General features: G+C 72.3%; 49 protein-coding genes and 1 riboswitch. Of the genes, 22 read left to right on the top strand and 27 right to left on the bottom strand.

Translation table 11 applies throughout. The features are described from left to right. Positions 1-180: 180 nt before the first annotated feature. From ABT053_RS38570 to ABT053_RS38590, 5 genes are all read right to left on the bottom strand, one after another. Entirely contained in the window at positions 181-1,749 is a 1,569-nt protein-coding gene (locus ABT053_RS38570; RefSeq protein WP_350976150.1) for a glycoside hydrolase family 13 protein, read from the bottom strand. A gap of 40 nt (positions 1,750-1,789) precedes the next feature. Then, the gene (locus ABT053_RS38575) at positions 1,790-2,770 is read right to left on the bottom strand and encodes a carbohydrate ABC transporter permease (protein WP_350976151.1); all 981 of its coding nucleotides are present in this window, start codon (positions 2,768-2,770) and stop codon (positions 1,790-1,792) included. A gap of 16 nt (positions 2,771-2,786) precedes the next feature. Further along, positions 2,787-3,704 (bottom strand): carbohydrate ABC transporter permease, encoded by a 918-nt coding sequence (locus tag ABT053_RS38580; RefSeq protein ID WP_350976152.1) that lies wholly within the window; start codon positions 3,702-3,704, stop codon positions 2,787-2,789. Positions 3,705-3,775: 71 nt separating this feature from the next. Further along, the gene (locus tag ABT053_RS38585) at positions 3,776-5,149 is read right to left on the bottom strand and encodes an ABC transporter substrate-binding protein (RefSeq protein ID WP_350976154.1); all 1,374 of its coding nucleotides are present in this window, start codon (positions 5,147-5,149) and stop codon (positions 3,776-3,778) included. Positions 5,150-5,673: 524 nt separating this feature from the next. Then, positions 5,674-6,756, bottom strand: a complete 1,083-nt coding sequence (locus ABT053_RS38590) for a LacI family DNA-binding transcriptional regulator (protein WP_502991966.1) — start codon at positions 6,754-6,756, stop codon at positions 5,674-5,676. 581 nt (positions 6,757-7,337) lie between these two features. Between ABT053_RS38590 and ABT053_RS38595 the strand changes: the two genes are divergently transcribed. The 4 genes from ABT053_RS38595 to ABT053_RS38610 all read left to right on the top strand — a co-directional run bounded on the left by ABT053_RS38595 (position 7,338) and on the right by ABT053_RS38610 (position 11,498). After that, the gene (locus ABT053_RS38595; protein WP_350976157.1) at positions 7,338-7,742 is read left to right on the top strand and encodes a hypothetical protein; all 405 of its coding nucleotides are present in this window, start codon (positions 7,338-7,340) and stop codon (positions 7,740-7,742) included. Continuing rightward, entirely contained in the window at positions 7,739-9,280 is a 1,542-nt protein-coding gene (locus ABT053_RS38600; RefSeq protein WP_350976159.1) for a multicopper oxidase family protein, read from the top strand. Before ABT053_RS38595 ends, ABT053_RS38600 begins: the two co-directional genes overlap by 4 nt. A gap of 171 nt (positions 9,281-9,451) precedes the next feature. Next, positions 9,452-10,828 carry an FAD-dependent oxidoreductase gene (locus tag ABT053_RS38605; RefSeq protein ID WP_350976160.1) on the top strand — a complete coding sequence of 459 codons (1,377 nt, stop codon included), beginning with the start codon at positions 9,452-9,454 and terminating at the stop codon, positions 10,826-10,828. A gap of 382 nt (positions 10,829-11,210) precedes the next feature. Continuing rightward, a complete protein-coding gene (locus tag ABT053_RS38610; protein ID WP_350976162.1) occupies positions 11,211-11,498 on the top strand; it encodes a Fe-S cluster assembly protein HesB in 288 nt (95 codons plus the stop codon). Between the two features lie 194 nt (positions 11,499-11,692). Here the strand turns inward: ABT053_RS38610 and ABT053_RS38615 are convergent, their stop codons facing one another. The 4 genes from ABT053_RS38615 to ABT053_RS38630 all read right to left on the bottom strand — a co-directional run bounded on the left by ABT053_RS38615 (position 11,693) and on the right by ABT053_RS38630 (position 16,845). Beyond that, the gene (locus tag ABT053_RS38615; RefSeq protein WP_350976164.1) at positions 11,693-12,166 is read right to left on the bottom strand and encodes a hemerythrin domain-containing protein; all 474 of its coding nucleotides are present in this window, start codon (positions 12,164-12,166) and stop codon (positions 11,693-11,695) included. Between the two features lie 31 nt (positions 12,167-12,197). After that, on the bottom strand, positions 12,198-13,379 hold the full coding sequence (locus ABT053_RS38620) for a zinc-dependent alcohol dehydrogenase (protein WP_350976166.1): 1,182 nt from the start codon (positions 13,377-13,379) through the stop codon (positions 12,198-12,200). 21 nt (positions 13,380-13,400) lie between these two features. After that, a complete protein-coding gene (locus ABT053_RS38625; protein WP_350976168.1) occupies positions 13,401-14,348 on the bottom strand; it encodes a TIGR03557 family F420-dependent LLM class oxidoreductase in 948 nt (315 codons plus the stop codon). 196 nt (positions 14,349-14,544) lie between these two features. Further along, positions 14,545-16,845, bottom strand: a complete 2,301-nt coding sequence (locus ABT053_RS38630) for a phosphoketolase family protein (protein ID WP_350976170.1) — start codon at positions 16,843-16,845, stop codon at positions 14,545-14,547. A 212-nt stretch (positions 16,846-17,057) separates the two neighbouring features. Here ABT053_RS38630 and ABT053_RS38635 point away from each other — a divergent pair, with 212 nt between their 5' ends. The 3 genes from ABT053_RS38635 to ABT053_RS38645 are packed head-to-tail and all read left to right on the top strand — an operon-like array spanning position 17,058 to position 20,304. Then, positions 17,058-17,867, top strand: a complete 810-nt coding sequence (locus tag ABT053_RS38635; protein WP_350976172.1) for a fumarylacetoacetate hydrolase family protein — start codon at positions 17,058-17,060, stop codon at positions 17,865-17,867. Positions 17,868-17,870: 3 nt separating this feature from the next. Beyond that, the gene (locus tag ABT053_RS38640) at positions 17,871-19,088 is read left to right on the top strand and encodes a DUF3500 domain-containing protein (RefSeq protein ID WP_350976174.1); all 1,218 of its coding nucleotides are present in this window, start codon (positions 17,871-17,873) and stop codon (positions 19,086-19,088) included. A gap of 28 nt (positions 19,089-19,116) precedes the next feature. Continuing rightward, entirely contained in the window at positions 19,117-20,304 is a 1,188-nt protein-coding gene (locus ABT053_RS38645) for an FAD-dependent monooxygenase (protein WP_350976175.1), read from the top strand. On the opposite strand, the gene ABT053_RS38650 is transcribed toward ABT053_RS38645, so the two are convergent. From ABT053_RS38650 to ABT053_RS38685, 8 genes are all read right to left on the bottom strand, one after another. Then, complete coding sequence (locus tag ABT053_RS38650) at positions 20,268-20,510, bottom strand: DUF5999 family protein (RefSeq protein ID WP_350976177.1); 243 nt, start codon at positions 20,508-20,510, stop codon at positions 20,268-20,270. The two genes, ABT053_RS38645 and ABT053_RS38650, sit on opposite strands and share 37 nt — an antisense overlap. A 114-nt stretch (positions 20,511-20,624) precedes the next feature. After that, on the bottom strand, positions 20,625-21,611 hold the full coding sequence (locus ABT053_RS38655; RefSeq protein ID WP_350976179.1) for an ABC transporter permease: 987 nt from the start codon (positions 21,609-21,611) through the stop codon (positions 20,625-20,627). Further along, the gene (locus tag ABT053_RS38660) at positions 21,608-22,567 is read right to left on the bottom strand and encodes an ABC transporter permease (RefSeq protein WP_350976180.1); all 960 of its coding nucleotides are present in this window, start codon (positions 22,565-22,567) and stop codon (positions 21,608-21,610) included. The genes ABT053_RS38655 and ABT053_RS38660 overlap by 4 nt, the downstream gene beginning before the upstream one ends. A 137-nt stretch (positions 22,568-22,704) precedes the next feature. Next, on the bottom strand, positions 22,705-24,267 hold the full coding sequence (locus tag ABT053_RS38665) for a sugar ABC transporter ATP-binding protein (protein ID WP_350976181.1): 1,563 nt from the start codon (positions 24,265-24,267) through the stop codon (positions 22,705-22,707). 84 nt (positions 24,268-24,351) lie between these two features. After that, on the bottom strand, positions 24,352-25,431 hold the full coding sequence (locus ABT053_RS38670) for an ABC transporter substrate-binding protein (RefSeq protein ID WP_350976183.1): 1,080 nt from the start codon (positions 25,429-25,431) through the stop codon (positions 24,352-24,354). Between the two features lie 197 nt (positions 25,432-25,628). Further along, entirely contained in the window at positions 25,629-26,396 is a 768-nt protein-coding gene (locus ABT053_RS38675; protein ID WP_350976185.1) for a DeoR/GlpR family DNA-binding transcription regulator, read from the bottom strand. Positions 26,397-26,525: 129 nt separating this feature from the next. Further along, the gene (locus ABT053_RS38680; protein ID WP_344743364.1) at positions 26,526-26,861 is read right to left on the bottom strand and encodes an ArsR/SmtB family transcription factor; all 336 of its coding nucleotides are present in this window, start codon (positions 26,859-26,861) and stop codon (positions 26,526-26,528) included. Between the two features lie 2 nt (positions 26,862-26,863). Then, positions 26,864-27,058, bottom strand: a complete 195-nt coding sequence (locus tag ABT053_RS38685) for a hypothetical protein (RefSeq protein ID WP_350976186.1) — start codon at positions 27,056-27,058, stop codon at positions 26,864-26,866. Between the two features lie 295 nt (positions 27,059-27,353). Between ABT053_RS38685 and ABT053_RS38690 the strand changes: the two genes are divergently transcribed. Both ABT053_RS38690 and speB read left to right on the top strand, forming a co-directional pair. Then, positions 27,354-27,521: a DUF3073 domain-containing protein gene (locus ABT053_RS38690; protein WP_350976188.1), complete on the top strand. Its 168-nt coding sequence runs from the start codon at positions 27,354-27,356 to the stop codon at positions 27,519-27,521. An 885-nt stretch (positions 27,522-28,406) separates the two neighbouring features. Further along, positions 28,407-29,468: an agmatinase gene (speB, locus tag ABT053_RS38695; RefSeq protein WP_350976190.1), complete on the top strand. Its 1,062-nt coding sequence runs from the start codon at positions 28,407-28,409 to the stop codon at positions 29,466-29,468. Positions 29,469-29,635: 167 nt separating this feature from the next. Here speB and ABT053_RS38700 read toward each other — a convergent pair whose 3' ends face one another. Next, on the bottom strand, positions 29,636-30,085 hold the full coding sequence (locus tag ABT053_RS38700; protein WP_350976191.1) for a hypothetical protein: 450 nt from the start codon (positions 30,083-30,085) through the stop codon (positions 29,636-29,638). A 455-nt stretch (positions 30,086-30,540) separates the two neighbouring features. Here ABT053_RS38700 and ABT053_RS38705 point away from each other — a divergent pair, with 455 nt between their 5' ends. From ABT053_RS38705 to ABT053_RS38720, 4 genes are all read left to right on the top strand, one after another. Further along, on the top strand, positions 30,541-31,644 hold the full coding sequence (locus ABT053_RS38705; protein ID WP_350976193.1) for a CHAP domain-containing protein: 1,104 nt from the start codon (positions 30,541-30,543) through the stop codon (positions 31,642-31,644). A 263-nt stretch (positions 31,645-31,907) separates the two neighbouring features. After that, the gene (locus tag ABT053_RS38710; protein ID WP_350976194.1) at positions 31,908-32,840 is read left to right on the top strand and encodes a siderophore-interacting protein; all 933 of its coding nucleotides are present in this window, start codon (positions 31,908-31,910) and stop codon (positions 32,838-32,840) included. Positions 32,841-32,928: 88 nt separating this feature from the next. After that, the gene (locus ABT053_RS38715) at positions 32,929-33,249 is read left to right on the top strand and encodes a hypothetical protein (RefSeq protein WP_350976196.1); all 321 of its coding nucleotides are present in this window, start codon (positions 32,929-32,931) and stop codon (positions 33,247-33,249) included. 318 nt (positions 33,250-33,567) lie between these two features. Next, positions 33,568-35,433 (top strand): glycoside hydrolase family 15 protein, encoded by a 1,866-nt coding sequence (locus tag ABT053_RS38720; protein ID WP_350976197.1) that lies wholly within the window; start codon positions 33,568-33,570, stop codon positions 35,431-35,433. A 206-nt stretch (positions 35,434-35,639) separates the two neighbouring features. Here ABT053_RS38720 and ABT053_RS38725 read toward each other — a convergent pair whose 3' ends face one another. Then, entirely contained in the window at positions 35,640-36,164 is a 525-nt protein-coding gene (locus ABT053_RS38725) for a winged helix-turn-helix transcriptional regulator (protein WP_350976199.1), read from the bottom strand. 110 nt (positions 36,165-36,274) lie between these two features. On the opposite strand from ABT053_RS38725, the gene ABT053_RS38730 reads away from it, so the two are divergent. The 3 genes from ABT053_RS38730 to ABT053_RS38740 all read left to right on the top strand — a co-directional run bounded on the left by ABT053_RS38730 (position 36,275) and on the right by ABT053_RS38740 (position 38,427). Beyond that, positions 36,275-36,580 (top strand): putative quinol monooxygenase, encoded by a 306-nt coding sequence (locus ABT053_RS38730; RefSeq protein WP_350976201.1) that lies wholly within the window; start codon positions 36,275-36,277, stop codon positions 36,578-36,580. Between the two features lie 115 nt (positions 36,581-36,695). Next, entirely contained in the window at positions 36,696-37,433 is a 738-nt protein-coding gene (locus tag ABT053_RS38735) for a GNAT family N-acetyltransferase (RefSeq protein ID WP_350976203.1), read from the top strand. Further along, positions 37,423-38,427, top strand: a complete 1,005-nt coding sequence (locus ABT053_RS38740; protein ID WP_350976205.1) for an NmrA family NAD(P)-binding protein — start codon at positions 37,423-37,425, stop codon at positions 38,425-38,427. Before ABT053_RS38735 ends, ABT053_RS38740 begins: the two co-directional genes overlap by 11 nt. Before the next feature lie 9 nt (positions 38,428-38,436). Here ABT053_RS38740 and cobN read toward each other — a convergent pair whose 3' ends face one another. Further along, the gene (cobN, locus tag ABT053_RS38745) at positions 38,437-42,279 is read right to left on the bottom strand and encodes a cobaltochelatase subunit CobN (RefSeq protein ID WP_350976207.1); all 3,843 of its coding nucleotides are present in this window, start codon (positions 42,277-42,279) and stop codon (positions 38,437-38,439) included. A gap of 136 nt (positions 42,280-42,415) precedes the next feature. Next, a riboswitch (cobalamin riboswitch) is annotated at positions 42,416-42,588 on the bottom strand. 46 nt (positions 42,589-42,634) lie between these two features. Between cobN and ABT053_RS38750 the strand changes: the two genes are divergently transcribed. The 3 genes from ABT053_RS38750 to ABT053_RS38760 are packed head-to-tail and all read left to right on the top strand — an operon-like array spanning position 42,635 to position 46,688. Next, positions 42,635-44,533 carry a ferredoxin-like domain-containing protein gene (locus tag ABT053_RS38750; RefSeq protein WP_350976209.1) on the top strand — a complete coding sequence of 633 codons (1,899 nt, stop codon included), beginning with the start codon at positions 42,635-42,637 and terminating at the stop codon, positions 44,531-44,533. Then, a complete protein-coding gene (locus tag ABT053_RS38755) occupies positions 44,530-45,156 on the top strand; it encodes a precorrin-8X methylmutase (protein WP_350976211.1) in 627 nt (208 codons plus the stop codon). Before ABT053_RS38750 ends, ABT053_RS38755 begins: the two co-directional genes overlap by 4 nt. Before the next feature lie 8 nt (positions 45,157-45,164). Beyond that, positions 45,165-46,688, top strand: a complete 1,524-nt coding sequence (locus ABT053_RS38760) for a precorrin-2 C(20)-methyltransferase (RefSeq protein ID WP_350976275.1) — start codon at positions 45,165-45,167, stop codon at positions 46,686-46,688. A 342-nt stretch (positions 46,689-47,030) separates the two neighbouring features. Here the strand turns inward: ABT053_RS38760 and ABT053_RS38765 are convergent, their stop codons facing one another. Further along, on the bottom strand, positions 47,031-48,080 hold the full coding sequence (locus ABT053_RS38765; protein ID WP_350976212.1) for a PucR family transcriptional regulator: 1,050 nt from the start codon (positions 48,078-48,080) through the stop codon (positions 47,031-47,033). A gap of 95 nt (positions 48,081-48,175) precedes the next feature. Between ABT053_RS38765 and ABT053_RS38770 the strand changes: the two genes are divergently transcribed. From ABT053_RS38770 to ABT053_RS38780, 3 genes are read left to right on the top strand one after another with little or no spacing between them, the layout of a single operon-like run. Beyond that, a complete protein-coding gene (locus tag ABT053_RS38770) occupies positions 48,176-49,072 on the top strand; it encodes an alpha/beta hydrolase (protein ID WP_350976214.1) in 897 nt (298 codons plus the stop codon). A gap of 44 nt (positions 49,073-49,116) precedes the next feature. After that, complete coding sequence (locus ABT053_RS38775; RefSeq protein ID WP_350976215.1) at positions 49,117-50,940, top strand: ABC transporter ATP-binding protein; 1,824 nt, start codon at positions 49,117-49,119, stop codon at positions 50,938-50,940. Continuing rightward, positions 50,937-52,652, top strand: a complete 1,716-nt coding sequence (locus ABT053_RS38780; protein WP_350976216.1) for an ABC transporter ATP-binding protein — start codon at positions 50,937-50,939, stop codon at positions 52,650-52,652. The genes ABT053_RS38775 and ABT053_RS38780 overlap by 4 nt, the downstream gene beginning before the upstream one ends. 113 nt (positions 52,653-52,765) lie before the next feature. Here ABT053_RS38780 and ABT053_RS38785 read toward each other — a convergent pair whose 3' ends face one another. From ABT053_RS38785 to ABT053_RS38810, 6 genes are all read right to left on the bottom strand, one after another. Beyond that, a complete protein-coding gene (locus tag ABT053_RS38785; protein ID WP_350976218.1) occupies positions 52,766-53,521 on the bottom strand; it encodes a cobalt-precorrin-6A reductase in 756 nt (251 codons plus the stop codon). Between the two features lie 23 nt (positions 53,522-53,544). Next, the gene (gene cobM, locus ABT053_RS38790; protein WP_350976220.1) at positions 53,545-54,288 is read right to left on the bottom strand and encodes a precorrin-4 C(11)-methyltransferase; all 744 of its coding nucleotides are present in this window, start codon (positions 54,286-54,288) and stop codon (positions 53,545-53,547) included. Next, complete coding sequence (gene cbiE / locus ABT053_RS38795; protein ID WP_350976221.1) at positions 54,285-55,787, bottom strand: precorrin-6y C5,15-methyltransferase (decarboxylating) subunit CbiE; 1,503 nt, start codon at positions 55,785-55,787, stop codon at positions 54,285-54,287. The genes cobM and cbiE overlap by 4 nt, the downstream gene beginning before the upstream one ends. Further along, complete coding sequence (locus ABT053_RS38800) at positions 55,780-56,169, bottom strand: pyridoxamine 5'-phosphate oxidase family protein (protein WP_350976223.1); 390 nt, start codon at positions 56,167-56,169, stop codon at positions 55,780-55,782. The genes cbiE and ABT053_RS38800 overlap by 8 nt, the downstream gene beginning before the upstream one ends. A gap of 233 nt (positions 56,170-56,402) precedes the next feature. Then, a complete protein-coding gene (gene def, locus ABT053_RS38805) occupies positions 56,403-56,951 on the bottom strand; it encodes a peptide deformylase (RefSeq protein WP_350976225.1) in 549 nt (182 codons plus the stop codon). A gap of 3 nt (positions 56,952-56,954) precedes the next feature. Beyond that, the gene (locus tag ABT053_RS38810; protein ID WP_350976226.1) at positions 56,955-57,353 is read right to left on the bottom strand and encodes a TIGR03618 family F420-dependent PPOX class oxidoreductase; all 399 of its coding nucleotides are present in this window, start codon (positions 57,351-57,353) and stop codon (positions 56,955-56,957) included. Positions 57,354-57,391: the final 38 nt, after the last annotated feature.

Below are 57,391 nucleotides of genomic sequence, written 5' to 3' on the forward strand. Positions count from 1 at the left end.
GAGCTCCTCCTTCGGGGCCGCCATGGCCTCGCGGGCCGAGGGGTAGAAGGTGGGATCGGGCTGGATGAGCGCCACGGTGAACTCCTGAACTCGTATCCGGCCGGACGGGGTCCGGCCGGTCAGGGGCGCCCAGGACCGCCGGGACACCGGCGGCCCCGAGTCGGGGATTTCCCGGGAGGGTCAGGCCGTACGGAGCCAGACGGCGGTGTCGGAGGGGAGCAGGTTCCCCTCCAGCGGGCCGCTGGCCAGCAGGACAGACTCGTGCTCGGGCAGGGAGACCGGCTCCTGGCCGAGGTTGACCACGCAGACCAGGCCCGACTCCCTGCGGAAGGCCAGCACCTCGTCCTGCGCGCCGCTCAGCCAGGTCAGCGTGCCGTCGCCGAGCAGCTCGCGGCGCAGGTGCAGCCCGGTGCGGTAGAGGGTGAACATGGACGTCGGGTTGGCGGCCTGCGCCTCGGCGGTCAGCGCCTTCCACTCCAGCGGCTGCGGCAGCCACGTCGGCCCGGCCCCGAACCCGAACGGCGGCTCGTCACCCGACCACGGCAGCGGCACCCGGCAGCCGTCGCGGCCGTGGTCGGTGCGGCCCGAGCGGATCCAGATCGGGTCCTGGCGCAGCTCGTCGGCGATGTCCTCGACCTCCGGCAGCCCCAGCTCCTCGCCCTGGTAGACGTACAGGCCGCCGGGCAGCGCCATCGCCAGCAGCGCGGCCGCCCGCGCCCTGCGCTCGCCCAGCACCGGGTCGGAGGGCATGCCGTGCTTGCGGTCGGCGTGGCTGAAGGAGGTGTCGGCCCTGCCGTACTTGGTCACCGGGCGGGTCACGTCGTGGTTGGACAATACCCAGGTGGGGGGCGCGCCCAGCGGGATGTGCGTGGCCAGGGTGAGGTCGATCGAGCAGCGCAGCGCGACCGCCTCCCAGGTGCACGCCAGAAAGTCGAAGTTGAACGCGGTGTGCATCTCGTCGGGGCGCAGGTACTGGGCGAACCGCTCCTGGTCGGGCAGCCACACCTCGCCGATCAGGATGCGGTCGTCGTACTCCTCGGCCACCCTGCGCCAGCCGCGGTAGATCTCGTGGACGCCGTCGAGGTCGGTGTAGGCCTCCTCGCCTCCCAGGCTGTCCATGTCCTTGACCAGCAGGGCGGCCGAGTCGATCCGGATGCCGTCCACGCCCCGGTCGAACCAGAACCGCAGCACGTCGTGGAACTCCTCGACGACCTCCGGGTTGTCCCAGTTGAAGTCGGGCTGCTCGGGGGCGAACAGGTGCAGGTACCACTCGCCGTCGGCGATCCGGGTCCACGCGGGGCCACCGAAGATCGACTTCCAGTCGTTGGGCGGCAGCTCGCCGTTCTCCCCCCGCCCGGCGCGGAAGTGGAAGCGCTCCCGCTCGGCGGAGCCCGGTCCGGCCTCCAGCGCCTGCAGGAACCACTTCTGCCGGTCGGAGCCGTGGTTGGGGACGATGTCGGTGATCGTCTTGATACCCAGGGCATGCGCCTCGGCGATGAACTCCTCCGCCTCGGCGAGCGTGCCGAACGATGGCTCGATGTCACGGTAGTCGGCCACGTCGTACCCACCGTCGGCCATCGGCGACGGGTACCAGGGGTTGAGCCAGATCGCGCCGACGCCCAGGTCGGAGAGGTACGGCAGGCGCGCGCGGAGTCCCGCGAGGTCGCCGACGCCGTCGCCGTTGCCGTCGGCGAAGCTCCGGAGGTAGACCTGGTAGATCGCGGCTCCCCGCCACCACGTTTCGGACATGCTGGAACAACTCCTTAGTAGTTGTCGGTGGGTGACGAGGTCAGCCCTTGAGGCTGCCGGCGGTGAGGCCGGCCATGATGCTGCGCTGGAAGATGAAGAAGACGATCATCGTCGGGATGCTCGCGATCACCAGCGCGGCGATCAGCACGTTCTGCGGCATCTGCGCCGAGAGCGAGGCGATGCCCACGCTGATCGTCATCTTCTCGCCGTCCGGCAGCACCAGCAGCGGCCAGACGAAGTCCTTCCAGACGTTGACCACGGAGAGGATGGACACCACTCCGAGGATCGGCCGGGAGACGGGCAGCACGATCGACCACAGGATGCGTGCCGGGGAGGCGCCGTCGATCTGGGCGGCCTCCAGCAGTTCCCTGGGGATCGAGTCGAAGAAACGCTTGAGCAGGAAGATGAAGAACCCGTTGGCCGCGGCGGGCAGCCAGATCACCCAGGGGGTGTTCAGCAGGTCCCAGCCGAAGATCGGCATGTCCTTGACCGTCAGGTAGGCGGGCAGCAGGATCACCATCGGCGGGATCATCAGCGTGGCCAGCATCAGGCCCAGGACCACGTTGCCCAGCACCGGCCGCAGCTTCGACAGCGCGTAGGCGGCCGAGACGTCGATGGCGAGCGTGAACAGCCAGGCGCCGCCGGCGTAGATGACGGTGTTGGTGAGGAAGGTCCCCAGCTCCAGCTGGTCCCACGCCTCGGCGTACACCCCGAAGTCGAACGACGAGGGGAAGAAGCTCGGCGGGATCTGGGCGAGCTCCTCGGAGGTCTTGAGCGCGCCGGTGACCATCCAGTAGAGCGGGAACACGAACACGGCGGTGAACAGGAGCACCACCGCGGTCAGCACGATGCGGTAGATCCACCGCCCGTGCGGGGTGGTGAGGGTGTGCGGGGAGACCAGGCTCCGGAACTCCCTGGTCGGCTCCTTGGCCTTGCGCGGCCGTCCGGACTTCTTCGCGGAGCCCCGCTCCGGCGGCCGGGCGGGAGCCGGGCGACTTGGTTGAACGGTGAGGTTCGACATCGGCTCAGCTGCCTCCTTAGCTCTGGTTGTCCCGCGACAGGCGCAGGTAGAAGGCGGAGAACACCATCAGCACGACCATGAGCATCAGCCCGAGCGCGCCTCCGGCGCCGAAGTCGCCGAAGTTGAAGGCGTACTGGTACATGAGGTAGGCGACGGTGAGCGTCGCGTTCTCCGGGCCGCCGCCGGTGAGCAGGTACGGCTCGATGAAGACCTGCATGGTCGCCACGATCTGGAGCAGCAGCATGACCAGCAGGATGAGCCTGGTCTGCGGGATCGTCACGTGCCAGACCCGCTTGAAGAGCCCGGCGCCGTCCAGCTCGGCGGCCTCGTACAGCTCGCTGGGGATGCTCTGCAGCGCGGCGAGGTAGATCAGCGTGCCGGTTCCCAGGTTCATCCAGGTGGAGACGATGACGAGGGAGATCAGCGCGGTGTCGGTGGAGTCGAGCCAGCTCAGGGCCGGCAGGTGCGCCAGCTCCAGGATCTGGTTGAACAGGCCGGCGCCCGGGTCGTAGAACCACTTGAACAGCAGCACCCCGACGGCGGGCGGCAGCATCACCGGGAGGTAGACGATGAACCGCAGGTAGGCCCGCGCGTGCCGCAGCTCGTTCAGGACGATCGCCGCGACGAACGGGACGACGTAGCCGAACACGAGCGCCAGGCCGGTGAAGGCGAGGGTGTTGAGCCACGCGTCGACGAACGCCGAGTCCTCCGTGACGGTACGGAAGTTGTCCAGGCCGACCCAGGTGGGGTCGTCGACGAAGTTCGTCTGCTGGAAGCTGAGCAGGACCTCCCTCACCATGGGGTACCAGGAGAAGAAGGCGAAACAGATCAGCGCCGCGCACAGGAACCCGTAGGCGGTCAGGTTGCGCCGCAGCCCTCGCCGGAACGCTCCTGGCTTTCGCCGCCGGGGACCTTTCACGGTCATAGTGGTCATCGGTTGACTCCCGATATCAACATGAGTGTCGGGGTGCCGGCCGACGGGCCGGCACCCCGGGTGTCAGAAGGTCAGCTCGACTTCGCCAGCACCTTGTTCGCCTTGGCCTCGGCGTCGGCGAGGAGCTTGTCGATGTCGGCGTCCTGCCTGGTCAGCACCGCCGACATGGCCACGTCGAGGATCGCGTAGAGCTCCTGCGACTTCGGCGGCTCAAGCTTGTTCTGGATGGCCGCGGAACCCTCCACGAAGGGGGTGAAGTTCTCCACGGGAACGGTGGCGTTCGCCTTGCGCAGCTCGACGATCTCCTTGCCCGGCGCGGTGTCGCCGTACAGGTCGGGGATCGGCAGGCCGACGGGACGGCCCTGCTGCTTGCTGCGGGCGTAGTTGAACTGGCCCTGGCCGGGGGTCAGCTCGTGGAAGTTCAGCCACAGCATGGCGGCCTTGATCTTCTCGGGCGTGGCCTTGGGGTTGATCATGTAGCCGTCGCCGCCGCTGAGCGAGGCCTTGGCCTCGGGCAGGGCGGTGACCCCGTAGTCCTCGAACTTGCCCTTGAAGTCGTTGTTGACGGCCTGGACGACGTCGGGGGCGCCGATCATCATGCCGAGCTTGCCGCCGCCCATCATCCGCATCAGGTCCTCCCACTGGAGGAGCTGCTTGGTGCCCATGCTGTTGTTGGTCCAGCGCATGGTCTTGAGGTTCTCCAGGACGGCCTTGCCCTCGGGGCTGTTGAAGGCCGCGGCCTTGCCGTCGGGGGTGACCATCTCGCCGCCGCGCCCGTAGAGGGAGGCGGCGAAGTGCCAGCCGCCGGTGTTGCCGGCGCTGTACTCGCCGAAACCGACGTGCCCGGGACCGAGGGCGCTGATCTTCTTGGCGGCCTCCTGCACCTCGGCCCAGGTCTTGGGCGGTGCGGCGGGGTCGAGGCCGGCCTGGGTGAAGAGCTTGCGGTTGTAGACCAGGCCCATGGAGTAGTTGTTCCTGGGCAGGCCGTAGAGCTTCTCGCCCTCCTTGAAGGTGGCGAGGACGTCGGGCCGGATGTCGTTCAGCAGCTTGATGTCGCCGACGTAGGGGGTGATGTCGGCGGCCTGGCCCGCGGCGATGATCTTCTTGATGTCGGTGAAGTAAACGTAGAAGACGTCCTCCATCGAGCCACCGGCCAGCTTCGCCTGGAAGGTGTCCGGGTTGATGCAGGGGAAGGCGTCCTTGCTGTCGATCGTGATGTGCGGGTGCAGCTTCTTGAACGCTGCCACGTCCTCGTCCCAGGCGGTCCGCTCCAGCGGGTTGCTCTTCGGCGGCTGACAGCCGACGGAGATCGTGACCGGAGCGTCGGCCCCGGCGGCACTCGGCTTGGTTTCCGCGGCCTGTGATCCGCTGTCGTCGTTGCCGCACCCGGCGGCGGTGAGCGCGATGGCTGCGGCGAGCAGCATCGAGAGCTTGGGGGATTTCATCCGAGGCACTCCTTGGCGGGTCGGTTGCGAGAAACATATAGAGGCGTGCAGGAAGTAGCAAGAGCCCGTCAATTCAGATGCAAAAAAGTGACAGTGATCGATCGGCCATCTCCCGGAAACACCTCCGCCGCACGCGGGAACCCCTTCCCACCTGGGGCTACACGCACATGACACGGAGTGGAGTCATCCACTTGCAGGAAGATGCATGATGACGTCATCTTCCTGTCGAAATTTTTAGGGACGATCGCCGGGGAGACAGGAGATCGGGGGGCGGGACGGCTCCGGGGCGCGGGTTCGGAGACGGGCGCGGAAACGGGCCCGGCCGGTAGCCGGGACCGCCTTAGGACACCCTGAACTGGGGAAACAGGAGGAGATCCGGACCCGGGAGAACGCCGGGCCGGGGCGATCGGCCCGGCGCCGAGGCCGCAGCAGGGCGGTGTCGAGGCCGCGCCGGAGCGACTTTCAAGCACCCTGAAGCGACCCCGGAGCGACTTCGAAACGGTCGCGGGACGGTCGCGGGACGGTCAGGCCGGTACGGCTCTGGGGGCCGCCGGGGCGGTGGAGGCGCGGACCACGAGCTCGGGGTCGAACAAGAGCTCGCCCCCCGGCAGGGCCGCGGTGTCGATCTGGGCGACCAGCAGGTCCACGGCCGCGCGGCCCATCGCCTCGATCGGCTGGCGCACCGTGGTCAGCGGCGGGTCGGTCCGGTTCATCATGGCCGAGTCGTCGTACCCGATCACCGAGACGTCGCGCGGCACCGCCAGCCCCTCGCGCCGGGCGGCGCGCACCGCGCCGAGCGCGAGCAGGTCGCTGCCGCAGATCAGGCCGGTGACGCCGCGCCGCACCAGCCGGGCGGCGGCGGCCTGGCCGCCCTCCATCGAGAACATGGCGTGCTCGACGAAACGCTCGCGGAAGTCCATGCCGTGCGCCCGCGCGTAGGCGGCGAACGTCTCCAGCTTGCGGCGCGACGGCATGTGGTCGGGCGGCCCGAGGAGCATGCCGACGCGCACGTGACCGAGGGCGCGCAGGTGGCCGGCCGCCATCTCGGCGGCGGTGACGTCGTCGCAGGAGACCTGGGAGAAACCGAGGTGCCCGGCCGAGGCGTTCACCAGGACGGCGGGCAGGCGCCGCTCCAGGATGCGCTCGTAGTGCTCGTGCGAGGCGTCCCCGTCGGCGTACGCGCCTCCGGCGAAGACCACGCCCGAGACGTGCTGCGCCAGCATCAGGTCGACGTAGTCGGCCTCCTGCAGCCCGCCCGAGGTGCGCGTGCACAGCACGGAGGTGAACCCCTGCTGGGCGAGCGCCCCGCCGACGACCTCGGCGAACGCGGGGAAGATCGGGTTGTGCAGGTCGGGGAAGACCAGGCCGATCAGGCGGGCGCGGTCGCGGTGCAGCCGGGTCGGGCGCTCGTAGCCGAGGGCGTCGAGCGCCGTCAGCACCGCGTCCCTGGTCGACTCGGAGACGCCGCGCCTGCCGTTGAGCACGCGACTGACCGTCGCCTCGCTCATCCCGACCCTCTTGGCCACCTCGGCAAGCCTCCGCGTCATACCCGCAAGCATACGGCGGCTTTCGCAAGTGTTTACATCCGCTTTGCGGATCGGTGTCATACCGGATCGCGAGGATGACGCGTTATGGCGGTCCGAGATGTGGGCTTCGTGCCCTGATGGAGGTGATTGCCGGACCTCACCTCGCCGTACGCGCGACCTTGCCGCGCAGCTCAACCCGCTCCGTGGCCCCGAAGGGGTCCGTCCGGCGTCACATCCACGACAGCGGGGAACAACGGTGATCGGTTCTTTGCGACATGTGGATGAAATATTGCGGCTATATGTTCGTCATCTTATGATTTTGTACCACCTGATACCGCCCTTTTGTCAAGCCTGCGGCACCCCCGGCCCTCCGAACGGATCCGCCGACGTCCGAGAGCCCTCACGCGCCGGCCGGCGTCTACTCCCCCGGTCGTACGCCCGGGCGCGATCCGCCCCTCGTACACCAGGGGAAGTACGGCCGGGCGCTTCTCCGGGGTGACGACGCCCGCGCGCCGGGCCGGGAGCCTGGACACCGAAATCCGACGGAGGTGTCCATGAGTTCCCCACCCGCTCCGACCGGCCGGGCCCGCGTGCCCGCCCCGGCAGACCCGGCAGACCCGGCAGATCAAGCGGACCGGGCAGATCAAGCAGATCAGGCCGGTGTGCCCGCCCGGACCGGTCCGGCCCGCGTGCCCGCCTGGATCGTCTGGTCCCTGCGGGTCACCGCCACCCTGCACCTGGTGACCGTGCTCGGCCAGGCGGTCATCGCCGGCATGTTCGTCACCGGGCAGGTGGACCTGCTGGCCCACCACAACCTCGGCGCCATGATCACCACGGCGCTGGTGGGCCTGCAGCTCATCGCCGCGATCACGCTGTGGCGGCCGGGACGCGGCCCGCTGTGGCCGCTCGGGGTGAGCCTGCTGCAGCTGGTGCTGGTGAACGCCCAGATCGTGCTCGGCCAGGAGCGCCAGGTCGCGATGCACATCCCGCTGGCGATGGTCGTCTTCGGCATGGCCGTGTCGATGACCGCCTGGACGTGGCGGGGACAGCGGAGGGTCGCGGCGTGATCTCCAGAAGGCGTTTCCTGGGCGGCGCGCTCGGCGTGACGGGCCTCGCCGCGGCCGGATGCGGCGCGGTGTCGGCCGAGACCGCGGGCCAGGTCCTGTCCAGCGCGCTGCCGCCGCCCAGGCCGTTCACCGTCCCGCTGCCGATCCCCGCCGTGGCGCGCCCCGCGCGGCCGGGACACTACGAGGTGGTCCAGCGCCCCGCGAAGGTGGAGATCGTTCCGGGGACGACGACCGAGGTGTGGGGGTTCGACGGCACCTTCCCCGGGCCGACCTTCCAGGTGCGGCGCGCGAGCCCCGTCACGGTCCGGGTCCGCAACGAGCTGCCCGTGCCGACCTCCACGCACCTGCACGGCGGGGTGACCCCGGCCGGCTCCGACGGCTATCCCACCGACCTGGTGGTGGCCGAGGGCCGGGGCTTCCGGCCCCCGCCCGGCGGCCACTCCCACCACGGCATGCGGGTGGACCCGTCGCAGTGGACGCTGCACCAGGGGGCGAGGGAGTACGCCTACCCGCTGGACCAGCGGGCCGCCACGCTTTGGTACCACGACCACCGGATGGACTTCACCGGCCCGCAGGTCTGGCGGGGGCTGGCCGGGTTCATGATCATCGGGGACGACGAGGACGACGCGCTGCCACTGCCCAGGGGCGAGCGGGACGTCCCGCTGATGATCTGCGACCGCGCGTTCGAGGAGGACGGCTCCTTCCGCTACCCGGCGGCCGATCCCAGCCTGCTGGTGAGCGCCGGGGTCGAGGCCGCCTACATGGAGGGGGTCGAGGGTGACGTGATCCTGGTCAACGGCGCCCCCTGGCCGGTGCTGGAGGTCTCGAACACCCGCTACCGGCTGCGGCTGCTCAACGCCTCCAACGCCCGCCGCTACCGGCTGGAGCTGACCCCCGGCGGCAGGTTCACGCAGGTCGGCAGCGACGCCGGGCTGCTGGCCGCCCCCGTCGCGCACGAGGCGATCACGATGGCCCCCGCCGAGCGGTTCGACGTGGTCGTCGACTTCTCCGCCTACCCGGTCGGCACCGAGGTGACCATGGTGAACACCCTCGGCACCGGCCGGGCACGCGACGTGATGCGCTTCCGCGTCACGCGCCGGGCCAGGGAGGACAGCGCGGTGCCGGGGCGCCTGGCGGCGGTCGAACCGGCCGTCAGGTCCTCGGCCGTCGCCTCGCGCCTCTTCGACTTCCGCAGGACCGGGCAGGGCCCCGAGGCCTCCTGGACGATCAACGGCCTGCCGTTCCGGCCCGGCGGCCCGCTGGCCCGCCCCCGGCTCGGCACCACCGAGGTCTGGCGCCTCACCAGCGACTTCCACCACCCCGTGCACGTGCACCTGGCCCACTTCCAGGTGCTCTCGCGCAACGGCCGGGCCCCGGCGGCGACGGACGGCGGCTGGAAGGACACGGTCGACGTCCGCCCGTACGAGGTGGTGGAGGTCCTGGTGCGCTTCGAGGGCTTCCGGGGGCGCTACATGATGCACTGCCACAACCTCGAACACGAGGACATGGCGATGATGGCCGACTTCGAGGTGGTCTAGGGGCATCCCGTCCCGGGCTGTACGGGGGTCTTGTCCTACGTGACAGGGAAGACCGCGCGGGTGTCCGTACGCCGGAGTCCGCGGGCGCGTACGGCGTGGCGTGCCGGTCGTTTGAGCGGGTCCCGTGGAGGAAGCCGTACCATCGGCGGTCCACAGGGGGGAACGGGAACGATGGCGGAACGACTGGTGGTGATCGGCGGCGACGCCGCGGGGATGAGCGCGGCCTCCCAGGCCCGCCGACGGCGCGGGCCGGAGGACCTGCGGATCGTCGCCTTCGAGAAGGGCGCGCACGCCTCCTACTCGGCCTGCGGGATCCCCTATCTCGTCGGCGGGGAGGTCGACGACGTGGAGGCCCTGGTCAGCCGGCGCCCGGAGGTGTTCCGCGACGAGCTGGACATCGACCTGCGGCTGCGCGCCGAGGTCGTCGAGATCGACCTGGACCGGCGCGCGGTGGCCGTACGCGACGGCCGGGGCGGCAACCCGAGCTGGGAGCCGTTCGACCAGCTCGTGGTCGCCACCGGCGCCGTGCCGGGCCGCCCGGACCTGCCGGGGGCCGACGCCGAGGGGGTGTACGGCGTGCAGACCCTCGACGACGGCGTCGCGCTGCTGCGCGCCCTGGAGGACAAGCCGCGCAGGGCGGTGGTGGTCGGCGGTGGCTACATCGGCCTGGAGATGGCCGAGGCGCTGGTACGGCGCGGGCTGGAGGTCTCCCTCGTCGACGCCGCCGAACAGCCGATGAGCACGCTCGACCCGGACATGGGCGCCCTCGTCGCCGACGCCCTGCGCGATCTGGGCGTGGAGGTGCACCTCGGCGAGCGCATGGAGGGCTTCGAGGAGACCGATGGGCGGGTGTCGGCGGTCCGCACCGAGAACCTGACCCTCCCCGCCGACCTGGTCGTCCTCGGGCTCGGCACCCGTCCGAACAGCGCGCTGGCCGAGGCCGCGGGCATCCCGGTCGGCGAGACCTCGGGGATCGTGACCGACCGGCGGATGCGGACCCCGGTGGAGGGCGTCTGGGCCGCCGGTGACTGCGTCGAGACCTTCCACCGGGTCTCCCGGCGGCCGGTCGCGATCGCGCTCGGCACCCACGCCAACAAGCAGGGACGCGTCACGGGCATCAACATCGGCGGCGGGCACGCCTCCTTCCCCGGCGTGGTGGGCACCGCGGTGTCCAAGATCTGCGAGTACGAGGTGGCGCGCACCGGCCTCACGACCGCGGCGGCGGAGAAGGCCGGGTTCGAGCCGGTCGGCGGGATCGTGGAGTCCACCACGCGCGCCGGCTACTACCCCGGCGCCCGCAAGATGAAGATCAAGACGATCGCCGACCGGGGGACGGGCCGCCTGCTGGGCGCCCAGATCGTCGGCCAGGAGGGCGCGGCGAAGCGGATCGACGCCCTGGCGGTCGCCATCTGGCACGAGATGACGGTGGAGGAGATGTCGGGGCTCGACCTGTCGTACGCTCCCCCGTTCGCCCCCGTGTGGGACCCCGTCCTGATCGCCGCGCGCAAGGCGGCCGAGCACATCGACCGGCTGGACGGGAAGGCCTGAGCCCCGGGCTTGAAGCCTGACCCGGCTGAAGGCTTGGGGCCCGGCCCGGCGGAGGGCCCGGGTCTCCGGTTCGAGGAAGGACCTGGGCTTCTAGCTCGGGGAGAGGCAGGGTCTTCGGTTCGAGGAGGGATTCGGGCCTCCGGCTCAGGGGAAAACCCGGGTTTCCGGTTCGGCGGGAAGAGCTGGGGTGCCTCTTTACCAGTCCTGGTTCACGGGGGAAACCGAGCCCGGCGGTGGGGTCGTGACGACACGCCGGGCTTCGCCAGGGTCCCGGCGCGTTCGCATGATCGATCGGGCGCGGGAAAGTTCGCGGGGATGGTTGGGCCGGATGAGAGCGGGCAAGGGCGAAGAATCCAAGTCCCGATCCCGACAAGGAGTAGCAATGCTCACATTGACGGACACGGCAGCCCAGGTAATCCGGGATCTCAGCTCGCAGGTGACGGACTCCCCCGACACCGGGGTTCGCATCTCGTCCCAGAGCGACGGCACCGGATCGCTCGTGCTCTCGATCGCGGAACACCCCGAGTCCGCCGACAGGGTGGTGGAGTCGGAAGGGGCACGAATCTTCCTCGACCCGCAGGTCGTGGACATGCTCGACGACAAGTCGCTGGACGCGGACGTCGACGAGGGTGGCGGGGTCGCCTTCCTCGTCACCGAACAGCTTCACTAGACCATCCGGGGGGCGGCCCCCGATCGAACAGCTTCACTAGACCACCCGGGGCGGCCCCCGGCACGCGGGCCCCGGTCCCTGCGAAGGGACCGGGGCCCGTACGTGTTCCCTCGGCGGCTTTTCAGGAACCGTTCCCCAGGAACAGGCTCCCCGGCGACGGCGAGGGGCCGTGCGTGAATGCCGGGACGGGCCGGTCAGGCGCGGGCGCTGCTCAGGGCGAGCGGGTCCCTCGGCGCATCGGCCTTGGCCTTCTCCATCTCCTCACCGAGCTCCTGGAGCCTCTTGCGCCCCATCGCCTCCCGCACCTGCGGGAACCACTCCTGCTCCTCCTCCTCGACGTGGTGGCGGACGTTCTCGATCAGCACCGTGACCTTGGCGTCGAACCGCTCGTCCTCGGGGTCGAGCTTGGTCAGCTCGGAGAGCATCCAGACCACCACGTGGTGCTCCTCGACGCTCTCCAGGACGTGGTCGGAGGTCTCGGGAACGCTCTCGCGGGCGGCCGGGTAGAAGATCTGCTCCTCGATGTGGGCGTGGGCGGTGAGCTCCTCGATGATCTGGTCGACGAGGTCCCGCTTCTTCTTGTACGCCCGCTCGCCCGCGCCCTCGAACTCCTTGAACAGCTTCTCGACGGTCTTGTGGTCGTCCTTGAGCAGAACGATCGCGTCCATGGTTCTCCTTCTATCGGCCTATCCGGTGTGATCAGGGGTTGAGCAGGACCTTGACGGCCCCGTCCCTCTTCTTCTGGAAGATCTCGTAGCCGTGCGGCGCCCGGTCGAGGGGGAGCCGGTGGGTGGCCAGGTCCATGACCCCGAGCGGGTCGGAGTCGTCGGTCACCAGCGGCATCAGGTCGTCGATCCAGCGCTTGACGTGGGCCTGGCCCATCCGCAGGGTGACGCCCTTGTCGAACATCCTCAGCATCGGCATCGGGTCGGCCATGCCGCCGTAGACGCCGACGACGGAGATCGTCCCGCCGCGCCGTACCGTGTCGACGGCCTGGTTGAGCGCGGCCAGCCGGTCGACGCCCGCGCTGGACATCAACGGGGCGGCGAGCGCGTCGGGCAGCAGGCCGGTGAGGGCGTGGGCGAACTTGGCGACCGGGGAGCCGTGCGCCTCCATGCCGACCGCGTCGATCACGGAGTTGGTGCCGCGCCCGCCGGTCATCTCCCTGACCGCCCCGGGGATGTCGGCGGTCACCGAGGCGTCGAGCACCTCGGCGCCGTGCCTGCGCGCCATCGCGAGCCGCTCGGGCACCCCGTCGACGCCGATGACCCGGTAGCCGAGGTGCCTGGCGATCCGGCAGGCCATCTGCCCGATCGGGCCGAGCCCGAAGACGGTGACGCTCCCGCCGTCGGGGATGTCGGCGTACGCCACCGCCTGCCAGGAGGTGGGCAGCACGTCGGACAGGTAGACGAACCGCTCGTCCGGCGGCCCCTCGGGCACCTTGATCGGGCCGAACTGCGCCTGCGGGACCCGCAGGTACTCGGCCTGCCCGCCGGGGACCTGGCCGTAGAGCCTGGTGTAGCCGAACAGGGCCGCGCCCATGCCCTGCTCGCGGACCTGGGTGGTCTCGCACTGGGCGAAGAGGTTCAGGCCGCACATGTGGCAGTGGCCGCAGGAGATGTTGAAGGGGATGACCACCCTGTCGCCCGGCTTGATGGCGGTGACCTCGGGGCCGACCTCCTCCACGACGCCCATCGGCTCGTGGCCCAGGATGTCGCCCTCGCCCATGAACGGCCCCAGGACCTCGTACAGGTGCAGGTCCGAGCCGCAGATCGCGGTGGTGGTGACCCTGATGATCGCGTCGTTCGGCTCCTTGAGCACCGGGTCGGGGACCTCCTCGACCCGTACGTCGCGTCTTCCGTGCCAGGTGAGAGCTTTCATGATCCTTCTCCTCGGGGAGTGTCAGCGAAGCCGGGGCAGGACCTCTTTGGCGTAGAAGTCGAAGAAGGCGTCCTGTTCCTGGCCGATCTGGCTGATGTAGACCTCGTCGAAGCCCGCGTCGACGTACTCCTTGATCGCCTTGAGGTGCACCTCGGGGTCGGGGCCGCAGGGGGCCCCGATCTCGTCCTCGGTCACCATCTCGGCGAGCTCCTCGAAGTGGCGGGGCAGCGGCAGCAGCTGCATGGCCTCGCCCTTGATGCCCTGGGTCGGCCAGATCCGGTGCGCGGTCCTGCGGCCGGTGGCCTCGTCGGCGGCGTGGCAGACCTTCAGCCCGCCCTGGGAGGGCTTGCCCGCGCCGCCCGCCTTGTGGAACTTCTCCACCAGCTCGGCGTTCGGGGCGGTGCAGATGTAGCCGTCGGCGATCTTCCCGGCCAGCTGCACGGCCTTGTCCCCGAAGGCGGACATGTAGACGGGCGGCGGCTCGTCGGGGAGGGTGTAGAGGCGGGCGGTGTCGACGCGGTAGTGCTCTCCCCGGTGGGTCACCAGCTTCCCGCTCCACAGCTTCCGCATGAGCTCGACCGCCTCCTCGAGCATCTCCAGCCGCTCGGAGGCCGGAGGCCAGCGCGAGTCGACGATGTGCTCGTTGAGGGCCTCGCCGGTGCCGACGCCGAGCCGGAACCGGCCGCCGGACAGCGCCGCGCTGGTGGCGGCGGCCTGCGCGACGATCGCCGGGTGGGTGCGGACCAGCGGGCAGGTGACGGCGGTGGTGATGGGCAGCGAGGTCGCCTCGGCCACCGCGCCGATCACCGACCAGACGAACGGGCTCTGGCCCTGCGCGTCCAGCCAGGGATGGAAGTGGTCGGAGATCCACAGGCTCTCGAATCCCGCCCGCTCGGCGAGCTTGGCCTGCCGTACGAGCTCCGCCGGCCCGTGTTCCTCGCTCGACAAGAAGTATCCGAACGTGGTCATTTTTCCCTCCCCGATCTTCTGAGCTGCGGCGACGTCTCCCTTACCCCGTCCGCGAAGGTCAAACGAGGGGGTGCGCGATCTCTTCCCTGACCTCCCCGGGGAAGCGGCGCGGCCCGGCGGCGGGCCCGATCGCGGCCCCTGCCCCGCGATCGGGACAGGGGTACGGGCGGGCCCTTTCGAGTACGACCGGGTCGGGTCAGGACGGCCAGGTCCAGTCGCGGATCTCGGCCGGGTCCTCGCCGTACTCGCGGGTGTGGGCGCGGGCCCGCAGCCGGGAGTCGACCATGTGCTGGCGCAGGTGCGCCGACCGCTCGGCCAGCCCGGGGACCCGGTCGACGACATCCATCACCAGGTGGAAGCGGTCGATGTCGTTGAGCATGGCCATGTCGAACGGCGTGGTCGTGGTGCCCTCCTCCTTGTAGCCGCGCACGTGGATGTTGGCGTGGCCGCTGCGGCGGTAGGTCAGGCGGTGGATCAGCCACGGGTAGCCGTGGAAGTTGAAGATGACCGGCCGGTCGGCGGTGAACAGCGCGTCGAACTCGGCGTCCGCCAGGCCGTGCGGGTGCTCGGTCGGCGGCTGCAGCCGCATCAGGTCCACCACGTTGACGACCCGGACCCTCAGCTCGGGCAGGTGCTCGCGCAGCAGGGCGGCCGCCGCCAGCGTCTCCAGGGTGGGCACGTCGCCCGCGCAGGCCAGCACCACGTCCGGTTCGGTCCCGGCGTCCGTGCTGGCCCACTCCAGCACGCCCAGGCCCCGCGTGCAGTGCGCGATCGCCTCGTCCATCGGCAGCAGGTCCAGCACCGGCTGCTTCCCGGCCACGATCACGTTCACGTAGTCGCGCGAGCGCAGGCAGTGGTCGGCCGTCGACAGCAGCGTGTTGGCGTCCGGCGGCAGGTAGACCCGTACCACCTCGGCCTTCTTGTTCATCACCACGTCCAGGAAGCCGGGGTCCTGGTGGGAGAAGCCGTTGTGGTCCTGGCGCCAGACGTGCGAGGAGAGCAGGTAGTTCAGCGAGGCGACCGGCCTGCGCCAGGGGATCTTGCGCGAGGACTCCAGCCACTTGGCGTGCTGGTTGAACATCGCGTCGATGATGTGGATGAACGCCTCGTAGCAGTTGAACAGCCCGTGGCGGCCGGTCAGCAGATAGCCCTCCAGCCAGCCCTGGCACAGGTGCTCGCTGAGCACCTCCATCACCCGGCCGCCCTGCCCCAGGTGCTCGTCGGTCTCCAGCAGCTCGGCGTCCCAGGCCCGGTCGGTGGCCTCGAAGACCGCCGACAACCGGTTGGAGGCGGTCTCGTCGGGGCCCATCAGCCGGAAGTTGTCGGGGTTGGCGGCGATGACGTCGCGCAGGAACGCGCCCAGCACCCGGGTGGGCTCGGTCGTGGCGGTGGCGGGCGATTTGACCTCGACCGCGTGCTCGCGGAAGTCGGGCAGCGCCAGCGGGCGCAGCAGCTCGCCGCCGTTGGCGTGCGGGTTGGCGCTCATCCGCAGCGGCCCCTCGGGCACCGTCCCCACGACCTCGGCCACCGGCCGCCCCTCGTCGTCGAACAGTTCCTCCGGCCGGTACGAGCGCATCCACTCCTCCAGCATCGCCAGGTGCTCGGGGTTGTCGCGCACCCCTGACAGCGGCACCTGGTGGGAGCGCCAGGTGCCCTCCACCGGCAGGCCGTCGACCTCCTTGGGCCCGGTCCACCCCTTCGGCGTCCGCAGGACGATCATCGGCGGCCGGCCGCCCTCGGCGATCTGGTCGAACACCGTCTCCAGGGTCTCGGCCATGATCTGGTGCACGGCCCCGGGGTCGTCCCCGGACACGAGGTGCGGGCGGTATCCGTATCCCTCCATGAGCTTGACCAGCTCGTCCTCGGGGATGCGGGCCAGCACGGTCGGGTTGGCGATCTTGTAGCCGTTCAGGTGCAGGATGGGCAGCACGGCGCCGTCGCGGCCGGGCGCGTGGAACTTGTTGCTGTGCCAGCTCGCCGCGAGCGGCCCGGTCTCGGCCTCCCCGTCGCCGATGACACAGGCCACCACCAGGTCCGGGTTGTCGAACGCGGCCCCGTACGCGTGGGCCAGGGAGTAGCCGAGCTCGCCGCCCTCGTGGATCGAGCCGGGCGTCTCGGGCGCCACGTGGCTGGGGATGCCGCCGGGGAAGGAGAACTGCCGGAACAACTTTTGCATCCCTACACCGTCACGAGAGATGTCCGGATATTTCTCGGTATAGGAGCCTTCCAGCCAGGCGTGCGCCACCGCGGCGGGCCCGCCGTGCCCCGGACCGGCGATGTAGATCATGTCCTGGTCGCGTCCGGCGATGATCCGGTTCAGGTGGGCGAAGCAGAAGTTCAGCCCCGGCGTGGTCCCCCAGTGCCCCAGCAGCCGGGGCTTGATGTGCTCGGCCCGCAGCGGCTCGGCCAGCAGCGGGTTGTCCAGCAGGTATATCTGGCCGACCGACAGGTAGTTGGCCGCGCGCCAATAGGCGTCGACGTGCGCGAGTGCGTCCATACATCGACAGTTCCTCAGCTGAGGCGTTCAAACCCCGCGACCCCCCGGTACGGCGAGCCCCCTCTATCGATTTGGGGCGAAATATACAAAGATCTCCGGATGAGTCTGGAGCGACGTTAAGGTGCGTTCGAGACTGCTGTGGTTCCCCTTGCCGGGAACGTCGGGAGTGAACGATGAGGTTTGTCGGGTTTCGGGATGAACGTCAGGTCCGGGTGGGCGTACTGACCGGTGATGACCGGGTGGCGCCGCTGACCGAGGTGGGCGAGTTCTACGGGGACCTGCCCGTCTGGACCGCGCGGGCGCGCGAGCTCGCCGGCGGCGAGGCGGGGTCGTACGGATACACACCGGCCGAGCTGGACCTGGCCCCGGCGGTGACCGGTTCCGCGCGGGTGGTGTGCGTCGGGCTGAACTACCGGGACCACGCCGCCGAGGGCGGTTTTCCCATCCCGGAGACACCGGCGATCTTCGGCCGGTGGACGGCGTCGCTCGCGGTCGGCGGGACGCCGGTCCCGGTGCCGCCCGACGAGCCGGGCCTGGACTGGGAGGTCGAGCTGGTCGCGGTGGTCGGCACGGAACTGCGGTGCGTGGACGAGGAGACCGCGCTCGCGGGGGTGTTCGGCTACGCGACCTTCAACGACCTGAGCGCCCGCCGGGCGCAGCGGCTCACCGCGCAGTGGACGCTCGGCAAGAACTCCGACCACAGCGGGCCGATCGGCCCCGTGGTCACCGCCGACGAGGTGGGCGACCCGGCGGACGGGCTCCGGCTGGTGACCCGGGTCAACGGCGAGGTCGTCCAGGACGGCGACACCAAGGACATGATCTTCCCGGTCGGGCGGGTGCTCGCGCACCTGAGCCGGACCATGACGCTGCGCCCCGGCGACCTGGTGGCGACCGGCACTCCCGCCGGGGTGGGACACGCGCGCACCCCGGCGCGCTTCCTGGGCCCCGGGGACGTGGTCGAGGTGGAGGTCGGCCGCCTGGGGGCGGTACGCAACCCGATCGTGGCGTGGCCGGAGAGCTGACCGATGCCGCAGACCTCGCGTTCCAGCCACGCTTCCCACGAGCGGGACTCCCCTCACGAACAAGACGCCCCTCACGAGCACGGCGCCCCTCACGAGCACGGCGCCCTTCATGGGCACGGCGACCCCGCCGGGCGGATACCGCGCTCGGGCCTTGAGGAGCGTCCCGGGGACTTCAACGTCACCCTGATCACCTTCGCCGCGATGGCGCTGTACGACGCCCTGGACGGCGAGCAGCGGGCCCGCGCGCTGCTGCCCTTCGACGACCCGGACCGCTCGAACTGGAACTTCCTGCCCGCCTCGGGACGCGCCGGGGTGCCGCTGCGGGACCTGAGCTTCGACCAGGGCGTCCTGGCGCACCGGCTGATCGCCCAGAGCTGCTCGGAGCGGGCGTACGCGCAGGTGGTGCAGGTGATCTCGCTGGAGCACGTGCTGCGCGAGCTGAACCTGGAACGGTTCGGGCACGTGGCCAGGGAGTTCCGCAACCCGGGGATGTACTTCCTGACGTTCTTCGGCCAGCCCAACCCCGACTCGGTGTGGGGGTGGCGGCTGGTCGGCCACCACCTGTCGCTGAACTTCACGGTCGTCAACCAGGACCACCTCGCGGTGACGCCGTTCCTGCTCGGCTCGGAACCGGCCCGCTTCGGCCCGTACCGGGTGCTGGGCGAGGAGGAGGACCTGGGGTTCGCGCTGCTGCGCTCGCTGGACGACGGGCGGCGGGCGCGGGCGATCATCCACCCGGTGCCCCCGGCGGACTTCGTCACCCGTACGGTGCCGAGGATCGGCGAGGTGGAGCTGCCCGACCTGCACGGGGTCGGCCGCCGCGACGCGATGATCACCGAGGCCGACCGGCAGGCCCTGCGCTACATCAGGTCGCACCCGCGCGGGATCGCCGCCGCCGACCTGACCTCCGGGCAGCGGCGCGCGTTCGACGAGCTGCTGGAGTGCTACCTCGACCGGGCCAGGCCCGGCCAGGTGGCCGCCGAGATGGACCGCGTCCGCGCCGCCGGTGACGGTGCCCTGCACTTCGCGTGGGCCGGTGCCGACGACCACGGGCTCGGCCACTACTACCGGATCCAGGGCCCGGTCACGTTGATCGAGTTCGACAACACCGAGGACGACGCCAACCACGCCCACAGCGTGTGGCGCGACCCCGCAGGCGACTTCGGCGAGGACCTGCTGATGAGACACCTCATCGAGGAGCACCGCGGTGCCGCGGGGTGAGACGCCGCCCGACGAGAGGAACCCCTGAGTGAAGATCGCCATTGTCGGAGGAGGCCTCGGCGGGCTGGCCACCGCGCTGCTGATGCGGCAGGCCGGCCTCGACGCCGTCGTGTACGAGCAGGCCGCCGAGCTGCGCGAGGTCGGCGCGGGGATCGTGGTGGGCCCCAACATGGTCCGCCCCCTGGTGCGGGCCGGGCTCGGCGAGCGGCTGGCGTCCTTCGCCGTGCCGCTGGAGACCGCCTGGGAGTTCCGGCGCTGGGAGGACGGCCGGGTGCTGTCCTCCCAGCCGATGGGCGAGGAGTGCCGGCGCCTGTACGGCACCGACTGCTACGTCGCGCACCGGGCCGACCTGCTCGACATGCTGCTGGAGGCGCTGCCCGCGGACGCGGTCAGGACCGGCCATCGGCTGGAGGTGCTGCAGCAGGACCACGACGAGACCGAGCTGGTCTTCACCGGCGCCAGCGGCGTGAAGACGACGGTCACCGCCGACGTGGTGATCGGCGCGGACGGCATCCACTCGGCCGTACGGCCCGCGATCGTCGACGAGGAGCCGCCGCGCTTCTCCGGGCTGTGCGCCTACCGGTGCCTGGTCGACGCCGAGCGGGCGCCGGAGCTGGCGCTGCGCCGGGTGCAGACGCTCTGGCTGGGTCCCGGCCGCCACTTCGTCCACTACCCGATCAGGGACAGGAAGCTGGTCAACGTCGTCGCGATCGTGCCCGCGGGCGAGTGGCGCGTCGAGTCGTGGACGGCCGACGGGCGGATCGAGGACCTGGAGCGCGAGTTCGAGACCTGGGACCCCAGACTGGGGCAGCTGATCGCCGCCGCCACCGAGACCAAGCGCTGGGCCCTGTACGACCGCGCCCCCCTGGAGCGCTGGACGTCGGGACGGGTGGCCCTGATGGGCGACGCCGCCCACTCGATGCTGCCCTTCTTCGGCCAGGGCGCCGCCCAGGCGGTCGAGGACGCGGTGGTCCTCACGAGCTGCCTGCGCGACGCCAGCCGCGAGACGGCGGCGAAGGCGCTGGCCCGCTACGAGGAGATCCGCAGGCCCCGGGCCTCGCGGGTGCAGCTGATGAGCCGGGGCCGCGAGGTGCAGAACCACCTGCCCGACGGGCCCGCCCAGCTGGAGCGCGACGCGGCCCTGGCCGGAAGCGACCCGCTGCGGCAGAGCGCCTGGCTCTACGGGCACGACCCCGAGACCGCCATCGCGGGCTGATCAGGCTTGACGGTCGCGACAGCCGTGACGGCCGGGCGGTGCGGCGGGACCGCCCGGCCGTCGGGCAGCAGCTCACCGGTGTCCTCGAAGAGCACCACCCCGTTGCAGAGCAGGCTCCAGCCCTGCTCGGGGTGGGAGGCGATCGGCCTCGCGGCCTCCCTGCCGGGCGCGTAGGCCGGGGGACACGGGGTTTCGTGCCGGCACATGGCGTACCTCACTGATCTGCACTGGTCCGCGCTGGTCCGCGGCGTCTTCCCGCAGGATGCGCCTCGGGGGACGTCCTGTCCCGGTACAAATCCGCACAGGGGTCCCCCCGGTCCTCACTCGGTCTTGCGCACCCCTCCCAGGAACCGGTGGGCGATCACCACGAGGGCGAGGAAGAGCCCGCTGACCACCTGCTGGAAGGAGGCGTTGAGGTTGCCGACCTGGTTGATCAGGTTCTGGATCACGCCGAGCAGCAGCGCCCCGGCGATCGTACCGCCGAGGGCCCCGGCTCCCCCGGTGAGCAGGGTGCCGCCGATGACGACGGCGGCGATCACATCGAGTTCCAGCCCGATGCCGAGGATCGTCACCCCCGACGACAGCCGGGCCGCGTTGAGCGCCCCGGCCAGCCCGGCCAGCAGCCCCGACATCAGGTAGACGGCGACCTTGGTGCGGGCCACCGGCACGCCCATGAGGCTGGCGGCGTCCTCGCTCCCGCCGATGGCGTAGACGTTCTGCCCGAAGCCGGTGCGCCGTAGCAGGACCATGCCCACGCCCAGCAGGACGGCGGTGACGAGCACCGGGTAGCCGACGTTCAGCACGGAGCCCTGGCCGAGCAGCGCGAAGGACGGGTCCTCGACCAGGTAGGTCGCGGCGCCCTCGTCGGAGATGGCCAGCATCAGCCCCCGCGCGGCGAGCAGCCCGGCCAGGGTGACGATGAACGGCGCCATCCCGGTCCGCGCGATGACCAGCCCGTGGACCAGGCCGAACAGCCCGGACACCGCGAGCGGCAGGGCGAGCGCGACAAGGAGCCCGTACTGGGAGCCGTACGCCGCCAGGACCCCGCCGAGCACGAAGAGCGACCCCACCGACAGGTCGATGCCGCCGGAGATGATGACGAAGGTCATGCCGATCGCGATGATCGCCAGGAACGAGGAGGAGGTGGCGATGTTGCCGACGTTCGCCACCGTGGCGAAGGAGTCGAAGGCGAGCGAGCCGACGAGCGCGAGCACGGCGAGCACGATCAGCGCGCCGTGCCCGCGGAAGATCCGCCCGGCGCGCTCGCGGGGGGACTCGGTCTCCGCCGGAACCGTGGTGAGGGTCATCGGCGCTCCCTGGCGGCGTAGACGGCGGCGAGGATGATCACGGCCTGGGCCATCTGGGTCCAGGACTGCGGCAGGTTGTGCTTGATCAGCGTGGCCTGGAGGAGCTGCATGAGCAGCGCGCCCATCACGGTCCCCAGCACGCGGACCCGGCCGCCGCTCAGCGGGGTGCCCCCCACCACCACGGCGGTGATGGCCGACAGCTCCATGAACAGGCCGAGCGAGGTGGGGTCGCTGGCCTGCAGTCGGGAGCTGGCGAGGATCCCGGCGATCGCGGCGAGCACGCCGGAGATGACGTAGACCAGCAGCAGGATGCGCCGCACCGGCAGCCCGGCCAGCTCGCTCGCCACCCGGTTGCCGCCGATCGCGACCACCTGGCGCCCGAAGGTGCTCTTGCGCACGACGAACAGCACCAGCAGGGTGAGCGCCACCGCCACCAGCACGACGTACGGCACGCCGAGCACCGACTCGCTGCCCAGCGCGGTGAGCGTGGGGTTGCCGATCTCCTTGAGCTGCGGCAGCAGCACGTTGGCCAGCCCGCGTATCCCGACGAGCAGCGCGAGCGTCGCCACGATCGGCTGCACCCCGACCACCGCGACGAGCGTGCCGCCGACGCCGCCGACGACCGCTCCCGCGAGGATCGCCATGAGCATCGCGGGCCAGGCGCCGTAGCCGAGGTAGAGCGCGATCACCGACGCCGACAGCGCCATGACGGAGCCGACCGACAGGTCGATGCCCTCGGCGCCGATGACCAGGGCCATGCCCAGGGAGACCACGACGACGGGGGCGACCTGCAGCAGCTGGGTGCGGAAGTTGCCGACCGCGAGGAAGTTGGGGGTGAAGGCGGCGTTGAACAGCACCAGGACGACGACGGCGACGTAGACGCCGTACCGCTGCAGCCACGACAGCACCTCGGCCCTGCCGGGCCGCGGGCGGGCGGCGACCGTCTCGGCCCTCATCGCGGAACCTCCACCGGCCGGGCGACCACGGACACGACGGCCTTCATCGGGGCGCCTCCACCTGTCGGGCGATGACGAACACGACGGCCTTCATCGAGGGACCTCCGCCCATCGGGCGACCAGGGACACGACGGCCTTCATCGGGGGACCTCCACCGGCCGGGCGATCATGGACATGATCGCCTCCTCGCTCACCTCGGTGCCGTGCAGCTCGCCCTGTACGGCGCCGTCGCGCAGCACCACGACCCGGTCGCAGCCCTCGACGATCTCCTCCAGGTCGGAGGAGATGAGCAGGACGGCGAGGCCGTCCACGGCCAGCTCGTCGATGAGCATCTGCACCTCGGCCTTGGCGCCGACGTCGACGCCCCGGGTGGGCTCGTCCAGCAGCAGCACCCTGGGGCTCATCGCGAGCCAGCGGGCGAGCAGCACCTTCTGCTGGTTGCCGCCGGACAGCTCGCCGACCAGCTGGCCGGGCCCCGCGGCCTTGATCCGCAGCCGTTTCATGAAGGTCTCCACGATCCTGTCGACCCGGCGGTCGGAGACGATGCCCGCCCGCGAGAGCCGGGGCAGCGCGGCCAGCGCGATGTTCTCGCGCACCGACAGGGTCGGCACGATCCCCTCGGCCTTGCGGTCCTCGGGCAGCAGGCTGATGCCGGCGCGGATCGCCGCGGAGACCGAGCCGGTGCGCAGCGGCACGCCCGCCACGACGACCTCCCCGGAGTCCACCCGCAGGGCGCCCGCGATCGCCTTGGCGGTCTCGCTGCGCCCGGCGCCGAGCAGGCCGCCCAGGCCGACGACCTCGCCGGGCCGCAGCGCCAGGGAGACGTCGTCGAGCAGGTGCCTGCGGGTGAGGCCGGTCGCGGTGAGCACCGGCGGGTCCTGCTCGTCCTGCCCGCCCTGCCCGTCCTGCCCGCCCTGGGGGTGGGAGCCGCTGAACTTGGTGGCGCCCTCGGCCCGCACCTCCGACAGCTTGCGCCCGAGCATGAGCGAGACCAGGCGCAGGCGCTCCAGCTCGGCCATCCTGCCGGTGTGGACCAGCCTGCCGTCGCGCAGCACGGTGACCCGGTCGCAGATCTGGTAGAGCTCGTCCAGCCGGTGGCTGACGTAGATCACCGAGCGGCCCTGGTCGCGCAGCCCCCTGATCACCTCGAAGAGCCTGCCGACCTCGCGCGGCTCCAGCGAGGAGGTGGGCTCGTCCATGATGACGACCTGGGCGTCGACGGAGACGGCGCGGGCCAGTGCGACCATCTGCTGGGTGCCCATGCCCAGGGAGCCGAGGGGGCGGCGGACGTCGACGTGGACGCCGTACCCCTTGAGGATCTCCCTGGCCCGCTCGTGCACGGCGCCGAAGTCGATGAGCCGGAACCGGTTCCTGGGCTCGCGCCCGAGGAACAGGTTGCGCGCCACGCTCATGGAGGGGACCAGGTTGACCTCCTGGTAGATCGTGGAGATGCCGGCCCGCCGCGCGTCGAGCGGGCTGGAGAAGCTCACCACCTCGTCGCGGTACCTCACCTGGCCCGCGTCGGCCTGGTAGACCCCGGTGAGCACTTTGATCAACGTTGACTTGCCCGCGCCGTTCTCTCCCACCAGGGCGTGCACCTCGCCCCTGCCGAGGGTGAACGACACGTGGTCCAGCGCGCGGACGCCGGGAAAGACCTTCAGCACCCCGGCTGCTTCCAGGACTCGGCCGGTCGTGGCCACAGGGCTCCTCTCCTCGGATCTCCCCGATCTCCCCGGAAGGCCCGGGGCGGCGGCGCCCCGGGCCCCGGTGACCGGGTTCGGTGGTCAGTAGGCCTCGGAGAGGGAGCTCTCCGCGTTGGACCTGTCGTACTCGCGGTCGGAGATGATGACCTTCTCGGGGATGGCCTCGCCGTCGAGGAACTTCCTGGCGGTCTCGAAGGCGAGGGCGCCGAAGCGGGGGTTGGACTCGACCACGGCGACGAGCCAGCCGTCGGCGATGGCCTGGACCGCGCCGCGGGTGCCGTCGATGGAGACGATCTGGACGTCGCCCGCCTTCTTGCCCGCGCCCTTGAGCGCCGTGACCGCGCCCAGCGCCATCTCGTCGTTCTCGGCGTAGATGCCGTCGATGTCGGGGTTGGACTGGATGAGCTGCTCGGTGACCTGCTGGCCCTTCTCGCGGGCGAACTCGCCGGTCTGCTCGAAGGTGATCTCGATGTCGGGCGCCACCTCCTTGATCCGGTCCTTGAAGCCGCTGGTCCGCTCGGTGGTGACGTTGTTGCCCGGCGCGCCGAGCAGGATGGCCACCTTGCCCTTGTTGCCCAGTGCCTTGGCCATCTGGTCGGCGGCGCGCTTGCCCTGCTCGACGAAGTCGGAGCCGATGAAGGTCAGGTAGTCCTTGCAGGGGGCGGCGTTGATCTTGCGGTCGATCGTGATGATCGGCACCTTCTTGGCCGCGGCCTGCTGCAGGACCGGCTCCCAGCCGTCGGAGTTGAGCGGGGCGATCACCAGCAGGCGCGCGCCCTGGGCGATGAGCTGCTGGACGTCGCTGATCTGCTTGGAGAACTGCGACTGCGCGTTGGTGACCTTGAGGTTGGCGATGCCGAGCTTGGCGGCCTCGTCCTTGATCGACTTCGTCTCGGCGATCCGGAAGGGGTTGGCCTCCTTCTCCGACTGGGAGAAGCCGACGACGGCGGACGTGAGGTCGAACCTCTGGGCACCGAAGGCGTCGATGGTGCACCCGGCGCCCGCGTCGGCGGACGGCGTCTGGACGACCTGGCCGCCCTGGGTGCTCGAACCGCTCGGCGAGGCGGCGATCTCCTCGCCCTTCGCGCAACCTGACGCGACGAGGGCGGCGGCGGCCAGCAGCGCGGCGACTCTTCCCGGACGACTCGTGAGCAGGGTCATGGTGCCCTCCCGGACAGGACGATGGAACGTCGATGCGCTCGATGTTCATCCGGCCAGGAAACAAAATCGTAAAGAAATGGACATCACTGGGTCACGATTGATCGTATCCGATCAGATTCGGTCACCGGGCTGTCGGAACCCCGGCCTTTCCCGATCGCCGGACCGGATCCGCTGATCGCCGGATCCCGGCGGCGTCGTCAGATCCTGGCGACGTGGATCCGCACCCCCCGCCCCGTCAGGTCGTCCAGCACCTCCCTGGGCGCCTCGTCGTCGGTGATCAGGTGGGTGATCTCCTCGGTCGGCACGGTCTGCACCATCGTGTCGACCCCGACCTTGGTGTGGTCGATCAGCACGACCACCTCCTCGGCCGCCGCCGCCAGCGCCCGGTCGACGCTCGCGACCTGCATGTTGGGCGTGGACAGGCCCCGCTCCGCGGTGAGCCCGTTGCCCGAGATGAAGGCCCTGCGCACCCGCAGGCCGGCCAGGGAGCGCTCGGCGGCGCTGCCGACCAGGGCGTGGATGGAGCCGCGCAGGGTGCCGCCGGTCATCACCACCTCGACCCGGGGCGAGTCGGTGAGCGCCTGCGCGACCAGCAGGGAGTTGGTCACCACGGCCAGCTCCGTCACCCTGGCCAGCCGCCGGGCGAAGTCCTGGGTGGTGGTGCCGGCGCCGACCACGATCGCGTCGCCGTCCTCGACCAGGGAGACCGCGAGGTCGGCGATCGCCCGCTTCTCCGCGGCCGCCGTCTGCATCTTCTGCGAGTACGTCGGCTCGCGGGACAGCTCACCGGGGAGCGTGGCACCGCCGTGGTGCCGGTTGAGCAGGCCCTCGGCCTCCAGGGCGCGCAGGTCGCGCCGGACCGTCACCTCCGACGACTGAACCGACTGGGCCAGATCCCGGAGGGAGACCGCGCCGTTGGCACGTACCAGCTCAAGGATGCGCTGACGGCGCTCCGCGGCGAACACGGGACGACGATACTCCGCCTGGCCCGAACTCTCTCCCCCACTTTTCACGACCGACCCCGTCCGCTCCGAATCATGTGATCTGAGCCGATCATAATCGGTCGTCGAATGACAGTCCGGGCCGGGAAACCCCTAGCCGCGAGCCTCGGCGCGCAGCTCGGCGAGCAGTTCACCCTGCTCGGCGAGCACCTCGGCCAGGATCGACCGCGCCACGGACATCAGCTCGGCGAGGTCCTGGGTGGAGAGGGCGTAGACGACGGTGGCGCCGTCGCGGGTGGCGGTCACGACTCCCGCGCGGCGCAGCACGGCGAGCTGCTGGGAGAGGTTGGAGGCCTCGACGTCGATGGCGCTGAGAAGATCCCGCACCGGCAGCGGGCCGTCCCGCAGCAGCTCCAGCACCTGGACGCGGACCGGGTGGCCGATCGTGCGGAAGAAGTCGGCCTTGGCCTGGTGCAGCGGCACCGGCATGATCACGCAGCTCCGGCGGCGGGCTCGCCACCGGCGTACCGCACGTCGACGCCGTGCCGGTCGGCGATGCGCAGCAGGTTCTCCAGCCGCCCGGACAGGACCTCGACCGCGTGGTCGTCGAAGGCCTGGCGCATGAGCTCCAGCTCGCCGTCGACATCGGCGATGCGCGCCCGTAGCTCGGCCGCGAACTCGCTCATGTCCCCCACCTCCCGTGGATCAGGTCGCTCCCCGGCGTCTGGTTTATCGGCACACCGTTCCTCATGATGTGGCAAATTGCATAATTCTTCAAATCGTAATGACGTTGGCTATGATGGCGAAGGCCGTTTTCCAACAGGGCCCGCAGCCGGTTCGAGCCCGATCGATGACGGATCGACCGCGAAGCGGGATACTTGGTACGGCTACCGCAGACTGACCTGCGGCGTCAGAGCGCGCCAGCCGGCGATGCGACAGTGACGAGAGGCCGAGCACGGCCTGCGCGAGGGAGTACAGCCAATGGGACGGGGCCGAGCCAAGGCTAAGCAGACGAAGGTTGCTCGCGAGCTGAAGTACAGCAGCCACAGCATGGACATCGACCGGTTGCGCAAGGAGCTCGGCGCCGACGACGATCCCACGCCGGAGAGCGAGGCCGACGACCCCACCGGTGAGCCGACCGGCAGGTGACACCGCGGGCGGGCCACGCGTCCCGTCCTGCCCCGCCGGGGCGCCGGCGGAGTCCGGCTCCGTGACCCCGCGTGGCCTCGCGGCCCCGGCCCCGGTCACGTGACCTCGGCCGTACGGCTCCGGCCGGGCGGCCCCGGTCGTACGGCCGGTCGCGTGGCCTCCTCGCGAAGGTCCTCCCGCGAGGGTTCCTCCACCAGGGTCCTTCCGCGGCTTCTTCCACGATTTCTTCCACGGCACACCGGCCGGCCGACGCGCCGGCCGACCGGCATACCGGCCGGTCGGTGGCACGGATCGAGCGGTCGCGCGGATCGACCGGCCGCGCGGATCGACCGGCGGACGCCCCGTGGCGGCGTCCGCCGCGCGGCGCGAATTCCGCGCAACATCCGGCAACACCATTGAGGCACCCGCCCGGGGCTGCTTACCGTCACGGTTGTGCGTACCGCAGTGCGGCGGTCACGCACCCCCGGTCAGCGCGTCGACGGAGAGCTCTGGCGGGTCCCACTCATCCCACGGTGACCGGCTACCCTTCCCCCGCCGGGCATCGGGATCTGCCAGTTCACACGCCGTGGCCCCGGGACGAATCGCCGGATCGCGCGAGGTCGTGCCTCGCGCGGGGCGGAAAGTCTCCCCGGGCCACGGCCACCATCGATCTCACCGGTCCCGGGGAGCATCACCGGCCCGCGCCGTATAAACCGCCCCTTTCCGGACGGTGTGCCGCGAACCCCTACGTCCCGACCGGTCCGGTCCCGCCGTCTGGTGCAATGGATCCCACCGGGTGGAGTTCCCGACGACGATCTCCCGGGGGGCGGCCGAGGCCACCCCGCGAGCCGCGCCCGGCGGTGACGGGCCGCGCCCGCGGACCGTGCCCTTCCCGCCGGAGGAACAGTGACGAACCGCTACGGGCCCCAGTTCGGGCCCGACATCACCTTCCTCGGCGTCGAGCGGTGCTCGCTGGACGACCCCGCGAGTTACGCGGGCGCCGACGTCGTGATCGTGGGGGCGCCGTTCGACGGCGGCACCTCGCACCGGCCGGGCGCGCGCTTCGGGCCGCAGGCGATCCGGATGACCGACTACCTGCCGCACGACGGGAGGCGTCCCAGCCTGGCGCTGCGCACCGACGGGCTGCGCGACCTGCGCGTCCTGGACGCGGGCGACGTCGAGATGCCGCCCGGCGACATCCTGGCGTCGCTGGCCGCCCTGGAGGCCGCCGTCGAGAAGGTCGCCCGCTCGGGGGCCGTCCCGGTGGTCCTGGGCGGTGACCACTCGATCGCCTTCCCCGACGCCAAGGGAGTGGCCAACGTCCTCGGGCACGGCCGGATCTCGATGATCCACTTCGATGCCCACGCGGACACCGGCGACATCGAGTTCGGCTCGCTGTGGGGGCACGGGCAGCCGATGCGCAGGCTCATCGAGTCGGGGGCGCTGCGCGGCGACCGGTTCCTGCAGATCGGCCTGCGCGGCTACTGGCCGCCGCCGGAGACGCTGGACTGGATGGCGGAACGGGCGATGCGCTCGTACGAGATGACCGAGATCACGCACCGCGGCCTGGAGGAGTGCCTGACGGAGGCCTTCGCCATCGCCGTCGACGAGTGCGACGGCGTCTTCCTCTCCGTCGACATCGACGTGTGCGACCCGGGCCACGCGCCGGGCACGGGGACACCGGAGCCCGGCGGCATCACCGCGCGCCAGCTCCTGGACTCCGTACGGCGTGTCTGCCTGGAGCTGCCGGTCGTCGGGGTCGACGTCGTGGAGGTGAGCCCGCCCTACGACCACGCCGACATCACCGCCGCTCTGGCCAACCGCGTGGTGCTGGAGGCGTTGAGCGCCATCGCCCGGCGGCGGCGCGACGCCCGGGACGGGACCGCCTGGAACCCGCTGCTGCCGCTGCTCGCCGAGCGCCCGGACCGCGGGAGCGATCAGCCCGGCCAGCTCGATCAGCCCGGCTAGCCCGATCAACCCGGCCTGCCCGATCAGTCTGACCGGACCGGCCGCTGACGGGCCCGTCCGGTCCCGCGGGTTCGCCGGGTGCCCGGCCGGTCGGACGGTCGCCCCGCCGGGCCCGCGGAGCGGGTCTCGGCGTTCCGGCGGCCGGACAGGCCGCCCGGCCCCGGGGTCTATCGGGTTCTCGGGCGGTTTCCCCACTTCGGCTTGCGGAACAGGTCTCGGCGTTCCAGCAGGTAGACGAGCTTCGCGGCTGCGGCCCTGACGGCCTCCTCGTGGCGGTGGCGCTTCTGCGGGACGACGGCGCTCCAGCGTTCGAGCAGGAGGGCGATCTCCTCGGCGAGCTCGCCGATCACCCGGTAGCGGGTGCTGAAGGCGTAGAGGTCGCCGTGCACCTCGTTCACCAGGTCCTCGTCGACCCGATGGGCGAGCGGCCGCACCCGCCTGAGGATTCCCGTCTCCATCGCCGGGGTGACCGGCGCCCGCCGGGCGTCGTCCTCGGGCACCATGATGAGGGCCCGGACCCGCGCGACGGCCAGGGTGCGCTCGGCCTGCGGGGTCGCGGGGTGCTCGGCGAGGTCCAGGAGGCGGCGGAGGGTCTCCTGCGTCTTGTCGTCGAACATGGAAAACCCATTCCGCCTTCGCGTTCCCGTCTTTTCGCCGGACCGGGAGGGAAGGCCTCGGCGTCGGCACCGGCGCATGCCGCGCACGTGCCATCACATGTTATTCGACCCGATGGGCAGGGACGCGTACCGGTGTGACCCGTGAGCGCGGGGTGAATAGGGATATGCCCGGTGCGCGCGTACGGCCACCGGTGCCCGCGCCGTCACGCAGCGGGACCGGAGCCGCTGTTCAGCACGGGTGGCTCGGTTGACTCGGGCGAGCGGCCAGTCGATGGTAGGTGCTGCGGAGCCGCCTTTCCCGCCTTTCGCCGAATCCGGTATTCGACAGCCTCACGGCTCGGCTTTTTAAGCAAATAGCCTCACTTTTCCGTTTTTCTGCGAATACAGTCCAGCTTTGTCGGACGGCGCCCCCTTCTCGGAAGGGTGGAGGAGAGTGGACGGGGTGGCTCACAGCCATGGATCCGATCGGTGACGATCTGCTCAGGACCATCAAGCCCGAACTCGGGTACCGGGAGGGGGCCGGTCAGCACAGCAAGTTCGGTGAGTGGTACGCGGTCAACGTGGCCCAGGACCCGCAGTACAGGACGGCCCCCTGGTGCGCGATGTTCATCGCCTGGGCGGCCGAGAAGGCGGGCGTGCAGGAGTACGTCGGGCAGTTCGCCTGGACCCCGTCGCAGGCCCGCTGGTTCGAGACCAACGACGCGTGGACGCGGACGCCGGAGCCGGGCGCCCTGGTCTTCTTCGACTGGTCCGGCGGCAAGGACATCAAGGGCATCGACCACGTCGGCGTCGTCGAGAGCGTAAGCGGTGGAACGATCCACACCATCGAGGGGAACGTCGACCGGATCTGGCTGAAGCGCAAGACGCGCGACCAGAGCAAGGTCGTCGGGTACGGGCTGCCGCGCAAGGTCAAGGAGAAGCTGACGGGCGCCGTCTCCGGGGAGGACGCGGCGGTCCCGGCGGCGGCCGGGATGATCGAGGTCCGCCCGGCACTCGCCCCGGGCTCCGCCGCTCCCCCGGCGGACCTGCCGGGAACGCCCCCCGTCTCCATGGAGACCGCCGCGATCGCCGGGTTGCTGACCTTCGTCCTCGGCACGACGTTCGTCCTGTCCCGGTTGCGCCCCCGTGTGTCGGCGGGACGGCACCGCAGGAGGAACGGGCGGCGGGAGCGGGCGGACCTGTGGAGCGGCGTGACGTGCCCGGTCGAGGAGACGCTCCTGCGCGAGGAGACACCCCCGGCCTGGAAGGCGCTCCCGCACACCGTGGTACTCCATCCGGGCGGGCGGGGCGGCCAGGGCGAGCCGGACGGGCGGGACGGGCGGGACCTGCCGGAGACCGCGCCCCGGGGCCGCGAGACGCCCCGGAGCCGCGAGACGCTTCGCGTGAGCAGGCCGAGCTGGGCGTGCGAGCCGTACCGCACGGGTCTCCCGAAGCGCGCCGACGGCACCGGGATCCCCGCCCGCACCGGCACGCGGGCCGTCCCCGGACCGGACCTGGAAGGGAGGGCGCGGCGCGGCACGCGTGAGACGCACGAGGGCGAGAAGGCCCACGCCGCGTGACCGTCCCGGCGGAAAACGTGACCGTCCGGGCGGAAGACGCGTGCCCCTCCCGGGAAAGCCACCTGCCTGCGAAAGCCGTGCGCCTCCCCGTGGAACGCCACATGACCGCGTCGGCCACATCGGCCGTCTTCGACGGAAGACGCGTGGCCCTCCTGAGAGAATCAGGCGAGAACAGGACAGAACGGAGATCTCGCCAGGTTGCTTAATAAGGTTAGGCAAAGCTAAGTTGCTGGGGACGGCATTCCCCCAGTGAAGGCGGCACGATGACAGCGGGCGGCGAGCAGACCCTGGAGCGCGCGGCGGAGGTCCCGGCCTATCGCGGCCACCGGGCGGAGGTCGTGCGGACGACGCGGCTCAGCCCGAACTTCCTCCGGGTCACCTTCGGCGGCGAGGACCTGGCGGGCTTCGCCGACAAGGGCTTCGACCAGCGGATCAAGGTGATCCTCCCGCTGCCGGACGGCAGCATCACCCCGCTGGGCGACGGGGACGACTGGTACCAGCGGTGGCGGGCGCTCCCCGAGGAGCTGCGCAACCCGATCCGCACCTACACCGCCCGTGCCGTACGGGCCGAGCTGCGCGAGCTCGACATCGACTTCGTCCTGCACGGCGAGACCGGCCCCGCCTCCCGGTGGGCGACCCGCGTCACCCCCGGCGACCGGGTCGTGGTGGTCGGCCCCAACGCCGCGTACCCCGGTCCCGTCGGCGGCCGGGAGTGGGCCCCGCCCGCCGGGGCGGAGCACCTGCTGCTCGCCGGGGACGAGACGGCCGTGCCCGCCATCGCCACGATCGTCGAGTCGCTCTCCGGCTCCGTGCGCGCCACCGCGCTGCTGGAGGTCCCCGAGGCCGCCGACGCGCTCTCGCTCGACGTCCCTCCCGGCGTGAAGGTCACCTGGCTGCCCCGCGAGGGTGCCCGCCACGGCGACCTGCTCATCCCGGCCGTACGCGACACCCTGAGCGCGCTCACCGGTGAGCGCGCTGTCACCGGCGCCGCGAACCCGCTGGAGGACGTCGACGTCGACGAGGAGATCCTCTGGGAGGTCCCCGAGTCCTCGGGCGGCGGCCTGTACGCCTGGCTGGCGGGCGAGGCGGGCATGGTCAAGCTGCTCCGCCGCCACCTGGTGCAGGAGGCGGGAATCGACCGCTCCTCGGTGGCCTTCATGGGCTACTGGCGGCTGGGCCGCTCGGAGAGCGCCTGAGCGACGGCTCCTCTCATTGACTCACAACCGGCTTCCAAGGGTGGCCGGAGATCCTTTCGGGTGTCCGACGACGAAAGGAGATGACCGCATGAACAAGAAGCGCAAGGCCGTACTGGTCATGGCCGCGTTCTTCTCGGTCGGCGCCGCGAGCCTGATCAGCGCGGGCCCCGCCGCGGCCATGCCGCCGAACTGCGAGTTTTTCGTGTGCGAGGAGCAGGATGGAGGCGGCGGCACCACCACCACCGGTGGCGGTGGCGGCGGCGGTGGTACGCCGCAGCCACAACCGCAGCCGCCGCAGCCTCCGCCGCCGCCCCCCGGTGGCGGGAGCCCCGACGGCGGGTCGTACGAGCCGTTCCCCGGCGGGTATCCGTCGATCAACTGGTGCAGGATCGACCCCCAGTCCTGCTAGGAGGATGTGCACGGTCACCGGCCCGTGACAGGGAGGCCGCCCGCACCGGCCTCCCTCCACGCCGGGCGGATGGCACCGGGGGCGTGGTTACCGTGCGTGATCGCGTCTCGTAGGCGGGCGATCCGCGGGACTCGCCGGGATGGCGGCTCGCCGTGGCGACAGGAGGCCCACGCCGTGACGCGGCCATCGCTGGGTGTCCCTTTGCCCCCGGCGGCCGGAAACCTGCCGACTCCTTGACGCGGGAGGGAACCGGACAGACGCCCGGAACGCGTAGTTTGAGGGCGTAAGGTGCCCGGATCGCGATGTGAGAAGGCCGATATGACAGAAGCGGAATCCGCTCGTCAGGACCCGGCGGGCGCCCCCGGATACCGGCCCATCGCCGACCACGGGCTGATCGGCGACCTGCACACCGCGGCGCTGGTGGACACCGGCGGCACCATCGTCTGGTACTGCTGCCCGCGCTTCGACGCGCCCAGCGTGTTCGGCTCGATCCTGGACGCCGAGCGGGGCGGGTCGTTCGAGCTGGGCACGGTCGCCCCGGCCCGGACCAAGCAGTTCTACTTCCCCGACACCAACGTGCTGATCACCCGCTTCTCCGCCGCCGACGGGGTGGGCGAGATCCAGGACTTCATGCCGATCGCCGGCGACACCGGCGACACCGGCGGCACCGGCGGCACGGCTGACGGCGTCCGGCACCGGCTGATCCGGCGGGTGAGGTGCGTGCGCGGGTCGCTGCCGTTCCGGGCGCGGGTGGCCCCGCGGTTCGACTACGGCAGGCAGTCCCACGTCCTGAGCGTGCACGGGGGCCGGGCGGTCTTCGAGTCGCCGTCGCTGTCGCTCACCCTGTCGTCCAGCACCACCCTGGAGGCGGACGGCCGGGACGTGCGCTCGGAGTTCAAGCTCAACGAGGGCGAGTGCGCGGTGTTCGCCCTCGACAGGTTCGGCGACGACGTGGCGCTGCGCTCGTGCCCGATCGAGGAGGCCGAGGAGGAGTTCGCCGCGACCGTGGCGTACTGGCGCCGCTGGCTGTCCTCGTCGAACTACCGAGGCCGGTGGCGGGAGATGGTCCACCGGTCCGCGCTGACGCTGAAGCTCCTCACGTACGCGCCGACCGGCGGGATCGTGGCCGCCGTGACGACGAGCCTGCCCGAGCAGATCGGCGGGGAGCGCAACTGGGACTACCGGTACGTCTGGATCCGCGACTCGGCGTTCTGCGTGTACGCCCTGCTGCGGCTGGGCTTCGGCGAGGAGGCCGAGGCGTTCATGGGCTTCCTGTCGCGGCACGTCAGCCGCGACGGCGGCTGCGCCTCGGGCCCGCTGCAGATCATGTACGGCATCGACGGCCGCACCGAGCTGCCCGAGACCGAGCTGTCCCACCTGGAGGGGTACCAGGGATCGGCCCCGGTGCGCGTCGGGAACGCCGCCGTGGACCAGCTCCAGCTGGACATCTACGGCGCCCTCCTCGACTCCGTCTACCTCTACGACAAGTGGCACCAGCCGATCTCCAGCGCCCTCTGGGACGACGTCCACATCCTGGTGGACTGGGTCTGCGACAACTGGGACCAGCCCGACGAGGGCGTGTGGGAGACGCGCGGCGGGCGCAAGGACTTCGTCTACTCGCGGCTGATGTGCTGGGTGGCGATCGAACGGGCCATGCGGATGGCCGCCCACCGCGGGCTGCCCGCCGACACGCCGCGCTGGCAGCGGGCCCGCGACGCGATCTACCGGCAGATCATGCGGCGCGGCTGGTCGGCGGAGCTGCGGGCGTTCGTCCAGCACTTCGACGACGACGTCCTCGACGCCTCGGTGCTGATGATGCCGATGGCGAAGTTCATCTCCCCCACCGACCCGAAGTGGCTGTCGACCCTCGACGCGCTCGGCGCGAACCTGGTGTCCGACTCGCTGGTCTACCGCTACGACCCCGCGGTCAGCCCGGACGGGCTGCGCGGCGAGGACGGCACCTTCTCGATCTGCTCGTTCTGGTACGTCGAGGGGCTCACCCGCGCCGGGCGCCTGGACGAGGCCCGGCTGGCGTTCGAGAAGATGCTCACCTACGCCAACCACCTCGGCCTGTACGCCGAGGAGATCGGGCAGACCGGCGAGCAGCTCGGCAACTTCCCGCAGGCCTTCACCCACCTCGCGCTGATCAGCGCCGCCTTCAACCTCGACCACGCCCTGGGCTGAGAGGCCCCTTCCCGACGAGACCGGGCCGCACCGGGCCACGTTGGCCCGCACCGCGCCGTCAGCGGACCCCCAGGAACCGGGAAAGGGCCACGGCACGACGTCAACGCCGGGATCGGGGCCGCCCGGGTTCGGCCGGGCGCGTCGCGCCGGGCTCGTCTCCGTCCGCCGGGAGCACGGCCGGGAGCGCGCGCGGCGCCGTGATCGGCTCAAGGCGCCGTGATCGGCTCAAGGAGTCGTCGCGGTGTGTTGATCGCACTGGACACGGGATCGAGGCCGGAGTCGGCCGGGTCGAATCCGGGTCCGGGTTCGACCCGGATCTCCGGGACCGGGACGACCGAACCGCAGGTTTCGCAGCGTCCCTCGTGGTCGAGAAGCCCGCCGTCCTCATCGTGACGGACGGCGCGCCTCACCCCGGACGGCGAGTAGAACGCGTCCCCCCAGTTCATCAGGGCGCGCACGACCGGCCACAGCTCCACCCCCTTGGCGGTCAGCCGGTACTCCACGCCCCCGGCCGCGCCATCGTCTCGTGTGAGCACGCCCTCCTGCACCAGGAACTTCAACCGGCCGGCCAGGACGGCGCGGGGGATCTTCAGCTGGGTGGCGAAGTCTCCGAACCGGCGCACCCCGTAGAACGCGTTACGGACGATGAGAAGCGTCCACCGCTCTCCGACGACCTCCAGGGTTCGCGCCAGCGAGCAGTTGCGGTCCGCGTAGGTGCTCGGGAGTGTCATGCCGCGATCCTACCCGTCCGAAGTTCACTCAGTGAACTGGCGCGTGCTACGGTCTCCACCAGCAGTGGTTCAGTCAGTGAACTCGCATGTCGAGCCCAGGAGGCCGCCCCGTGTACCAGTTCCTCGTCTCCTTCACCGTCCGGCCGGAGCACCGCGACGACTTCGTCCGGGCGGCGAGGAGGACCGCGCGCGACTCCCTCGCGAACGAGCCCGGCTCCCGGCGGTTCGAGGTGATCGCGGATGAGGAGGACCCGGACCTCTTCTACCTGAACGAGGTCTACACCGACCGCGACGCGTTCGACGCGCACGCCGGCGGCCCCTACTTCAAGGCGTTCTTCGCCGAGGCCGGCGCCTACGCCGAGGGCCCGACGTGGCTCGCGAGAGGAACCCTCGTCAGTGACGGAGCCGAGGCGTGACCGGCGGCGAAACGGGACCACCGCGGCGGGCCCGCCGTTCGGACGGCTCCGCGAGAAGGGGATCTCGCATGTCGTCGACCAGGGTGGGAGACGCACCCGGCCCGGCCGGTTCCCGATGAGAGGGTCACATCCGCTGGACAACGCCGTCCACTCGGCGCTGACCGGGCCGCACGCCCACCTCGCGCGGCGGCGTGGCAACGCGTCGCGCTACCCGCCGGACGTGTCGCCGTTCATGGCCCTGCCGGGTTCCCCCGGCGAGGCCGACTGGGCGGACGCCGCGGCACTCGCCGGCCACGGTGGCGGGGTCACGCTGACCGGTCTCACGGTCGAGCCGCCGGACGGCTGGGAGGTCGTCACGCGGACCACCGTGCTGCAGCTCGTCGACGACGGGGTCGCCGCCGTGCCGGACGAGGAGGCCGTCCGGCTCACCCGGGCGGACGTGCCGGAGATGCTCGCCCTGGCCGAACGCACCAGGCCGGGACCGTTCCTGCCCCGCACGATCGAGCTGGGGACCTACCTGGGTGTTCGCCGCGGCGGGCGTCTGGTGGCGATGGCCGGTGAGCGGCTGCGCCTTCCGGGGTGGACGGAGATCAGCGGAGTCTGCACCGACCCGGACTGGCGCGGACGCCGGCTGGGGACCCGGCTGGTGCTCGCCGTCGCGGCCGGCGTCCGCGAGCGCGGCGAGACGCCGTTCCTGCACGTGGTCGCGTCCAACACGAACGCCCTGCGGCTGTACGAGTCCCTGGGATTCCGGCTCCGCCGCGCCGTGACCCTCGTGCTCACCCGGCCGCCGACGGCCCCGAACATCGCGGGCGACACCGGACGACTGAGAGGAGCCAGACATGAGCCATGATCCGCGCGAGGGCACGCGGGCGTCCCTGACCACCCCGGACGGCCCGGCCCCGGGCACGCCACAGGCCCCCGTCCTGGTCACGGGCGCCACCGGACGGCACGGGGCAACGGGCCCGTACGTCGTGCGCCGCCTTCTGGAGGAGGGGAGGAACGTGCGGGCGCTGGTGCGGCGCCTCGGCGGGCGCACGGACGAGCTGGCCGCGCGGGGCGTCGAGGTCGTCGTCGGAGACCTGCACGACCGGCGGAGCGTCGTCCGGGCGCTGCGCGGTGTCGAGACGGCCTACTTCACCTACCCGATCGACGCCGGGGTCGTGGCGGCGGCGGCGAACTACGCCGCGGCGGTCCGCGAGCACGGTTCCCCGGTGCGGACGGTGGTCATGTCCATGGGCCCCGCGCACCCGGCGCACCCCAGCGACCGCGGGCGCGACCAGTGGCTGGCCGAGGAGGTCATGGGCTGGGCCGGGCTCGACGTGCTGGTGCTCAGGATCGCCGCGGCCTTCCACGAGAACATCGGCGTCCTGCACGGCGGGTCCGCCCGCGAGCGGGGCGTGATCCGCAACTGTTTCGGGAACACCCCGGTGGCGTGGATCAACGCCGAGGACGCGGGCGAGCTGGCGGTCGCGGCGATCCTGCACCCCGAGCGCTTCGACGGCCCCGTCTGCTACCCGCCGGGCGCCGAGGCGGCCGACCACGCGACCGTCGCCGCCCTGCTCGGCGAGGCGCTCGGCCGCCCGGTCAGGTTCGAGCCGATCGATCCCGAGACCTGGCGCCGGGAGCTGGCCGAGCTCGCCGCCACCGACACCGACGGCGTGGTCAACCCCGACATGGCGCGTCACATCACCGCCGTCGCGGCCCACATCGCCGGACGCGGCCCCACCCGGCCGGCCGACCGCGACGAGCTGCGCCGCCTGATCGGCCGCGACCCGGTGACCCTGCGGGACTTCCTCCTCGCGGGCGCGGCCACGGCCGATCCCCCGCCACCCGGTGGACGGTGAACCCGTGGGTCAGGCGCCGTCCTCCAGGTCTCCCTCGGACTTGAGGTAGACCTCCTGGAGGTCGCGCAGGACGGCGGGGTCGGGGTGCTCCCACATGCCCCGGTTGGCCGCCTCCAGCAGCCGCTCGGCGATCCCGTGCAGCGCCCACGGGTTGGACCTGGCCATGAACGCCTGGTTCTCCGGGTCCAGTACGTAGGTCGCGGCCAGCTTGTCGTACATCCAGTCGGCGACGACGCCGGTGGTGGCGTCGTAGCCGAACAGGTAGTCGACGGTGGCGGCCAGCTCGAAGGCGCCCTTGTAGCCGTGCCTGCGCATCGCGGCCAGCCAGCGGGGGTTGACCACCCTGGCGCGGAAGATTCTGGACGTCTCCTCGGAGAGCGTCCTGGTGCGGACCGCGTCCGGCCTGGTGCTGTCGCCGATGTAGGCGGCCGGGGCCTTGCCGGTGAGCGCCCGGACGGTGGCGATCATGCCGCCGTGGTACTGGAAGTAGTCGTCGGAGTCGGCGATGTCGTGCTCGCGGGTGTCGACGTTCTTGGCCGCCACGGCGATCCTGCGGTAGGCCGTCTCCATGTCCTGCCTGGCGGGGACGCCGTCGACGCCCCGGCCGTAGGCGAAGCCGCCCCAGACCGCGTACACCTCGGCCAGGTCGGCGTCGTCGCGCCAGTTGCGGCTGTCGATGAGCGGCAGCAGCCCGGCCCCGTACGCGCCCGGCCGGGAGCCGAAGATCCGCATGGTGGCCCTGCGCTCGTCGCCGTGGGCCGCCTGGTCGGCGAGCACGTGCGCCCGCACGTAGTTGAGCTCCTCGGGCTCCTCCAGCCCGGCCGCGAGCCGTACGGCGTCGTCCAGCATCGCCACGACGTGCGGGAAGGCGTCGCGGAAGAAGCCGCTGATCCTGACGGTGACGTCCACGCGCGGGCGGCCCAGCTCGGCGGCGGGGATGGGCTCCAGGCCGGTGACGCGGCGCGAGGCCTCGTCCCAGACCGGCCGCACGCCGAGCAGCGCCAGCACCTCGGCGACGTCGTCCCCCGCGGTACGCATGGCGCTGGTCCCCCAGACCGACAGGCCGACCGAGCGCGGCCAGTCACCGGTGTCGGCGCGGTAGCGTTCCAGCAGGGAGTCGGCCATCGCCTGGCCCGTCTCCCACGCCAGCCTGCTCGGCACGGCCTTGGGGTCGACCGAGTAGAAGTTGCGGCCGGTGGGGAGCACGTTGATCAGCCCGCGCAGCGGCGACCCGCTCGGCCCCGCCGGGACGTAACCGCCGTCGAGGGCGTGCAGGATCGCGTCGATCTCGTCGGTGGTACGCGCCAGCCGGGGCACGACCTCGACGGCGGCGAACCGCAGGATCCGCTCCACCGTCCCGAGATCCGCGCCGGGTGCGCCGGTCGATCCCCTCGCGTCGCCCGTGCCGGGGGCGCCTTCCGGATCGGCCGAAACGATCGTGCCGGGGGCGCCGCCCTCAGCCATCACGCCGGTCGCGCCTGCCACGTTGTCGGCCCCGCCGCCCTCAGCCGTCACGCCGGTCGAGCCGGTCGTGTCGTTCGAGCCGTTCGAGTCGGCCGGAGCGGCCAGGGCGGCCGGAGCGACCGGAGCGGCTGGGGAAGCCGCGTGGCCCAGGATCTCGGCGGTCACCTCGCCCGCCGCCGACGGGTCCCAGCCACGCCGCTCCATGGCCTCGACCAGGGCGCGGGCCAGGGTCTCGGCCTCGTCGACGCCGACCCGTCCCGCGCTGCCGTCCTCGGCCAGGCCGAGGGCCTCGCGCAGCCCGACGAGCGCCTCGCTGCCCGCCCACATCTGCCGGGCGCGCAGCATGGCCAGCACCAGGTCAACGCGCGGCTGCCCCTCGGGGGCGGCCCCCAGCACGTGCAGGCCGTCGCGGATCTGGACGTCCTTGACCTCGCACAGCCAGCCGTCGATGTGCAGCAGGAAGTCGTCGAACTCGGCGTCGTGCGGGCGGTCGGCGATGCCGAGGTCGTGGTCGAGCCTGGCGGCCTGGATGAGCGTCCAGATCTGGGCGCGGATCGCGGGCAGCTTGGCCGGGTCCATCGCCGCGATGGAGGCGTGCTCGTCGAGGAGCTGCTCCAGCCTGGCCATGTCCCCGTAGCTGTCGGCGCGGGCCATCGGGGGCACGAGGTGGTCGACCAGGGTGGCGTGCGCGCGACGCTTGGCCTGGGTCCCCTCACCGGGGTCGTTGACGAGGAACGGGTAGATCAGCGGCAGGTCGCCGAGCGCGGCGTCCGGGCCGCAGGAGGCCGACAAGCCCGCCGACTTGCCGGGCAGCCACTCCAGGTTGCCGTGCTTGCCCACGTGGACCATCGCGTGCGCGCCGAAGCCGTCGGCCAGCCAGCGGTAGGCGGCCAGGTAGTGGTGGCTGGGCGGCAGGTCGGGGTCGTGGTAGATCGCGATGGGGTTCTCGCCGAAACCGCGCGGCGGCTGCACCATGACCACCACGTTGCCCGAGCGCAGCGCGGCCAGCACGATCTCGCCCTCCGGGTCGCGCGACCTGTCCACGAACAGCTCGCCGGGCGCCGGGCCCCAGTGCTCCTCCATCCGGGCGCGCAGGTCCGAGGGGAGGGTGGCGTACCACTCGGCGTACCGGCCCGCCGCGATGCGCACCGGGTTCCCGGCGAGCTGCTCCTCGGTGAGCCAGTCCTGGTCCTGCCCGCCCGCGGCGATCAGCGCGTGGATGAGCGCGTCGCCGTCCTGCCCGGTCACCCCGGGCAGCTCGTCCTCGGCGCCGATGTCGTACCCGCGCTCGCGCAGCGCGGCCAGCAGCCGCACCAGGCTGGCCGGGGTGTCCAGGCCGACGGCGTTGCCGATGCGGGCATGCTTGGTGGGGTACGCCGACAGCATCAGCACCAGCCGCCGCTCGGCGGGCGGGATGTGCCGCAGCGCGGCGTGCCGCACCGCGATACCCGCCACCCGCGAGGCCCGCTCGGGGTCGGCCACGTAGACGGTCAGCCCGTCCTCGTCGATCTCCTTGAAGGAGAACGGCACCGTGATGATCCGCCCGTCGAACTCGGGGATCGCGACCTGGGTGGCGGCGTCCAGCGGGGACAGGCCGTCGTCGTTCTCCGCCCAGGAGGCCCGGCTGCTCGTCAGGCACAGGCCCTGCAGGATCGGCACGTCCAGCTCGGCGAGCGCGCCGACGTCCCAGGCCTCGTCGTCCCCGCCCGCCGACGCGGTCGCCGGACGGGTGCCGCCCGCGGCGAGCACGGTCACCACCAGGGCGTCCACCGTACGCAGGACCTCCACCAGGCCGGGCTCGGCGGTGCGCAGGGAGGCGCAGTACACCGGCAGCGCCCGCGCGCCCGCGTCCTCGATCGCCGAGCAGAGCGCCTCGACGAAGGCCGTGTTGCCGGCCACGTGGTGGGCCCGGTAGTAGAGCACCCCGACGACGGGCCCGTCGTGCCCGTCCTGGTCGCGCGCCTCGCGCTCCAGCGTGCCCCACGTGGGGGTGGGCTCGGGCGCGGCGAACCCGTGGCCGGTGAGCAGCAGCGTGTCGGACAGGAAGTGGTGCAGCTCGGTCAGGTTGGCCGGGCCGCCGTGGGCGAGGTACGCGTGCGCCTCGGCGCAGACCCCGCCGGGCACGGTGGACAGCTCCATCAGCTCGGCGTCGGGCGCCTGCTCGCCACCGAGCACGACGACGGGCCGGGGACCGGCGAGCAGGGCGTCCAGCCCCTCCTCCCAGGCGCGGCGCCCGCCCAGCAGGCGTACCACGACCAGGTCGGCGCCCTCCAGCAGCGGCGGGAGGTCGGCTGCGGAGAGCCTGGCGGGGTTGCCGAGCCGGTAGCCGGCGCCGCTCGCGCGGGCGCTCAGCAGGTCGGTGTCGGAGGTCGAGAGCAGGAGGATCACGCGCCACACTCCAGGAGAGGCAGGGCGGTACGGCCCAGGGATGCCACGACGTGGCGGGGGAACGGCGATGTCACGGTGTCGCGGGGGAACGGCGAAGAGCGCACGGAGCTTCCTCCCTCGGGGTCCTCGCCCCGGGTCGTCGTCGGCCGCGACGGCTGGAGTCTCCTGGCTCCCGGATCGGTGCTCACCCCGGCCTTCCCGCCCGTCGTCGGACAGTGGCCCGGGTGGGGTTCGCTCCCCGGTTACAGTGGCGGGACCGCGCCGGAATCACACCGGCTTCCTCCCTTTGCCGTCGCCACCGATGACACTACGGCAGTCCGGTTCGTTGCAAGAAACTGGCGTTAACATCCTTCGAGTGTCCATTGCCGACTTTTCCGGACGATCGCGACTCGACGCGTGCCCCGGGGCGCTCCAGGTCCATGCCGCCGCGGACGGCGGCCTGGCCCGCGTCCGCGTGCCCGGTGGCCGTCTCACCCCTTCCCAGCTGCGCGAACTCGCCGACGCCGCGTCGACGTACGGCAGCGGCGTCATCGAGCTGACCTCCCGCGCGAACGTCCAGGTACGCGGCCTCGGCCCGGCGGATCCGGACGGCGACGCGGGGGGCGGTACGGGGAACAACGCGGAAAATGGCGCGGAGAACGGGTTCGCCGCGCGGATGGCGAGGGCGGGTCTGCTGCCCTCGGCGACGCACGAGCGGATCCGCAACATCCTCGCCTCCCCGCTGACCGGACTGACCGGTCTGGACGGGCCGACCGGACTGACTGAGCCAACCTGGTCTGCCGGATATACCGGGTCTACCGGGTCTACCGGGCTGAGCGCACCGGCCGAACCGGCTGACCCGAACAGGGCGAACGGACCAAGCAGACCGAACGGACCGAACAGGCTGAGCGGATCGAGCGGGCCGAGTGGCGCGGATGCTCCGGACGGCACGAACGTCCCGGGGTATCCGGGCCACCCACGCCGTTCAGGTCATCCGGACGGCGGCGGGATCGTCGACGTCACACCGCTGATCGGCGAGCTGGACCGGCGGCTGTGCGCCCGCCCCGCCCTCGCCGCCCTGCCGGGGCGGTTCATGTTCGCCCTCGACGACGGCCGGGGGGACGTGGCCGGACTGGGCGCGGACGCCGGGATCCTGCCCACGGGGCCGGACGAGGCCGCGCTGATCCTCGCCGGGACCGACACCGGCCTGCGCGTCCCGCTGGACGGCGCCGTGACCGCCCTCCTCACCGCCGCCGAGGCGTTCCTCGACGAGCTGGCCGTCCGGGACGTCACCGCCTGGCGGATCGCCGAACTCCCCGACGGCCCCTCCCTGATCGCCGCCCGGGTGCGAACCGCCCTCGGGCTCCCCGGTACGACGCCCTTCGACCCGGTGAGGCCACGGGTCGTGGCCCTCGGACCGGTCGGCGTCATCGAGAGCACGGGCAGGGCCGGGGACGGGACAGGGGGTGAGACGGGTCCCGGAAACAGCACCGAGGGCGACGCCGGGGACGACATCGAGGACGGCATCAGAGACAGGCTTGGAGACGGGCTTGGAGACGGGCTTGGAGGCAGACCCGAAGACAGGCTCAAAGACGGGCACAAAGACGGGCTCGGCGGCGGGAGCGGGGACGAGAACGGCATCGGCATCGGAGGCGAGGGCGCGCGGGTCGCGCTCGGGGTGGCGATCCCGCTGGGGCGGCTCACCTCCGAGCAGGCACTGCTGCTCGCGGACGCCGCCTCGGGCGGGGAGATCCGGCTCACGCCGTGGCGCGGCGTGGTCCTGCCCGGCCTGGACCGTGCCGAGGTCGCGGGCACGGCCGCCCGCCTGCGGTCCGCCGGGCTGGTCGTCGACCCCGCCTCGCCGTGGATCGGTGTGACGGCCTGCACCGGCCGTCCCGGCTGCGCCAAATCCCTGGCCGACGTCCAGGCCGACGCGGCCACCAGCATCGGCATCGCCATGGCCCCGCCCTCCACAGCCGCCCCGCTCGGAGACGAGCCGTCCGGGAGCGAGTCGTCCGAGAGTGGGCCGTCTGAGAGTGGGCCGTCCGAGAGTGGGCCGTCCGTGGCCCCGCCGTCCGGGAGGGGGCCGGGCACCGATACGCTCCCCGTGCACTGGGCGGGGTGCGGCAGGCGCTGCGGCCGTCCGAGGGGGCGGGTCGTGGATGTGGTCGCCACCGGTGACGGCTACCGCCTGGAACTGGACGGCACCGGCCTGACCTGCTCCGGCATCGAGGAGACCGCGGCCGCGCTGGCGGCCGCCAGAGGGGAACTGTGATCGACTACGTCCGAGACGGCGCGGAGATCTACCGCCGCTCCTTCGCCACCATCCGCGCGGAGGCCGACCTGTCGGGCCTGCCCGCCGACGTCGCCCGGGTCGCGGTCCGCATGATCCACGCCTGCGGGATGGTCGACCTGGTGAGCGATCTGCGCTGGTCGCCCGGTGTCGTGGCCTCGGCGCGCGAGGCGCTCCGCGCGGGTGCCCCGGTGCTCTGCGACGCCATGATGGTCGCCTCCGGGGTGACCCGGCGGCGCCTGCCCGCGGGCAACGAGGTGGTCTGCACCCTCGGTGACCCCCGGGTGCCGGAACTCGCCGCGGAACTGGGCACCACCCGCAGCGCCGCCGCGCTGGAGCTGTGGCGCGACCGGCTCCAGGGCTCGGTGGTCGCGATCGGCAACGCGCCGACCGCGCTGTTCCGGCTGCTGGAGATGGTCGAGGAGGGCGCGGGCCGCCCGGCCGCCGTACTCGGCGTCCCGGTCGGTTTCATCGGTGCCGCCGAGTCCAAACAGGCCCTCGCCGAGCACCCGGCGAACCTGGAGTACCTGGTCGTGAACGGACGGCGGGGCGGAAGCGCGATGACCGCCGCCGCGGTCAACGCGATGGCGAGCGAGGAAGAGTGAGTGACGACGTGACCGGACGGCTGTGGGGCGTGGGACTCGGACCCGGCGACCCCGAACTGGTGACCGTCAAGGCCGCCCGCCTGATCGGCGAGGCGGACGTGATCGCCTTCCACAGCGCCCGCCACGGCCGGAGCATCGCCCGCTCGGTGGCCGCCCCCTACCTGCGGGAGGGCCAGGTCGAGGAGGCGCTCATCTACCCGCTCACCACCGAGACCACCGACCACCCCGGCGGCTACCAGGGAGCGATCGACGACTTCTACGCCGCCTGCGCGGTGCGGCTGGCGGCCCATCTGGACGCCGGGCGCGACGTGGTGGTGCTGTGCGAGGGCGACCCGCTCTTCTACGGCTCGTACATGCACATGCACAAGCGCCTGTCGCACCGCTACGTCACCGAGGTCGTGCCGGGCGTGACGTCGGTGAGCGGCGCCTCGGCGGTCCTGGGGCGCCCGCTGGTCGAACGGGACGAGGTCCTGACCGTGCTGCCGGGAACGCTCCCGGCCGAGGTGCTCGCCGAGCGCCTGGCGTCCACCGACTCGGCGGCGGTGCTGAAGCTCGGCCGTACGTTCACCAAGGTCCGTGACGCGCTGGCCGAGGCCGGGCGGCTCGACGAGGCCTGGTACGTCGAGCGCGCCACCACCGGGCAGCAGCGGCTGGCCCCGCTCGCCGAGGTCGACCCCGGCAGCGTCCCTTACTTCTCGCTGGCGCTGATCCCGAGCCCCGTCAACGCGGCGGCTCCCGCGCCCGTCGCCGGGACCGAGAGCGCGGGCGCGGGCGACGTGAGGACGCGCGGCGAGGTGGTCGTGGTGGGGCTCGGCCCCGCCGGGCGGCCGTGGCTGACCCCGGAGGCGCAGGAGGCGCTGGCCGGTGTCGACGAGCTCGTCGGGTACGGCCCCTACCTGGACCGCGTCCCGCCCAACCCGCGCCAGCGCCGCCACCCCACCGACAACCGGGTGGAGGCCGAACGGGCCGCGCACGCGCTGGAGCTGGCCGCGGCCGGGTCGAGGGTGGCCGTGGTGTCCTCGGGCGACCCCGGGGTGTTCGCGATGGCCAGCGCGGTGCTGGAGGTGGCGTGCGAGCCGAGGTTCGCGGACGTGCCGGTACGGGTGCTGCCCGGCCTGACCGCGGCGCACGCGGTGGCGAGCAGGGCCGGTGCTCCCCTCGGCCACGACTACTGCGTGCTGTCGCTGTCGGACCTGCTCAAGCCCTGGGAGGTGGTCGCCGAGCGGATCAGCGCCGCGGCCAAGGCCGACCTCGTCCTGGCGATCTACAACCCGGCGTCGAAGAGCCGTACCTGGCAGGTGGCCGCCGCGCGGGACCTGCTGCTGGAGCACCGGGCGCCGGAGACCCCCGTGGTCGTCGGCCGCGACGTCGGCGGGGCCCGGGAGAGCATGACGGTCACCACCCTCGGCGACCTGGACCCCGGCACGGTCGACATGCGCTGCCTGCTGCTGGTGGGCTCGTCCACCACACGGGTGGCCGAACGCGGTGACGGCAGCCGGGTGGTGTTCACCCCCCGCCGCTATCCCGCGTAACGCACCGGCCGGGGGCACAGCCGCCGGAGGGCCGATCCGGCACCGGCTGCCCCGCGTAACGCGCTGGGCGGGAGGCCGATCCTTCGCCGCTGTCCCGCGTGACACGCTGGATAGGGGCACAGCCGCCGGTGCCGATCCAGCAGCGCTGCGGGTGGCACACCCGCCGGGGGCCGACCCTGCGCCGCTGTGCCGCGTGACGCGCCCGGCCGGGGCCGGTTCGGGGTCCGATGCGCGAGTACGGGGCGGCCCGGCACGCGTTCCACGTGCCGGTCGCCACTCGCCGCTCGTGGCCTGTGGCCCGTCGCCCGTCGCCCGTCGCCCGTCGCCCGTCGCCCGTGAGGCTCAGTCGTCCGGGCCCCGGTCGTCAAGGAGCCGCCAGGTGGTGAGGGCGAGTCCGGCCCGTACCAGACCGGCGGGTTCGGTGAGCTCGACGCCCAGGGTCCTGCCGATCTGTTCGAGGCGGCGGGAGACGCTGCTGTGGTGCAGGTGGAGGAGGTCGGCGGCCCGGCGCAGGGAGCCGGTGGCGCAGTAGGCGTCCAGGGTGTCCAGGTCCTCCGGATTGACGGCCATCCGGGCGATCGCGGCCACGTCGGCGTTGTCCCGCGCGACGTCCTCCGGCACCTGTGCGAGCAGCGCCAGCACGCCCAGGTCGTCGTGGTGGACGACCGGCCGGCGCGGGGTGGTGAAGCGGAGCGCGGTGCGGGCCTCCCGCCAGGATCGGTCGGGGCTCTCCGCGGCGCCGATGCCCGCGCGCACGCCCGCCGGAAACCGGGCCGGGTCCATGGTGGTGGCCAGGATGACGCCCACGCCGGCGACCGGCGCCGCCTTCACCGGGCGGGCCGGGCAGACCAGGCCGCCGATCTGGTCGAGCGGGCGCCGCGACCGTACGGCGATGACGCGGATCGGCAGGTCGGCGGCGAAGCCCAGGAGCCGCAGGGCCCGCGCCCTGGCCGCCTCGTCGCTGTCGGAGCTGATCACCAGTTCGACGAGCGCGGGGTCGGCCATGGTGGTGCGGGCCGGGCCGTACCTCTCGACGACCGCGGTGGCGGCGATGGCGAGCCGGTCCAGCAGCAGTTCGTCGAGCGGTCCTGGCGGGCCGGGGCGTTCCAGCCACACCGTGCCGGCCTCCTCGCCGTCGAGGGTGATCGGCGCCGCGGTGGACGCGGGGAGCGCCGGGGCGGACGCCTCCCCGCCGCCGGGCGACATGCGGATCACCCGCCCCGTGCCGTGCAGCCGGATCCCGGCCACGCACTCGGCCAGGCCCGCCGAGGCCCGCGCGAGCGCCGGAAGATCAACCCGCCTGCGCATCAGCGTGTCGTAGAACATCACGACGCGGAGCGCGCCCCCGGCCTCCGCGTCCAGCCGCGACAGCCGTGCGGCCAATGCCTCCATGCCCGAAGGATATGCGGCGATCGTCGCGAGACAGGGGTGGAATGCCCGACGAGTGGCGGATGATCCCCGGGACACAAGTTGCGAGGATCACGGTTATGGACCCAGAGCTGGAAGCATTCGTCCCGTTGTTCCCCCGGGCGGACCTGATCGACCCGGTCATCGAGCGCAAGAGCTTCGCCGAGCTGGCCACCGCGATCCCGGTGCCCGACATCGCGGACATGGAGATCGAGGACCGTACGGTGCCCGGCGACCCGGAGGTGACGGTGCGGATCTACCGCCCGCACCGGGCGCGGGGCGCCGTCGTCTGGTCGCACGGCGGCGGATTCGTCATGGGCGACGTGGACACCGAGCACCCGTGGGCCATCCGGCTCGCGGAGGCCTCCGGCGCCGTGGTGATCTCGGTGGGCTACCGCCTCGCCCCCGAGCACCGGTTCCCGGCCGCCCTGGACGACGCCTACGCCGTACTGAACTGGGCGGCCGGGCACGCGGCCGAGCTGGGCGTCGACCCGGAGCGGATCGCGGTCGGGGGTCACAGCGCCGGCGCGGGGATCGCGGCCGCGACGGCGTTGCGGGCGCGCGACCAAGGGGGGCCGCGCATCCGCTTCCAGCTGCTCAACCAGCCCAGCCTCGACGACCGGCAGGAGACGTGGTCGGCGCGGCACTTCACCGACACGCCCTGGATGAACCGCGACAAGGTCACCGTCGCGTGGCGGCACTACCTGGGCTCCACGCCCGCCTCGCCGTACGCCGCCCCGGCGCGGGCCACCGACCTGTCCGGCCTGCCCCCCGCCTACATCGCCACCGCCGAGCTCTGCCCGAACCGCGACGAGGACATCAGCTACGCGCTGCGCCTGCTGGAGGCGGGCGTGTCGGTCGAGCTGCACCAGTGGCCCGGCACCTTCCACGGGTCGCAGGCGATCCTGTCCGCCGAGGTGTCGCAGCGGCAGATCGCCGAGCTCGCCGCGGCCCTGCGCCGCGCCCTGGCCGAATGAGCCCGGCCGTGGCGCACCAGAGCCCGGCGGGAGTGAGTGCGGCTGTGGCCGGCCAGGGCCCGGCGGGGTTGCTGCGGCCCTATGGACGGGGTCTCGCCGCCGTCGCCGTCCTGCAGGTCATCGGCGCCGTCGCGGGGCTGGCGCCGCTGCTGGCGGTCGTCGAACTGGGCCGTACCCTGCTGTCGCCCGGCCCGATCGATCACGGTCACGTCCGGGACGTCGTGATCGCGGGGGCGGCCGGTCTGTTCGTCCGGCTGCTGTTCACGGCCGCGTCGTCCGGGATCGGGCACGTTCTCGACGACCGGGTGCAGCTGTCGTTCCGCCGGCGGCTGGCTGCCCGGCTGGGAGAGGTGCCGATCGGCTGGCTCTCCCGGCGCCGGACGGGCGAGCTGGCGAAGGTCGTGGGACAGGACGTGAGCGCCGTGCACCCGCTCATCGCCCACGCCCCCGGCGAGCTCGTCTCGGCGTTCGTGGTGCCGCTGGTGTCGCTGGTCTACCTGTTCACCGTCGACTGGCGGCTCACGCTGATCACGATCGTCCCGGTGGCGCTGGCCGTGGCGCTGGTCCCGCTGATGATGACCCCGAGCCGCCTGCGCGAGCAGGAGGCGCTCGACGGGGCGATGGGACGGATCTCGAACGCGGCCGTCGAGTTCGTACAGGGGATCGCGGTCGTCAAGGCGTTCGGCGGGGGCGAGCGCGCCCACCGCGAGTTCCTCACGGCCACGGACGAGTTCGCCGGGACCTTCTCCCGCTGGGTGCTCGGCATCTCCGGGATCGCCGCGGGGATGGCGCTGGCGCTGTCGCCGCCGTTCGTGCTGCTGGTCGTGCTGACCGGCGGTACGACGCTGGTCACGGCCGGTTCCATGACCCCGGCGGACCTGCTCCCCTTCCTGCTGCTGGGACTGGGGCTGACCGCTCCGGTGGCGGCTCTCGGCCACGGCTTCGACGACCTGCAGGCCGCCCGGCGCGCGATGGGCCGGATCCGGGACGTGCTCGCGGTGCCGTCACTGCCGGAGCCCGCGCACCCGGTCGCGCCGCGAGGACACCGGGTGGAGTTGCGCGACGTCCGGTTCGGGTACGAGGCCGGTCACGAGGTGCTGCGCGGGATCGACCTGGTGCTCGAACCGGGGACGGTCACCGCGATCGTGGGACCGTCGGGAAGCGGGAAGTCCACGCTGGTCCAGCTGTTGCCGCGCTTCTTCGACCCGACCCACGGCGCGGTCCTCCTGGGCGGCGTCGACCTCCGCGAGCTCGGCGGCCGGGAGCTCCACCGGATGGTCTCCTTCGTCTTCCAGGACGTCCGCCTGCTGCGCGCGTCGGTCGCGGACAACATCGCGCTGGCCGTGCCGCGCGCCGACCTCGACGACGTGGTCCGCGCCGCCCGGCTGGCGAACATCCACGAACGGATCCTCGAACTTCCACGCGGATACGAGTCGGTGATCGGCGAGGACGTCAAGCTGTCGGGGGGAGAGGCGCAGCGGATCTCGATCGCCCGCGCGCTGCTCGCCGCCGCGCCCGTCCTGGTACTCGACGAGGCGACCGCCTTCGCCGACCCGCAGACCGAACAGGCGGTACGCGGCGCCCTGGCGACGTCGGCGGGCGACCGGACGACCCTGGTCATCGCCCACCGCGTGGAGACGGTCGCCGACGCCGACACCGTGGTGGTCCTGGAGGACGGCGTGATCGTCGAGCGCGGTCGCCCCGCCGAGCTCCTGGCACGGAACGGAAGATTCGCCGCGTTCTGGCGAGCCCACCCGTCGACCCACTCACCGGCTCACTCATCGGGCCATCCGTCGACCCACCCGACGGCGATCGCCGATGAGACCGGAACCCCCACCGGCGCACCGCGAGGAGGCGAGCCCCGATGATCCGGATGCTGCTGCGGCTGCTGGGACCCGGGTACGCCCGGCCGATGCGCCGTACCGTGGCCCTGATGACGGTGACCGCGACAGCCGAGGGCCTGTCCTACGCGCTCATGGTCCCGGTGCTGCGGGCGCTGTTCGGCGGCGAGCCCGCGGACGCCCGGCCCTGGCTGATCGCGTTCGGGGCCGCGGTCGCGGCCTACGCGGTGCTGCGCTACCGCAGCGACCTGTCCGGTTTCCGGGTCGGGACCGCGTTGTTGCGCGGCGTGTACCACCGCTTCGGCGACCATCTGGCCCGGCTGCCCCTCGGCTGGTTCACCGCCCGCCGCGTCGGGGAGGTGTCGGTCCTGGCGGGCGAGGGCGTTCTGCGGGCGATGGGGGTGGCGGCGCACCTGCTGGCACCGCTCATCTCCGCCTGCGTGACCCCGCTGACGATCGTGGTCGTGATACTCGCCTCCGACTGGCGCATGGGGCTGGCCGCGCTGGCCGCCGTACCGGTCGTGGCGGCGATCCAGGTCTGGACGGGACGCTCGACGGCCGCCGGGGACGTGGAGCGCGCCGAACGCGGCGACGAGGCCACCGGGAGGGTCGTCGAGTACCTCCAGGCCCAGCCCGTGCTGCGCGCCGGAGGCCGGACCGCCGAGCACTTCCGGTCGCTCGACGACGCGCTGTCCGGGCTCCAGCGCGCGTCCCGCCGTTCCACGCTGTCGGCGCTGCCCGGCGTGCTGGGCCTGACGCTCACGGTGCAGGCGATGTTCACCGCCCTGCTGACCCTGGGCGCCTACCTCGCGCTCGGCGGGATCGTCGGCGCGGCGGAGGTCCTGGCGATCCTGGTGCTCGCCGCCCGCTGCGCCGAGCCGCTGCTGTCGCTGTCGGACCTCGGCGGCAGGCTGCGCGGCGCGCGTTTCGAGCTGGCGAGACTCGACGCGGTGTTGCGCACCGAGCCGCTGCCGCAGGCGCGCGAACCGATCGAGCCGGTACGCCACGACCTGGAGTTCGCGTCCGTCACCTTCCGGCAGGGCGGCCGCACGGTGATCGACGACCTGTCGCTGTCCGTGCCCGCCGGACAGCGGCTCGCCGTCGTCGGGCCCTCTGGCGCGGGCAAGAGCACGCTGCTGCAGCTGCTCGCGCGCTTCCACGACGTGGACGAGGGCGCGGTGCGCGTGGGAGGTGTGGACGTGCGCGCGATCCGTACCGAGGTGCTGATGGCGCGGATCGCCATCGTCTTCCAGGACGTCTACCTCTTCGACGGCACGATCGAGGACAACGTGCGTCTCGGCCGCCCCGACGCGGGCGAGGCCGAGGTACGGGCGGCGGCGGCCGCGGCCCGGCTGGACGAGGTGATCGAGCGCCTGCCCGGCGGGTGGGCGACGAACGTCGGCGAGGGCGGCGCGCGGCTGTCGGGCGGTGAGCGCCAGCGGGTCTCGATCGCGCGGGCGCTGCTGAAAGACGCGCCCGTCGTGCTGCTGGACGAGGTGACCTCCGCCCTGGACCCGCTGAACGAGACGGCCGTCCACGAGGGCATCGAGCGCCTGATGGCGGGCCGGACGGTGGTGACGGTGGCACATCGGATGCGAACCGTCCAGCGCGCCGACCGCGTCGTCTTCCTGGACGGCGGCCGGATCGTGGAGGAGGGCGGACACGACGACCTGCTGCGCCGAGGTGGCCGCTACGCCGACTTCTGGGAGATCTCCACGACATCGGCCCGTACTCGCTGACGTGTCCCGGGGCCGGACCCACCACCCGGGGCCAGTCCCACCACCTGGAGCCGGTCCCCTTGCTCGAAGCCTGAGAACCGGTCCCATCACCCCGGAGCCCGAGGCCGGTCCCGTCACGCGGGGCCGGGGCCGGTCGCGGTCTCCAGCCAGGCGAGCGCGGCCTCGACGGTCTCCACCGAGGTCACCCCCTCGGGCGGCGGCGGGCGGCGCACGATCACGACCGGCAGCCCGAGCTCGCGGGCGGCGAGCAGCTTCGCGGTGGTCATCTCACCGCCGCTGTCCTTGGTGACCAGCACCTCCACCCGGTGCTCGCGCATCAGGGCCAGCTCCCCGTCCACCGTGAACGGCCCCCGGCTGAGCAGCACCTCCAGGCGTCGCGGGACGAGCGGCCCCGGCGAGTCCACCGAGCGGGCCAGGAACCAGTGGCCGTCGAGACCGGCGAAGACCGGCAGGCTGCGGCGTCCCGTGGTGAGGAACACCCGCTCCCCCAGCGAGGGCAGCAGCTCGGCGGCAGCCTCCAGGGAGGGCACCCAGCGCCAGTCGTCGCCGGGAGCCTCCCGCCAGCCGGGCCGCCGCAGGATCAGCAGCGGCAGGCCGGTCCGGCGCGCCGCCTCGACCGCCGAGGCCGTCATCCTGGCCGCGAACGGGTGCGTGGCGTCCACGACGACGTGGACGCCGTGCTCCGCCAGCCACGCCGCGAGCCCGTCCGGACCGCCGAAACCGCCCTCGCGCACCTCCCCCACCGGCAGCTTCGGGTCGCGCACCCGGCCCGCCAGCGAGGACACCACGCGCGTCCCCGCGCGCCCGGCGAGCGCGGCGGCCAGCCGCCTGGCCTCGTCGGTGCCGCCCAGTATCAGCACATCAAGCACAGCCGTCACCTCGGGACGCGGGATCAGTCACGGCAGCGGGCGGCCGAGTACAGGTGGCTGTCGGGGAACTCCGAGGCGGTCAGCACCCGGCCCACGACGATCACCGCGGTACGGAGGATCCCCGCCTCGCGGACCTGCCCGGCGATGTCGGCCAGCGTGCCGCGCAGGATCACCTCGTCGTCGCGGCTCGCCCTGGCCACCACGGCCACCGGGCAGTCGGCGCCGTAGTTGGGTACGAGCTCGGCCGCGACGGCCTCGACGCGCTGCACCGCCAGGTGCAGGACCATCGTGGCCCGGCTTCGGCCGAGCGTGCCGAGGTCCTCGCCCTCGGGCATGGGGGTGGCGCGCACCGAGGTACGGGTCAGCACGACCGTCTGCCCCACCCCTGGCACGGTGAGCTCGCGCCGCAGCGACGCCGCGGCGGCGGCGAAGGCGGGCACGCCCGGGATCACCTCGTACGGCACCCCCTCGGCGTCCAGCCTCCGCATCTGCTCGGCCATCGCGCTGAACACCGACGGGTCGCCGGAGTGCAGCCTGGCCACGTCGTGCCCGGCCTCGTGGGCGGTGACCATCTCCGCGACGATCTCCTCCAGGGCCATCCTCGCGGTGTCGACCAGCCGCGCGCCCGGCGGGCACGACTCCAGCAGCTCCGCCGGGACCAGCGACCCGGCGTACAGGCACACCGGCGCGGACGCGATCGCCCGCTGTCCCCGTACGGTGATGAGATCCGCGGCCCCCGGCCCGGCCCCGATAAAACGTACGGTCATCGCTCCTCCTCCTGAACGGGCGGCTTGACCGCGGTCCAGATCGTGACGGGCATCATGGGCCGCCAGCCGGTGAACCCGCCGACCGGGGCGGCCCTGCTGACCGCGAGCCTGACCATGCCGCCGCCGAGCCTGCCGTACCAGAGGGCCAGGACCGCCTCGGACTCGACGGTCACCGCGTTGGCCACCAGCCTGCCGCCCGGCCGCAGCGCCTCCCAGCACGCCTCCACCATCCCGGGAACGGTCACCCCGCCGCCGACGAAGACCGCGTCGGGCCGCTCCAGCCCGGCGAGCGCGGCGGGCGCGGCACCGGTCACCACGTCCAGGCTGGGGACGCCCAGCGCCGCGGCGTTGCGGGCGACCCCGGCCGCCCTGCCCGGGTGGGACTCCACCGCGATCGCCCGGTTGTCCGGGTGCGCGCGCATCCACTCGACGCCGATGCTGCCCGCGCCCGCGCCGACGTCCCACAGCAGCTCCCCGGGTACGGGCGCCAGCCGGGACAGGGTGACCGCGCGCACCTCGCTCTTGGTGAGCTGGCCGTCGTGCTCGAACGCCTCGTCGGGCAGGCCGGGAAGGCGGGGCAGCGGAACGGTCCCGGCGTCGGCGCGGCACTCCACGGCGACGACGTTGAGATCGTGGGTCACGGGCGGGGACCAGGTGGCGGCCGTGCCGGAGACCACGCGTTCCCCGGCGCCGCCCAGCCGTTCCAGGACCGTCACCGGGCTCGCGCCGTAGCCCCGGGCGGCGAGCAGCCCGGCGACCCGGGCCGGGGTGCGGCCGTCGGCGCTGAGGACCAGGAGGCGGCGGCCGTCGTGGACGAGCGGGTGCAGCACCTCGGCGGGACGCGTCACGAGGCTGACCACCTCGACGCGGTCGGCCGCCCAGCCGAGCCTGGCGCAGGCCAGGGAGACCGACGACGGGTGCGGCAGGACCCGGACCCGGTCCGCGCCGAGCAGCCGCACCAGGGTCGTGCCGATGCCGTGGAACATGGGGTCGCCACTGGCCAGCACGCACACCCTGCGCCCCCGGTGGGAGGCGATCAGCGCGGGCAGGGCCGGGAGCAGCGGCGAGGGCCAGACGACACGCTCGACACCGCCCTCCACACCGCGCTTGGTCCCGGGCTCGGCACGGTGCTCGATCCCGGGCTCGGCACCGGCACCGGCCCAGACATCGTGCCCGGTCCTGAGCCCGGCACCGGGCTCGACACCGCGCTCGATCCCGAATTCGCTCCCGGTCTCGACACGGGATTCGCCCCTGGGCTCGCCGTCACGCCCGGCACGGGGCTCGACACCGGACTCGCCGCCGTACCCGCTCCCGGGTTCGGCGACGGATTCCGGGACGAGGCCCAGGTGCCGGGCGCCGCCCATCAGGACCTCGGCCGCGCGCAGTTCGCGCCGCGCCGCCTCGGAGAGACCGGCCCAGCCGTCGTCCCCGATCCCGACAACGGTGACGACGGGGTCGAGGCCGGAAAGGACGGGGCCGGAGGGGACGCGGTCAGACACTGCCCAGCACCCGGGTGATACGGATCTCGACCACGACGCGGGCGGGGTTCTCCCGGGGCGCGCGGTAGCGCTCGGCGTAGCGGCGCTCGGCGTCGGCGACCGACTCGGGGTCGGTACGGATCACCGCGCGCCCCTCCAGGGTCGACCAGCGCCTCCCGTCCACCTGGCAGACCGCGACCGCCGCGCCCTCGTCCCCCGCCGCGAGCACGTGGCGGACCTTGTGCGAGCCACCCGAGGTGATCACCCTGGCGATTCCCGCGTCGGCGTCCAGCGTCACCCCCACCGGGATGACGTGCGGCGTGCCGTCGGCGCGCACGGTGGTCATCGTGCACAGGTGACGCTCCCGCCAGAACGCGCGGAGTTCCTCCCCGAGATCCTTCAACAGCCGTTCCTTCCCCGAATACCGGTTCTACCGGGCGACATGGTAGCCCCGGGCCGCGTCCGCCACCGGAACCGGTCGCCGGTCGAGCCGGTACGGCCGCGCGAGGACCATCGGGCCGGGAGCGGCCGGGCCGGGGCCGGTCGGCGCCGCCCCGGCCGAAGCGGCGCCGCCGGACCCGCCGTCGTCACCCCAACCAGCACCGGCCGATACCGGCCTCCCCCGGCCGACGCCCGTCAGTCCTCCACGGCGGGCCGGTCGCGCTCCTCCTCGTAGGCCCGCAGGACCTCCTCGCGCCGCTCCGCCGGGAGCCGGTCGATGTAGAGGAGGCCGTCGAGGTGGTCCGTCTCGTGCTGCAGGCACCGGGCCAGCACCCCGGTGCCCTCGACCGTCAGGGGCGCCCCGGTGACGTCGAAACCGTGCACGACCGCCCGGTCGGGCCGGGCGAGCGACGCCCGCTGTCCCGGCACCGACAGGCAGCCCTCCTCGTAGTCCGCCAGGGTGCGCTCGGCGGCCTCGGGCAGCACCAGGACCGGGTTGACCACGAGGCCCTTCTGATACTCCTCGGTGTCGTCCGGGCAGTCGTAGACGAACACGCGCAGGGGGACCCCGATCTGGTTGGCCGCGAGCCCCACGCCGTCGGCGGCGTACATGCTGGCGAACATGTCGTGCACCAGCGTGGCCAGGCTCTCGTCGAAACGGGTGACCGGCTCGCAGGGCCGGTGCAGCACCGGGTCGCCGACGTGACGGATGGGCGCGGGCCTGCCCTCTCCACTCGCCTCCATCCCTCAGCCCCCCGCGCTGAAGATGACGTCGTCGGGCGTGACCCTCACGGTGATGCGCCGCTCGTCCGGCGTCCGGAAGGGATAGGACTCCACCCCGAGGTATTTCTTCGCCAGGCGGTCGATGAACTCGTCCGCGCCCTCCAGCTCCAGCCGGGCCGTACCCGAGACGCTGACCAGGCGATGGGCGTCCTCGGGGTCGAGGACGCTCACCGACACGCGCGGGTCCTCGCGCAGGTGGCGCTCCTTGGCCCGGCCGACGGCCGTGTTGAAGACCACGTCGTCGCCGTCGACGTCGACCCACACGACGGTGCTGTGCAGGGAACCGTCCGGCCTCACGGTGGTCACCCAGGCGTGGATGGGCCGCTTGAACAGTTCCTTGGCGTCTTCACTGAGTCTTCCCACCGGGACCTCCACGTTACGAACGATGCCTATGAGGTCAT

It is taken from the genome of Streptosporangium sp. NPDC002524, from assembly GCF_040295985.1.
In the GTDB taxonomy this organism is placed as follows: domain Bacteria; phylum Actinomycetota; class Actinomycetes; order Streptosporangiales; family Streptosporangiaceae; genus Streptosporangium.

Excerpts from the sequence above, each read along its gene's own strand:
- ABT053_RS38570 (WP_350976150.1), bottom strand. The coding sequence starts at position 1,749 with ATGTCCGAAACGTGGTGGCGGGGAGCCGCGATCTACCAGGTCTACCTC.
- ABT053_RS38575 (WP_350976151.1), bottom strand. The coding sequence starts at position 2,770 with ATGTCGAACCTCACCGTTCAACCAAGTCGCCCGGCTCCCGCCCGGCCG.
- ABT053_RS38580 (WP_350976152.1), bottom strand. The coding sequence starts at position 3,704 with ATGACCACTATGACCGTGAAAGGTCCCCGGCGGCGAAAGCCAGGAGCG.
- ABT053_RS38585 (WP_350976154.1), bottom strand. The coding sequence starts at position 5,149 with ATGAAATCCCCCAAGCTCTCGATGCTGCTCGCCGCAGCCATCGCGCTC.
- ABT053_RS38590 (WP_502991966.1), bottom strand. The coding sequence starts at position 6,756 with ATGACACCGATCCGCAAAGCGGATGTAAACACTTGCGAAAGCCGCCGT.
- ABT053_RS38605 (WP_350976160.1), top strand. The coding sequence starts at position 9,452 with ATGGCGGAACGACTGGTGGTGATCGGCGGCGACGCCGCGGGGATGAGC.
- ABT053_RS38610 (WP_350976162.1), top strand. The coding sequence starts at position 11,211 with ATGCTCACATTGACGGACACGGCAGCCCAGGTAATCCGGGATCTCAGC.
- ABT053_RS38615 (WP_350976164.1), bottom strand. The coding sequence starts at position 12,166 with ATGGACGCGATCGTTCTGCTCAAGGACGACCACAAGACCGTCGAGAAG.
- ABT053_RS38620 (WP_350976166.1), bottom strand. The coding sequence starts at position 13,379 with ATGAAAGCTCTCACCTGGCACGGAAGACGCGACGTACGGGTCGAGGAG.
- ABT053_RS38625 (WP_350976168.1), bottom strand. The coding sequence starts at position 14,348 with ATGACCACGTTCGGATACTTCTTGTCGAGCGAGGAACACGGGCCGGCG.
- ABT053_RS38630 (WP_350976170.1), bottom strand. The coding sequence starts at position 16,845 with ATGGACGCACTCGCGCACGTCGACGCCTATTGGCGCGCGGCCAACTAC.
- ABT053_RS38640 (WP_350976174.1), top strand. The coding sequence starts at position 17,871 with ATGCCGCAGACCTCGCGTTCCAGCCACGCTTCCCACGAGCGGGACTCC.
- ABT053_RS38650 (WP_350976177.1), bottom strand. The coding sequence starts at position 20,510 with ATGTGCCGGCACGAAACCCCGTGTCCCCCGGCCTACGCGCCCGGCAGG.
- ABT053_RS38655 (WP_350976179.1), bottom strand. The coding sequence starts at position 21,611 with ATGACCCTCACCACGGTTCCGGCGGAGACCGAGTCCCCCCGCGAGCGC.
- ABT053_RS38660 (WP_350976180.1), bottom strand. The coding sequence starts at position 22,567 with ATGAGGGCCGAGACGGTCGCCGCCCGCCCGCGGCCCGGCAGGGCCGAG.
- ABT053_RS38670 (WP_350976183.1), bottom strand. The coding sequence starts at position 25,431 with ATGACCCTGCTCACGAGTCGTCCGGGAAGAGTCGCCGCGCTGCTGGCC.
- ABT053_RS38680 (WP_344743364.1), bottom strand. The coding sequence starts at position 26,861 with ATGCCGGTGCCGCTGCACCAGGCCAAGGCCGACTTCTTCCGCACGATC.
- ABT053_RS38685 (WP_350976186.1), bottom strand. The coding sequence starts at position 27,058 with ATGAGCGAGTTCGCGGCCGAGCTACGGGCGCGCATCGCCGATGTCGAC.
- ABT053_RS38690 (WP_350976188.1), top strand. The coding sequence starts at position 27,354 with ATGGGACGGGGCCGAGCCAAGGCTAAGCAGACGAAGGTTGCTCGCGAG.
- ABT053_RS38700 (WP_350976191.1), bottom strand. The coding sequence starts at position 30,085 with ATGTTCGACGACAAGACGCAGGAGACCCTCCGCCGCCTCCTGGACCTC.
- ABT053_RS38705 (WP_350976193.1), top strand. The coding sequence starts at position 30,541 with ATGGATCCGATCGGTGACGATCTGCTCAGGACCATCAAGCCCGAACTC.
- ABT053_RS38710 (WP_350976194.1), top strand. The coding sequence starts at position 31,908 with ATGACAGCGGGCGGCGAGCAGACCCTGGAGCGCGCGGCGGAGGTCCCG.
- ABT053_RS38715 (WP_350976196.1), top strand. The coding sequence starts at position 32,929 with ATGAACAAGAAGCGCAAGGCCGTACTGGTCATGGCCGCGTTCTTCTCG.
- ABT053_RS38720 (WP_350976197.1), top strand. The coding sequence starts at position 33,568 with ATGACAGAAGCGGAATCCGCTCGTCAGGACCCGGCGGGCGCCCCCGGA.
- ABT053_RS38725 (WP_350976199.1), bottom strand. The coding sequence starts at position 36,164 with ATGACACTCCCGAGCACCTACGCGGACCGCAACTGCTCGCTGGCGCGA.
- ABT053_RS38735 (WP_350976203.1), top strand. The coding sequence starts at position 36,696 with ATGAGAGGGTCACATCCGCTGGACAACGCCGTCCACTCGGCGCTGACC.
- ABT053_RS38740 (WP_350976205.1), top strand. The coding sequence starts at position 37,423 with ATGAGCCATGATCCGCGCGAGGGCACGCGGGCGTCCCTGACCACCCCG.
- ABT053_RS38765 (WP_350976212.1), bottom strand. The coding sequence starts at position 48,080 with ATGGAGGCATTGGCCGCACGGCTGTCGCGGCTGGACGCGGAGGCCGGG.
- ABT053_RS38770 (WP_350976214.1), top strand. The coding sequence starts at position 48,176 with ATGGACCCAGAGCTGGAAGCATTCGTCCCGTTGTTCCCCCGGGCGGAC.
- ABT053_RS38780 (WP_350976216.1), top strand. The coding sequence starts at position 50,937 with ATGATCCGGATGCTGCTGCGGCTGCTGGGACCCGGGTACGCCCGGCCG.
- cobM (WP_350976220.1), bottom strand. The coding sequence starts at position 54,288 with ATGACCGTACGTTTTATCGGGGCCGGGCCGGGGGCCGCGGATCTCATC.
- def (WP_350976225.1), bottom strand. The coding sequence starts at position 56,951 with ATGGAGGCGAGTGGAGAGGGCAGGCCCGCGCCCATCCGTCACGTCGGC.